The organism is Methylocystis echinoides, assembly GCF_040687965.1.
GTDB classification, from domain to species: domain Bacteria; phylum Pseudomonadota; class Alphaproteobacteria; order Rhizobiales; family Beijerinckiaceae; genus Methylocystis; species Methylocystis echinoides_A.
Genome location: NZ_CP156084.1, coordinates 1,838,783 through 1,894,652, shown reverse-complemented (window position 1 = coordinate 1,894,652; position 55,870 = coordinate 1,838,783). Strand labels below are relative to the sequence as shown.

Below are 55,870 nucleotides of genomic sequence, written 5' to 3'. Positions count from 1 at the left end.
CGCCAGCCGGACCAGGCGTAATAGGGCGAGAACACGCTTCCAATGAACGCGATGACAGTGAAGCCGAATGCGCCGTCGTCGCTTACGGCGTCGACATACCACCAGCGATAGCCGCCCGGCGTGACGGCCGCGTCGAAATCAAATCCGCCGTCAAGGAGTGGGCCGCGAGCCGTCCCGAAATCGCGGCCATCGGCACGCCCGGTCCCGGATGAACGCTGCCCCCCGCAAGATAAAGACCTGGCAGACGCGTCCGCGCGCCCGGGCGGGTGAAGGACGCCATCCATCCGTGCGAGGCCTGACCGTAGATCGCCCCGCCCGTTCCCGGAAAAAGCCGCGCGAAGTCCGCCGGGGCCGTACGCGACGTCGCCGCCGCGCTGATCCGCAGGCCGCAATCCGCGAGCGTTTGCATCATTGAGTCCTCGCATCGGCCGAACTCCTCCTGCGAAATGTCGCCGGCGCCGTCTCCAGCGGGCGCGTTGACCAGAGCGAACAGCCGCTCGTCGTCGCGCGCCGCGTCGTCATCGTCGCGGTCCTGCGCGCAGACATAGACGGTCGGCGCGGCGGGCAGGCGGCGGCGCGCGAAAATGTCGTCGAATTCGGCGCGGTAATCGCGTGAGAAAAACACATTGTGGCGGACGAGCGGAAAGCCCGTCGCCCGCCCGCGCATCGCCAGCGTCATGGCCGACAGCGACGGCTGCGCGCCCGGCGCGTCGCGGGCGGCGCTCTGGGCGTCGGCGCCCAGCAGGCCGGCGCGCAGCGCCGCGACGTCGCCATTCATGACGACGGCGTCGGCTTCGATGGTTTCGCCGTTATCCAGCGCAACGCCGACGACGCGCCCGGACCGCACCAGGATGCGCGCGACGTTGCGCGCGTAGAGAAAGTCGGCCCCGCGCGCCTGCGCGAGATCGGCGAGCGCGCAGGCGAGCCTGTGCATGCCGCCGTCGATGCGCCATACGCCGTCCATTTCGACATGCGCGACGAGCATCAGCGTCGCCGGCGCGGCGAAGGGAGACGATCCGCAATAAGTCGCATAGCGGCCGAAGAGCTGGCGCAAGCGCGGATCGCGGAAATATTTGCCGAGCTCATCCCACATCGTCGTGAAGGGCGAGATGCGCAGGAGGTTCGGCAGACCGCCGAAACCCGCGCGGCGCACGAGACGCACGGGGCTCGGCCGCTGCGCGAGAATGAAGGAATCGCGCAAGGTTTCGTAGATCGACCGCGCCCGCGCGCAGAAGCGGCGAAAGCCCTCGGCCTCGTCAGGCCCCGCCAAAGCGGCGATCGCGTCGGCGCTGCGCGCCAAATCGGCGAACAGATCGAGGCGCGCGCCATCCTGCCACGCGTGTCGCGCGAGAATCTCGGCGGGCCGCAGGCGCAGGAGACTGGCGAAGTCCGCGCCCGCCTCGTCGAAAATCTCGTCGAACGCCCAGCGCATGGTGAAGACCGTCGGGCCGGCGTCGAGTCTGAGCCCGCCCGCCTCGACCTCGCGCATCTTGCCGCCCGGGCTCTCGGCGCGCTCGATCACCGTCACCTCGAAGCCGCGCGCCGACAGCAGCAGCGCGGCGACGAGCCCGCCGACGCCGGCCCCTATCACAATCACGCGCTGCGTTCGCATGTCTTCGCCTTCCGGCCTGCGCGGTTCGCTCCAATGAGGTGCAAGACAATTGACTCAGTCGGCAAATCTGTCAATATTTAATGACAGTCAGAGCGTCTAGACAAAATGACGGAGGCAAGCCATGCAGACTGCCGCGCGGATCGAAGAGGCGCTGGAGCAGGCCGTTGCGCTGGCGCGGGGGCCCGGCGCGCCTCCCCTCCTCGCTTCCGCCTTGCATTATGCGGTGTTTCCGGCGGGCCACCGCATCCGGCCGCAGCTCTGTCTGGCGGTCGCCAACGCCTGCGGCGATCCCGACCGCATCGCCTCCGACGCGACGGCCGTGGCGATTGAACTTTTGCATTGCGCCTCGCTCGTCCACGATGACCTCCCCTGCTTCGACGACGCCGGCCTTCGCCGCGGCAAGGCCTCGGTTCATGTCGAATATGGCGAGGCGCTCGCGGTGCTGGCGGGCGACGCGCTGATCGTGCACGCCTTCGCGACGCTTGGCGGCGCGGCGCGGCGGAACCCGGCGCAAATGGCGGCGTTGATCGGCATTGTCGCGCAATCGGTCGGCTCGCCGCATGGCATTGTCGCCGGACAGGCCTGGGAATGCGAGGTCGCGGTCCCGCTCTCCGATTACCAGCGCGCCAAGACGGGCGCGCTGTTCGTCGCCGCGACGATGGGCGGCGCGGCCGCCGCGGGGCATGATCCCGAGCCGTGGCGGGCGTTGGGCGAAAAGCTCGGAGAGGCCTATCAGGTCGCCGACGATCTTCGCGACGTTCTCTGCGACGCGGAGGAACTCGGCAAGCCCATCGGACAGGACGCGATTCGGCTGCGGCCCAACGCCGCCGCGGAGCTCGGCGTCGACGGGGCGAAAGCGCGCCTGGAAGGCTTGGTGAAGGCGGCGGTGGCCTCCGTCCCGGATTGCCCGGGCGCACTGGAGTTGCGCCAGCTCATCGAGGCGCAGACAAGGCTGTTCTTTCCCAAACAGCTCGCGCGCGCGGCCGCCTGAGCCCGCCGGTGTCGGCTGTTTCGCCCTCGGCGTCGGGCGCGCGCTCCTGGCGCGAGCGCTTCCTCAACTGGCGCAATCAGCGCGTCGCGGACCCGCGTTTTCAACGCTGGGCGGCGAGCTTTCCGCTCACGCGCGTCATTGCGCGCCGCCGCGCCAAGGCGCTGTTCGATCTTTGCGCCGGCTTCGTCTATTCGCAGATTCTTCTCGCCTGCGTGCGGCTGCGGCTGTTCGAGATTTTAGCGGCCGGTCCGCTGCATGAAACGCAGCTTGCGGCGCGCCTCGATCTCTCGGCCGACGCGACGCGGCGTCTGCTGCGCGCCGCCGCGTCGCTGAAGCTCCTGCGCGCGCTGCCGGGAGATCGGTATGCGCTCGACGATCTCGGCGCGTCGATGCTCGCCAATCCGTCTGTCGGCGCCTTCGTCGAGCATCATGCCCTGCTCTACGACGACATGCGCGATCCGGTCGCCTTGCTGCGTGGCGAGACCACGACCCGGCTTTCTCGGTTCTGGCCTTATGCGGCAGGCCACGACGGCGATTCGCAGGCCTGCGGCGCCTATAGCGCCTTGATGGCGCGCTCGCAGCAGCTCATCGCCGAAGACGTGCTCGACTCCTATTCGTTCGCGCGCCACCAAACCCTTCTCGACGTCGGCGGCGGCGAGGGCGCCTTCGTTGCGGCCGTCGCGGGGCGTCATCCGGCGCTGCGCCTGAAGCTCTTCGATCTGCCGCCGGTCGCGGAGCGCGCGCGCGACAGGCTCGCGGCGCGGGGGCTCGCGCGCGTCGAGACGCATGGCGGCAGTTTTCTCGAAAAGCCTTTGCCCGCCGGCGCAGACATTGTGACGCTCATCCGCGTGCTGCACGACCATGACGACGCAACGGCGCGCGCGGCGCTGGGCGCAGCCCATGCGGCGCTGCCGCCGGGCGGGACGCTGCTCGTGGCCGAGCCCCTGGCCGAAACGCCGGGCGCCGAAACGATCGGCGACGCCTACTTTGGCTTTTACCTGCTGGCCATGGGCAGCGGCCGGCCGCGCCGCGAAGCCGAAATGACGCAGTTGTTGCAAGAGGCTGGATTTACAGCCATTCGCCGCCTTCCGACGCCGCGGCCGCTCTTGGCGAGCGTCATTATCGGCCGGCGTGTGTAATTTTTAGTTGACGCTTCCAAATGTCTTTATAGACTGACTGTCGGCTATGCTTGTCAGGCGCGGGATGCGCGGAAGGCCGATGATGTTCAATGCGCTCGCCATCGTCCTCGAGGAGCCCGGCAGGTTGGCGCTCAGCCGCTTGCCAATCGACGCGCCAAGCGACGCCGACGTCGTCGTCGCGACGCTGTGGAGCGGCGTCAGCACCGGAACCGAAAGACTTCTTTACACCGGACGCATGCCGGATTTCCCCGGCATGGGCTATCCGCTCGTGCCAGGCTACGAGACCGTCGGCGAAGTGATCGAAGCCGGCCCCGAGAGCGGCTTCACGGTCGGTCAGCGCGTCTTTGCGCCGGGCGCAACGTGCTTTGGAGCGGTTCGCGGACTCTTCGGCGGCGCCGCGTCGCATCTCGTCGTCAAGGGCTCGCGCGCCATCGCCATACCGAAGACGCTCGGCGACAAGGGCGTTCTGTTCGCCCTCGCGGCGACGGCGCATCACGCGCGCGGCGGCGTCGCGCCCAAGGGGCGCGAACTCATCGTCGGCCATGGCGTGCTCGGCCGTCTGCTCGCGCGCCTCAGCGTTGCGGCCGGCGGCCAACCAGCCGTCTGGGAGCGCGATCCGGAGCGTCGTGACGGAGCCGACGGCTACGCCGTCGTCGATCCGGATGCGGATACCCGCCGTGATTACCACGTGATCTACGACGTGAGCGGCGATCCGGCCATTCTCGACAGGCTGATTGCGCATCTCGCGCCCGGCGGCGAAATCGTGCTCGCGGGGTTTTACGAGCGGCCGCTCGCCTTCGATTTCCCGCCCGCCTTCATGCGCGAGGCGCGGTTGCGCGTCGCGGCGCAATGGCGGCCCGACGATCTTTCCGGCGTGGTTCGCCTCGTCGAAGACGGGCGGCTCTCGTTCGATGACCTCATCACGCATCGGCGCTTCGCGCTGCAGGCGCCGGTCGCCTATCCGATCGCATTCGACGATCCGCGCTGTCTGAAAATGGTGCTCGACTGGAGGGCGGTAGCATGAATGACGCAGAAGGCTTTCTGACCGCCGCCGAACGCGCGTCGCCGCCCGCGCATCTGCTCAGAGAGGAGGCCGCGACGCCGATCGATCCCGCGCCGACCGTCGCGACGAAGGAAACGCAGATCGTCGCCATCTACGGTAAAGGCGGAATCGGCAAAAGCTTCACGCTCGCCAACCTCTCCTACATGATGGCGCAGCAGGGCAAGAAAGTGCTGCTCATCGGCTGCGACCCGAAGAGCGACACCACATCGCTGCTCTTTGGGGGACGCGCCTGCCCCACCATCATCGAAACATCGACAAAGAAGAAGCTGGCTGGCGACCAAGTGGCCATCGGCGACGTCTGTTTCAAACGCGACGGCGTCTTCGCGATGGAGCTCGGCGGTCCGGAAGTCGGGCGCGGCTGCGGCGGACGCGGCATCATCCACGGCTTCGAGCTGCTCGAAAAATTGGGCTTCCACGAATGGGGCTTCGATTACGTGCTGCTCGATTTTCTCGGCGACGTGGTCTGCGGCGGCTTCGGCCTGCCGATCGCCCGCGACATGTGCCAGAAGGTCATCGTCGTCGGCTCCAATGATCTGCAATCGCTCTACGTCGCCAACAATGTCTGCTCGGCTGTGGAATATTTCCACAAGCTCGGCGGCAATGTCGGCGTCGGCGGCCTCGTCGTCAACAAGGACGACGGAACCGGCGAGGCGCAGGCCTTCGCCGAGGCCGCCGGAATCCCCATTCTCGCGTCGATCCCCGCCGACGACGATATCCGCCGCAAGAGCGCGAGCTACGAGATCATCGGGCGTCCCGATGGCCGCTGGGGCGGGCTTTTCGCCGCGCTCGCGACAAATGTCGCGACGTCGCAGCCCAACCGACCGAAGCCCCTGACGCAGGATGAGCTGCTCGGCCTTTTCTCCAGCGACGCCGTCGGGCGCGACGTGACGCTCGAACCCGCGACGCCCGAAGACATGTGCGGCGGAACGCTGACGCAAAAGCCGTCTCTCGAAGTCGTTTATGAGAGCATCTGAGGGAGACGGCGATGAACGATCTTGCTCCCTATCAAATCTCCACAGCGGAGAGGGACGACAATTCTCCGGCGCCGCAGGAAGACGGCCTCGGATGTCACGCCGGCAAGGAGAAGATGCGCGCCGCGGCGCAAGCCGCCGGCATGAGCGAAACGCTCGGGCGCTACGCGCAGGATTATCCGCAGGGCCCGCACGATCAGCCGCAAAGCATGTGCCCGGCCTTCGGATCGCTGCGCGTCGGCCTGCGCATGCGGCGCACCGCCATGGTGCTCTCGGGCTCCGCCTGCTGCGTCTACGGCCTGACTTTCACCTCGCATTTCTACGGCGCGCGGCGCACGGTCGGCTATGTGCCGTTCAGCTCCGAGACGCTCGTCACCGGCAAATTGTTCGAGGACATCCGCGCGGCGGCGCATCAACTTGCCGATCCGGAAAAATACGACGCCGTCGTCATCATCAATCTCTGCGTGCCGACCGCGTCCGGCGTGCCGCTGCGTCTGCTGCCGCGCGAGATCAACGGCGTACGGATCATCGGCGTCGACGTGCCGGGCTTCGGCGTGCCGACGCATGCGGAGGCGAAGGACGTGCTCGCCGGCGCCATGCTGCGCGTCGCGCGCCTCGAGGCGGAACAGGGCCCGGTCCAGGCCCCGCGCGGCGCGCGCGCGGGAATGCCGACCATCGCCCTCATCGGTGAGATGTTCCCCGCTGATCCGATGCAGATCGGCGCAATGCTCGAACCGCTCGGCCTCGCCGCCGGCCCCGTCGTTCCGACGCGCGAATGGCGCGAACTTTATGGCGCGCTGGATTGCGCCGCGGCGGCGGCGATCCACCCGTTCTACGCCGCCTGCGTGCGCGAGTTCGAAGCGGCCGGCCGCAATGTCGTCGGCTCCGCGCCGGTCGGCTATCAGGGGACGGCGGCCTGGCTCGAAAATATCGGCGCCGCCTGCAACGTCGGGCGCGACAAGATCGACGCCGCGAAAGCGCGCGTGCTGCCAGCGATAAAAGGCGCGCTTGCGGCGACGCCCATCAAGGGCCGCATCACGCTTTCAGGCTATGAAGGGTCGGAGCTTCTCGTCGGCCGCCTGCTGGTCGAGTCGGGCGCGGATCTTCGCTATGTCGGCACGGCCTGCCCGCGCACGCGCTTCAGCGAGGCCGACCGCGACTGGCTCGAGGCGAAAGGCGTGCATGTCCAGTTCCGCGCCTCGCTCGAGCAGGATCTCGCCGCTTTCGATGAATTCAAGCCCGATCTCGCCATCGGGACCACGCCCGTCGTGCAGAAGGCGAAGCAGAATGCGACGCCAGCGCTTTACTTCACCAATCTCATCTCCGCGCGTCCGCTGATGGGCGTCGCCGGCGCGGGCTCGCTCGCCAAGGTCGTCAACGCCGCGATCGGCAATCGCGCGCGCTTCGACGAGATGAACGACTTCTTCGCGGGCGTGGGCGTCGGATTCGCCGCCGGCGTCTGGCAGGACACGCCGCAGGATCGCGTCGATTTCCGCAAGAAGCAGCGCGCCAGAATGGCGCGCAAGCCGGCCGAGGAGATGGGCTCATGCTAGTCCTCGACCACGACCGGGCCGGCGGCTACTGGGGCGCCGTCTATGTCTTCACGGCGATCAAGGGCCTGCAGGTCGTCATCGACGGCCCGGTCGGCTGCGAGAATCTGCCCGTCACGTCGGTGTTGCATTATACGGACGCCTTGCCGCCGCACGAACTGCCGATCGTCGTCACCGGATTGTCGGAAGAAGAGCTCGGCCGCCACGGCACCGAGGGCGCGATGAAGCGCGCGCATGCGACGCTCGATCCCGATCTGCCGAGCATCGTCGTGACGGGATCCATCGCGGAAATGATCGGCGGCGGCGTGACGCCGGAAGGCACCGGCATTCAACGCTTCCTGCCGCGCACGATCGACGAAGACCAGTGGCAATGCGCCAATCGCGCCATGAGCTGGCTGTGGAGCGAATATGGCGTGAAGAAGGGCCGCGCGCCGCCGCGAAAGGCGCGCGCGCCAGGCGAGAAGCCGCGCGTCAACATCATCGGCCCCTGCTACGGCGTCTTCAACATGCCGTCCGATCTCGCCGAGATCCGCCGCCTCGTCGAAGGCGTCGGCGCCGAGGTCAATATGGTGTTTCCGCTCGGCAGCCATATCGCCGACACGCCGCGCCTCGCGGACGCCGACGTCAACATCTGCATGTACCGCGAATTCGGCCGCCAGCTCTGCGAGGCGCTGGATCGTCCCTATCTTCAGGCGCCGATCGGCCTGCACAGCACGACGAAGTTTCTCCGAAGGCTCGGCGAGGAGCTCGGGCTCGATCCGGAGCCTTTCATCGAGCGCGAGAAACACACGACGATCAAGCCGCTTTGGGATCTCTGGCGCTCTGTTACGCAGGACTTCTTTGGCACGGCCTCCTTCGGCGTCGTCGCGACGGAGACTTACGCGCGCGGCCTGCGGCATTTCCTCGAAGACGAAATGGGCCTGCCGTGCGCCTTCGCGATCGGACGCAAGGCCGGCGAAAAGACCGACAATGCCGCGGTGCGCAAGGCCATTCACGAGACGCCGCCGTTGGTTCTCTTCGGCAGCTACAACGAACGCATGTACGCCGCCGAAGCCGGCGGGCGCGCCATCTATGTGCCGGCGTCTTTCCCCGGCGCCATCATCCGGCGCCACACCGGCACGCCCTTCATGGGCTACGCCGGCGCGGTCTATCTCGTGCAGGAAGTCTGCAACGCGCTCTTCGACGCTTTGTTCAACATCCTGCCGCTCGGAACGGAGCTCGACAAGGTGGCCCCGACGCCGTCGCGGCTTCACCGCGAAATCCCCTGGGAGGACGCGGCGAGACGCTTGCTCGACGACCTTGTCGAGGCGACGCCCGTTCTCATGCGCATTTCCGCGGCCAAACGGCTCCGCGACGCCGCGGAAAACGCGGCGCGCCATGCTGGCGACGCAGCGGTCACGACGCCGAGCGTCGAACATGCCCGCAGGCTGGTGATGGAGACGAGCGCATGATCGGCGCCGTCAGACGTTTCGCAAGGAAGGAGAAGCCATGAGTTCGACGACCTATTCGCCTCCATCGACTCGCGGCGGGGGATTCAAAGCGTCGCTGCTGTTTGGCGCGCTCTTTCCCGTGTTTCTCGCCGCCGCCCTTATCTGGCGCGCGCTGCCGTTTTCCGCCGAAGACGGGTCGCCGCCAAAATCCGTGATCGGCGAGACGCGCGAGAACCTGTCCATTGCAATTTCATATGCGCTGATGGCGCGGGCCATGCTGCAGAGCTTCGCCCGGGATTAAGCCCGGTGCGGAACGCCTGTCGCGACCTTTTTTGAGGGCCGCGATGCTTCGGCCGCGTAAGGCGTGCGCGGCATTGCTAACGGAGTCAATCATGGCCATCGATAAAGAGCGGAGTTCTCTGTCGGGACTGACAGAGGCAGAGGCTGTGGAGTTCCATAGTCTCTTCATCAAAAGCTTCCTGATCTTCACTGTCATCGCGATCATCGCGCATGTGCTGGTGTGGAACTGGCGACCCTGGCTGCCCGGCCCCAAAGGATACGCGCTGCTCGACGGCGTGACCAACGCTGCGCACGCCGCGCTGACCCTCATCGGCTAATAGGAGTTGGCCATGTACAAGATATGGCTGCTTTTCGATCCCCGCCGCGTGCTCGTCGCGCTGGGCGCCTTCCTGTTCACGCTGGCCCTGCTGATCCACTTCATCCTGCTCAGCACCGACCGGTTCAATTGGCTGGAAGGGCCGCGCGTGCAGAAGACCGGACAGATCGAAACGCTTGCGCCGACATCGTTCGGCTAATCGCTTTGCTGTCTCGCCGCGGACGGATGCGCCGTCCCGTTTCCGCCCGCGGCCCAAAAAACGTTGATTTCCCATCGGAGGCGCGGCCATGGCCATGCTGAGTTTCGAGAGAAAATATCGCGTGCGCGGAGGCACGCTCATCGGCGGCGACCTCTTCGATTTCTGGGTCGGTCCCTTCTATGTCGGCTTCTTCGGCGTCACGACCGTCATCTTCGCGGGTCTGGGCACGGCGCTCATCATCTGGGGCGCGGCGCTGGGGCCGACCTGGAATCTGTGGCAGATCAACATCGCGCCGCCCGATCTCAAATACGGCCTTGCGCTCGCGCCTCTAAAGGAAGGCGGTCTGTGGCAGATCATCACGATCTGCGCGACCGGCGCCTTCGTGTCCTGGGCGCTGCGAGAAGTCGAAATCTGTCGCAAGCTCGGCATCGGCTATCACGTGCCGGTCGCTTTCGGCTTTGCGATTTTCGCCTATGTGTCGCTGGTCATCATCAGGCCATTGCTCCTCGGCGCCTGGGGATACGGCTTCCCCTACGGCATCATCAGCCACCTCGACTGGGTCTCGAACACCGGCTACCAGTATCTGCATTTCCACTATAATCCCGCCCATATGATCGCCGTGTCGTTCTTCTTTGCGACATGTTTCGCCTTGTCCCTGCATGGCGCCCTCGTGCTGTCGGCGACCAATCCGCCGAAGGGCGAGGCGGTCAAGACCCCCGAATACGAAGACACTTTTTTCCGCGACGTCATGGGCTATTCGATCGGCACGCTGGGCATCCATCGGCTCGGTCTGTTTCTCGCGCTTGCGGCCGTCTTCTTCAGCGCCGTGTGCATGATCATCAGCGGCCCGTTCTGGACTCGCGGCTGGCCCGAGTGGTGGAACTGGTGGCTCAATCTTCCCGTCTGGCGCTGAGGCAAGGGAGAGAATCCGTGGCCTATTATCAAAACATCTTCACGCAGGTGCAGGTTCGCGGCGCCGCGGCGGAGGCGGGCGTCCCGATCCTCAACGAGGATCGCAGCTCTGCGACCTTCTCCTATCTGCTCGGCCGTCTCGGCAATGCGCAGATCGGCCCGATCTATCTCGGTTACACCGGCCTCGTGTCGCTTCTCTTCGGCTTCATCGCCTTCGAGATCATCGGCCTCAACATGTGGGCCTCGGTGAACTGGGACCCCATCCAGTTCGTGCGCCAATTGCCTTGGCTCGCGCTCGAACCGCCGAAACCGCAATATGGCGTCCAGATCCTGCCGCCGCTCAGCGAAGGCGGGTGGTGGCTCATCGCCGGCTTTTTCCTCACCGCGTCGGTGCTGCTGTGGTGGTGGCGCGTCTATCGGCGCGCCCGGGCGCTGGGGCTCGGCACGCATACGGCCTGGGCCTTTCTCTCGGCGATCTGGCTTTATCTCGTGCTCGGTTTCATCCGGCCGCTGCTGATGGGGAGCTGGAGCGAGGCTGTGCCATTCGGGATCTTTCCGCATCTCGACTGGACCGCGGCGTTTTCGATCCGCTACGGCAATCTCTTCTACAATCCCTTCCATATGCTCTCCATCGCGTTCCTCTATGGCTCGGCGCTGCTCTTCGCCATGCATGGCGCGACCATTCTCGCGGTGGGACGTTTCGGGGGCGAACGCGAGATCGAACAGATTCTCGATCGCGGCACGGCCTCCGAGCGTGCGGCGTTGTTCTGGCGCTGGACGATGGGCTTCAACGCGACGATGGAGTCGATCCATCGCTGGGCCTGGTGGTTTGCGGTGCTGACGCCGCTGACGGGCGGCATCGGCATCCTTCTCACGGGCACGGTCGTCGACAATTGGTATCTATGGGGCGTCGTGCACGGGATTGCGCCACAATATCCGCATGTCTTCCCGCCCGTCGTCGATCCGGCTCTCGCCACGGGAGGCGCGCAATGAGAATCGCTCTCTCTCTGCTCGGGGCCGTCATCGCGACGCTTCTGACCATCGCCATGCTGGTGACCGCGGGCTGGGTGCTTCCGCCGATCTACGGCGTGCAGACCGGCTTTCGCGGCGTCGGCCAGCAACAGCTGATCAGCGCGCAAGACAAGCGCATTCTCGAAGCGGCCAACGCGTTGCCGGCGGCAATCGACAAGGCAGACCCTTCCGGCGAGCGCGCGACGCAGGCCTATAAGAATGTGAAGGTGCTCACCGACCTCAGCACCGAGCAGTTCAACCGTGTGATGGTCGCGATCACGCAATGGGTGTCGCCCGAGCAGGGCTGCGCCTATTGCCATAACACGGAGAATCTGGCCGACGACGGGCTTTATACGAAGATCGTCGCGCGGCGCATGCTGGAGATGAACCGCCAGATCAACACGGCTTACACGTCGCATGTCGCCGACACGGGCGTGACCTGTTACACGTGTCACCGCGGCCAGCCCGTGCCGAGCAACATCTGGTTCGAGAATCAGGGCGGTCCGCATGCGGGCGGCATGTCGGCGCATAATTACGGCTTTGGCCATCCGACGAAGTCGAACGGCCTGACGACCATGCCGGTTGATCCGTTCAATCCGCATCTCCTCGGCGACGACAAGATCCGCGTGCAAGCCACCACGGCCTTGCCTGAGGGAACGTCGAACGCCTCGCTCCAGCAGACCCAGCAAACCTATGCGCTGATGATCCACATGTCGGAGGCGTTGGGCGTCAATTGCGGCTTCTGTCACAATTCGCGCTTTTGGGCCGGTTGGGACCAAAGCAACCCGCAACGCGCCGTCGCCTACAACGCTCTCGACATGATGCGCGAACTAAACGCCGTCTATCTCGAACCGCTGCATGCGACCTATCCGGCGAATCGGCTCGGTCCGCTCGGCGACAGTCCGAAAGCCAATTGCGCCACGTGTCATCAGGGGGCGAGCAAGCCGCTTCTGGGCCAAAGCATGGCGAAGGACTTTCCCGAGCTCGGCGGCAAGGCGAGGCCCTGATCTAAGCGACGCCTGGTCGGCGCCCTCCGGCCAGGCTGCCTCACGCGGCGCATAAGAGGCTTTCCGTTTCTCGGAGGAAAATGAAAGGACTTGACCGTGTGCACAGTCGACAAGGCCTTGCAGGACGACTGCATCAGCATTGTGCAGAGGCGTGACGAGGAAGGCGCGTTTCTGATCCGCGTGGGCGCGCTGCAGACGGTCGTCACCATCCGCTTACGTCGCACATGGGGATCGCGCATCGTCTATCGTCAGAGCCACGCGATCAAGACGCCGCGTCAACCCTGCCCCAACTGGAGCTGCGCCTCGGAGGCCGATTCGCCCGGCGATGCGCTGCGCAAGGCGATCAACGGGTTGACGCTGCATTACCGGATGGCGGTCGGCGAAGGCTATCCGCCGGCGGAAGACTGGCTCGTCCCGGCGAATTAGCCGGGCGCGCTACCAGCGAACCTCGAAAACGCAGGCCGGCCCGCCGGTCGCCTCGCATGCTGTTTCCACGACGCGGACTCCTGGTCCCAGCATTGCGCCGAACACGCGCTCGAATGTCGCGGCGAAATAAGCGCAAGCAGGTTCGCGCGTGTGGAGCTCCTTGCAGATTGGCGAGCCCTTCAGCCGCAGCGTGAGCGTCGTCGAAAACGCATAGCCGAAATCTCCGCCGCCGGCGAAAGTCCAGGCATGGCGCGCGATCGCCGCGACGAGAATGCGGGCCGCCAGCGCGCGCGGCATTCTCTTCAAGACGCGTTGCGCCATTGGCGGAATGCGATGCGTCAGGAGATAGTCGCCCGTCCGCCGTCCCGCGTCTCGCGAAACATCCGCCGCTCGGGATTCGCCCAGCCTGTCAATTGCGACGCGATGCAGCTTGGCGACGTCCGTTTCCAAAACCATCTGCGTCGGCGGCTCCGCAAGATATTTGGTCAGCCCTGCGGACGCGAAAATCTCCTCGCAGAGCGAATCGTCGCCCGCAGCCGACAAGGCTTCCGCCATGCGGGTGATGGCGTTGGGGCCGATGACGGCCGGTTTGTTCGCCGCCTCAATGAACGCGATGTTCATGCGCTTTGGCGCTTTCCTGCGCGATCACGGCGTCGAGCGGCGCCTCGCTCAGCGCCTCCTCGAACTGCTGTTTGCTCCCGCCGCAGGCCATCGCCTGGGCCGCCTCGTGCATTGTGCTGGCGGGCCGGTTGTGCGTGACCTGCCACTCGACATCCTCGTCCGCCGCGCGCTGTCGCGTCGTGTCGAAGTCGAATTTTACCTTCTTGCGCGACTGCGGCCCCCAATAGTCGACCTTGCCGAGGTCGTAGAATTTGCGCTCGAAGCCGGCCTTGAGGAAAGCCTTCAGACAGCCGAGAAGATAGCGTCGGCGCTGGCCGCTGCCCGCCCAGGGATAGGAAAACAGCGCCTTTTTCATATAGAAGCGGCGGTAATTGTTCATCACGCGGTCGAGCAGTTCGCCGCGGTCCATCGCCTGCGGCTTGATGATGGGCGTAACGAAATTGTATTTCTCGTAGTCGAAGATCTCGACCTTGTCGCCGAGCTCCTTGAAGAGATCGGAGAAAGGCCAAGGCGTATACATCGACCAATTGGCGAGGTCGGGTTTCCAGTCCTGCGCCATGCGATAGGTCTCTTCCAGCGTTTCGGCCGTCTCATTCTCGAGACCGACGATGAATTGCGCCTCGACGACAATGCCCGCATTGCGCAACAATTCGACCGCGCGCTTGTTCTGCGCGACCGTCGTCTCCTTGTTGAAGAGATCGAGTTTGAGCTGCGCCGCCGCTTCGGTGCCGAGCGAGACATGGATCAACCCGGCCTTGCGGTAGAAGGGCAGAAGCGCTTCGTCGCGCAAGATGTCGGTGACGCGCGTATTGATTCCCCAGAGGATGTCGAGCTTGCGGTCGATCAGCTCCTGGCAGAAGGCGACGAATTTCTTCTTGTTGATCGTCGGCTCCTCGTCGGCGAGGATGAAAAAGCCGACTCCATGATCGCGCATCAGCGTTTCGATCTCGTCGACGACTTTCTTCGGATCGCGAATGCGGTAGTCGCGCCAGAATTTCCACTGGCTGCAGAAGCTACAAGTAAAGGGGCAGCCTCGCGCCATATTGGGGATGGCGACCTTCACGCCGAGCGGGATGTAATTATATTTTTCCCAGTTCAGAATGCCCCAGTCGGCGACGATGTCGTCGATATTCTTCACGGTCGGCGCGGCGGCCGTCGCGACGACCTTGCCGTCCTGCGCATAGGCGAGGCCCTTGATCGTCTCGCGTTCGGCAGGCCAGCGTTTTTCGTCGATGGCGCGGATGAGATTGACGATGATTTCCTCGCCTTCGCCGCGCACGATGGCGTCGATCCAGGGCGCTTCCGCCAGCACCTGGCGATACATGAAAGTGGCGTGCACGCCGCCGAGCACCGTGATCGCGCGTGGGGCCGCCTCCTTGGCGAGCTTCAGCGCCTGCTGCGCCTTGTAGATCGACGGCGTGATCGACGTGGCGCCGACGACGTCAGGATCGTAATCGACAATCGCCTCGCGCAGGGCGTCGTCGCCCACGTCGAAGGTCATGGCGTCGATGAATTTTATGTCGGAGTAACCGGCCTTCTTCAACGCCCCGGAGAGATAGGCGACCCAGGCTGGCGGCCAATTGCCCGCGATCTCCGCGCCGCCGGAGTGATAATTGGGATGGATGAAGAGGATGCGCATGGCTGTCCCTTTCGCGGGCGTCAATCGGACCGAGCGTAAAACAAAATTGACACTTTGCAAATTTATTCGCGCACGCGGGCAGCGGCGTATGGTCTCAGGTTTCGCTTTCGGCGATGTCAAAGACGAGCTGCGCAAAGCGGGACGGCGCTTCTTCATGCGCCAGATGACCGAGCCCCTGAACTGAATGGAGATGCGCGTTTGTAAGCCGAGCGGCGATTTTGCGCGCGCCTTCGGGGGGAACCGTCTTGTCGTTCTCGGCGACGATGAGATGAAAGGGCACGCGCAAGCGCGGCAAGTCGCGGTTGAGCGCGCGCAGATCCCAATGCGCCATCATGCTGAGCGCGGCGTTGACATGCGCCGGGTTCTGCATAAGCCGCGCGTAGAGGGCGACGCCGCGCGCGTCGATTTTCGATCCTGTGCCGTCGAGAAGGCGCGTCACCGCGGCGCGATTGGCGCTCCAGGCGAAATAGCGGGGCGCGAGCGGATTGAGAAACAGCGCCTTGGCCAGCGTCGGCAGCAGATAGCCGGCGACGCCCTCGAACGGCGCGAGCGCGCCATTCAACGCGATGAGCCGTTCGGGCGCGATCGCGCCGTCGAGCGCAAGCCGCGCCAGCACGGCCGCGCCCGCCGAATGGCCGACGGCGATCGTGGGCGACAGGCCGATCGCGTCGAGCAGGGCGGCGACGGCGCGCGCCATGCCGGGAAGCGACTGCGTGCGCGCGCCGCGCGAGGACGAGAAGCCATGGCCCGGAAGATCGGGCGCGACGACACGATAGCGTTTTGCAAGAAGCGGCGCGAGATCGCGCCATGAATGCGTCGACGCGCCGGTTCCGTGCGCCAGCAGCAGGGTCGGGCCGTCGCCCATGATCTGCACATGCCAGACGAGGCCGCCCGCCTCGATCATCCGGCTCGAGGCCCGGTTCGGCCAATCGGCGCCGACCTCAGCGAGCGTGAGCGGGTGGAGCGGCTCGAACAAGGCGAGCGCGCTCACGCGCTGATCGCCGCGGCGCGCACCGCCTGCGAGAGACGCGCTGCGTCCACGAAGGGCAAACGCAGATAGCGGGCCTGCATGGCGTCCGCGATCTTGCGGGTCGGCGCGTCGGCGCCGCTCGCCACGGGGGACGAGTCCACGGCGAGCGCCGCATAGCCTGCGTCGCGCAGTCCGCGCGCGGCCGAAAGCGCGTCCTCCAGCGCGCGGGCGCGGCCCGGGGCGCCGGCGCGATCGATGTTCGCCTTGCCGTCGGTCAGCAAAACGACGAGCGGCGTCTGCCCCTTGCGCCTGACGCTGTCGGCGAGCGCCGCGGCCGCGTCGAGCGCGAGCGCAAGCGGCGTGCCGCCGCCGCCGGGCAGCGCCGCCAACAGCCGTTTGGCGCGCGCCAGCGCCCGCGTCGGCGGCAAGGCGATTTCGGCCCGCTTGCCGCGAAAGGCGACGAGCGCGACGCTGTCGCGGCGCACGTAACAGTCGGCGAGCATCAGTTCGATCGCGCCTTTGACTTCGGCCAGCCGCTGCGCGGCGGAGGAGCCGGAAGCGTCGACGACAAAAATGGCCGCCGTGCCGCGCCGCTCGCGAAAGCGCCTGACGCGAAAATCTTCAGGGCGGATGCGAAGGGCGAGCGGCGGCGCGTCGGGGGTTTCGGCGCGGCGCAGCGTCTGCCAGGGCGCGGCGGCCCGAAGCGTGTCGATCAGGCTGAGACGGCCGTCGCGCGGCGCGCCGCGCCTCACATTCATCGGGCGGCCGCGGCGCGCCGACACGCGTTCGGCGCCGGAATGGCCGCCCCGCGGCGACGGCGCGCGCGATCGTTCGCCTTGTTCCAGTCGCGCCAAGAGGTCGGCTGGAAGCGCTACGCGGGCGGCGGCGACGACGACATCCTCCAGCGCCTGCTGAGCTCGCCCTTCGTTGTCGTTTTTCGGCTCCTCGGGGCTCGCGTCGGTCTCGTCGGGCGCCGCGTCGGCGGTCTCGTCGGGCGGCGCCGGCAGGCAGGTGGCGCGCGGCGCCAAGACGTAGCGCGCGGCGACCTCGAGATCGACGTCTTCGACGACGCGTCCGCCGCGCAACGCGCAGGCCGCCCGCGCCACGCGGCGCGCCAGCAAGGGCGCGCGCAAGGAGAGAACGCCGAGACGCGCCGCGGCGACGACCAGCGCGGCGATCGCTTCGTGCGGCGTCACGACATCGGCAAGGCGCGCCCGCGCCGCGACGACGTCCTGGGGCGTCACCTCCCACGCCCGGCCCCCGCAAGGACGCAGCCCTTCGAGATCGAGATGGATGGCGAGGCGATCGAGCAGCGCCGCCGGCGGGCGTTCGTCGGGCTCATGGCCTTCATCGAGCGCGACGAGGCCGACGCGGCAGTCTTGTCGACCCGCAAGCCCGTCGCGCGCCAGTTCGATCCTGCCGTCGTCGAGCGCCGCGACGAAGCGGGCGGCGGTCGCGCTGCTGTGCCGCTCCGCCATGGCGAGCACCAGCACGCCGCCATCCGTCTGCGCGAGGAGGCCGGTTTCCGCGATCGGGCGCCCCGCGCGAAGCGTCGCGGCGAGGTCGAGGCCGCCGAGCAGACGGTCATCGGCGATGGCGAGCGGCGCCCGGCGCATCGGCGCGCCTTCGGGCAAATAGGCGCGCAGCAGAGCGAGCCAGGCGTCGCGCGCGGGTCCGGGCGGGGCGCGCAGCGTGACGCCGGACTGCAGGGGATCGACGGCGAAGAGCGCCGCCGCGACGCGCGCCCGGGTCCAGGCGTCGTCGCGCTGCGCAGACGCCCCGCCGGTCATGCGCCAAAGGTCTCGTCGATCGCCCGCGCGACGCGGATGGCCGAGCCGGCTTCGTCGAGCGGATTGCGTCGCAGGCGATGGCCGAGCGCGAAGGCGGCGACCCGCCGCAATTCGGTTGCGCCGACCGCCGCTTCGCCTTCGAAAGCCGCGAGCGCGCGGGCGGCCCGCAACAGGGTGAGCTCGCCGCGAAGCCCGTCGGCGCCGAGCGCGACGCAGAGCCGGGCCGCTTTTTCGAGCACGGCGTCCGACGTCTCGATGTCGCCGACGCGGCCGCGCGCGGCGCCGATGCGGCGGCGCAGCTTCTGCTCCTCGGCGGCGAAGGCGCGATGGAAGCGCGTTGGATCGCGCTCGAACGCGTCGCGCCGCCGCACGACCTCGACGCGCGTGGCGATGTCGGTCGGGGTTTTCACGTCGACGGCGAGACCGAAGCGATCGAGCAATTGCGGCCGTAACTCGCCCTCCTCTGGATTGCCGCTGCCGATGAGAACGAAACGCGCCGGATGGCGCACGCTCAGCCCCTCGCGCTCCACGACATTCTCGCCAGAGGCGGCGACGTCGAGCAGGAGATCGACAAGATGATCTTCGAGCAGGTTGACTTCGTCGATGTAGAGAAATCCTCGATTGGCCTTGGCCAACAGGCCCGGCTCGAACGCCTTTTCGCCGCGCGTCAGCGCGCGTTCGAGGTCGAGGGCGCCGACGACGCGGTCTTCGGTCGCGCCCAGCGGCAGATCGATGACGGGAACCGGCCGCAGCGCCGTTTTCAAGGAGCCTTTCCGACAGGCGTCGCAAAGCGCCGAGGTCGCAGCCGGATCGCAATTATAGGCGCAGTCGCTGACGGCGCGCATCCGCGGGAGCAGGCGCGCCAGCGCGCGCACGGCCGTGGATTTCCCCGTTCCGCGATCGCCGAAGACCAGCACGCCGCCGACCGACGGGTCGATCGCCGCGAGCAGAAAGGCGAGCTTCATATCGTCCTGGCCGACGATCGCGGAGAAGGGAAATGGCGCGGGAGCGCCGAAAGGCCGCGGCGCGGCGGCTGGCGTCGTCTGAACGGCCTGCGGCGCGTGGGCCGCTTCCTGCGGGAGCTTGACCTGAATCGGCGCCATTCGCCCCCCTCGCGCGCGAGACAAGCGCGCCTTACGCTCCATATGTAACTCTTACTTTACACCTGTGCAGGGCGAACGCAAGTCCAACCAACGACCGGCAACATTATTTCGACGCTGCGGCACGGAAACGTAGCAATTTTTTCGGCCAAACCCCATTATGTAGGGGGTGACTGAAGGGGGCTCGGTTCGCACTATGACTTCCATCGCCGACGGCACGCAGGCAATGGATCGCCGCGCGGGCGCGCGCGCCGCGCCGCATTGAGCGTGACGATGACCGACAAAGCCTATACCCGCCCTGATTTGACGCTGACGCTCGACGAGGACGGCGTCATCCAGAAGGTCGTGACCGCTGAGTCGCTGGCGCGAGAACCGCTCGACCAATGGCGCGGCCGGCGCTGGGGCGAGACGATCGATCCCGCCATCGACAGCCTCACGTTGAAAAAAATCGAGGATGTGCGTCTGCGCGGCGATCCTTCCTGCTTCCAGGTGCGTCAGCGCTTTCCCAGCGGCCTCGAGTTGCCGATGGAATATACGACCTTCAGCCTCGGCGAGGCCGGATTCATCGCCATTGGCCGCAATCTGGAGGCGATCAGCGAATTGCAGGCGCGTCTGCAACTGGCGCAGGAGGCGCGCGAACGCGATTATTGGAAGATGCGCGAAATCGAGACGCGCTATCGCACGCTGTTCGACGCGACGACGGAAGCCGTTGCGCTGGTCAACGTCCCCGATCTGCGCGTTGTCGAAGCGAATTTTCGCGCGGCGAAGGATCTCTATCTCTCGCCGGGCGCACCATTCCTGCCGCAACTTTCCCAGCGCGATCGGCGCGCGCTCGATCAACTTCTCGAAAAGACGCGCGAGCAAGGGCGCGCGCCGGGAATCGTCATTCAACCAACGCCGTCAGCCGGATTGTGGAGCCTGCGCGCGTCGCTCATGAACGCGGAAGCCAGCGCGGTTTTCATCTGCCAGCTCACGCCGATGCGCGAGGCCGACAACGCCTCCCACGCCAGCGGCGTGTCGATTGCGTCGTTTATAGATCGCTTGCCCGAAGGCTTTGTCGTCATCGATTGCGACGGGATCGTGCGGGCCGCCAATGGGGCCTTTCTCGATCTCGTTCAGCTCGGCGCGGAAGTCGCGGCGATCGGCTCTAAACTGACGCGCTGGCTGTCGAGCCCGGGCGCCGACGCCAATGTCGTGATGGCGCTCATTCGCAAGCACGGCGATCTGCGTCGTTTCCAGACGCGCATCGACGGCGAACTCGGTCAGTCGACTCCCGTCGAGATTACGGCCGTCGGCGACGACGCGGACGCGCCCAATTATTTCGGGCTTCTCGTTCGCGACATTCGTCACGCGTCCGGCCAGCCTTCGCGCGAAGTCGCCGATCGGGGGCTGTCGATCGAGGCTTTGGACAACCGCACGCTCGAAGCGATTGTGCGCATGTCGACGGAAGCGATCGAACGCAAGGCGATTTTGGCCGCGCTCGAACAGTGCAATAGTAATCGCACGGCCGCCGCGCGCCAACTCGGCCTCAGCCGTCAGGGCCTTCACGCCAAGTTGAAAAAATACGGCCTCGAAAGAAAATAGGCGCCAAACGCCTGACCAAAGGGTAGCTTACGCCGTGACGCTCGACCCTTCCGCTTCGCCTGCCTTCGGGACGGCCACCCTCTCGAATTGCGAACGCGAGCAGATCCACCTCGCGGGCTCCATCCAGCCCCATGGCGCATTGCTCACCTTGTGCGCGGCGGACGGCCGCATCATGCAAGAGAGCGCCAACGCGGCGTCCTTTCTCAAAATGTCGGCTCCGCTGAAGGGCCTGCGCCTACGCGATCTCGGCGGCGATCTGTGGACGCAAATCGAGGGTCTCGTCACGCAGCCGGCCTCGTCCATCCCCTTCGCGCTGCGCTGCTTCGCGGGCGCCGGCGGCGCGCCGCTCAATGCGCTCTTGCACAAGGCGCCGAGCGGCGAGTGGGTTGTCGAATTGGAACGCGCCGGCCCGATTGTCGATTACACCAAGGCGATCGATCGCGGCGTCGACACGATCCTGACGTCGGCGAGTCTGCGCGGCCTTTGCGACGTCAGCGCCGCGATGTTTCGAGACCTTACCGGCTATGACCGCGTCATGGTCTATCGTTTCGACGAAGAAGGGCATGGCGAGGTTTTCGCCGAAACCAGACGGCCGGAACTCGAGGCGTTCCTCGGCAACCGTTACCCGGCCTCCGACATTCCGCAGATCGCGCGCCGCCTTTATGAACGCAATCGGGTGCGTCTCCTCGCCGACGTCGACTACACGCCCGCCCCGCTCGAACCCCGTCTCTCGCCGGCGACCGGCGAGGAGCTCGACATGTCGCTGTGCTTCCTGCGCAGCGCTTCGCCGATCCACATCCAATATCTCAAAAATATGGGCGTCGCCGCCACTCTGGTCGTCTCGCTGATGGTCGCCGGCAAACTCTGGGGGCTGATCTCCTGTCATCATTACGCGCCCCGATTGCTCCCTTTCGAGATGCGGGCCGTGTGCGAATTGCTCGCCGAAGTGATCGGCACGCGGATCGCGGCGCTCGAAAGCTTCGCGCAGGGACAGGCCGAACTCGCGGTGCGCCGGCTCGAACAGCGCATGATTCAAAGCGTGTGCCGGGACGGCGATTGGCGCGGCGCGTTGTTCGACAGCGCCCATGCGCTGCTGCTGCCGCTCAATGCGACAGGCGCGGCGCTGCTTTTCGAAGGCAAAATGCGCATGATCGGCGAGGCGCCGGGAACCGAACAGATCAGCGAGCTCGGCCGCTGGCTGGCGCCGCGATTGGCGGACGGCGTCTTTGCGACCTCGGCGCTCGCGGCGGAGGCGCCGCAGTTCGCGCCGCTGGCCGGCGTGGCGAGCGGCGTCGCCGCGACGCGTATCTCCAGCGAGCCGGACGAGATGCTGATCTGGTTTCGAAAGGAGCGTATCCGCACCGTCACCTGGGGCGGCAATCCCTTCAAGCCGCCTTCGGACAGCGACGATCCGAGCGAATTGTCGCCGCGCCGCTCCTTTGCGCAATGGCATCAGGTCGTGGAAGGCACGTCGGACGCCTGGTCCCCGGCCGATCGCGCCGCCGCGCGGCTGATCGGCGAAAGCGTCACCGACGTCGTCATGCAGTTTCGCGCGCTGCGCATCCTGATTGCGAAGGATCAGCTCGACCATGTGCTGCGACAGGTCCATTCGGCCGATCAGCAGATCATCGTCGCCGGCACGGACGGCCATGTTCTCGAAGCCAATCGCGCGCTCAACGATCTGCTCGGCGCGTCGGGGCCGATCAAGAGTCTCGACGACTTGCCCGGTTTTTTCGTCGACTCGGCGGCGGTCGCGCGAAGCCTCGCCGCTCTGCGCGAGACGGGCGCGCCCTGGCGCGGAGAAGCTTTGCTCATGACGGCGTCAGGAGAGACGCTGCCCGTCGCAGTGCGCGGCGATCCGGTGCTCGCGTCGCGCGACCGCGTGCTCGGCTATGTCGTTCTGTTTACGGATTTGACCGAGCGGAAAGCAGCCAATATGGCGCGCGAGCGCTTCCGCCACAGCGTCATGCTGAGCCAGCGCCGCTTGATGGGCCGAATCGATTCGCGTTCGGCGCTCGCTGTGGAAGGCCTGATGTCGCGCATCATCGACAATGCGCAATTGGCGGCTTTGGAAATCGCTGACGGGCTCGACACCGCCGGCATCCCCGACACATTGGAGAGCGTACGCGCCTCGGTGGCGCGCGCCGCGGAAGTGCTCGAGCAGATCTCCCGCGCCGCAAAGCAAAGGGAGCGCGCACGCGGCGCGCCAAAAGCGCCATGAGGGTCGGGCGCCTGCGGGAGCGGCTGCGCGCTGCGACTTCCGAATCGCATGAGCGGCTGCATCGCCATCCGGGCCTCGCGGCGGCCGCGAGCGGCGCGATCGACCTTAGCGGCTACCGGGCGTTGCTGATGCGGCTTTATGGCTTTCATCGCCCCGTCGACGCCGGCATGGGCGCCCATGCGCTGTTGACGGATGAAACGCCGCGGTCGCGTCTGCTCGAGAGCGATCTCCAAGCGCTCGGCGTCGCGCGCGATCAACAGGACGTCTTGCCGCGCTGCGCCACGCTGCCGCTCTTGACAGATGACGCGCAAGCGCTCGGCGCGCTTTACGTTGTCGAAGGCTCGGCCCTGGGGGGCGCCGCCATCGCCCGCGCGGTCGCGCCTGTGCTGGCGCCGCTCGAGGGCGACGGCTGCCGGTTTTTTTCAAATGACAGCGGCAAGCGGCGCGGCTGGCCGCAGCTTCTCGTCCGACTCGAGTCGCTGTCCGGCGAGTCGCAGGAGCAGGCGACGATCGACGCGGCCGTTGCAACATTTCTTGCGTTTGAAGCCTGGATGAAAGACTGGGCGCCAAAAACGGATGCGCGTCCTTTTTGCGTCTGACTATGCAGGCGGCTGACCGTCGTCACGCGGCCTGGCGGCGGCGTTGTGCGCCGCGGGGCGACTGTGATGACGCGCATGCTTCGTCGGCTGGCGCAGCAATAGTCTCCGCGCCAGCAAGCTTGCGCTCGCCGCGTCGCTCGCCATCGCGTCTGCCCCCACCTGCGCGACGAGATTGGGCTGGGCGCGAAACAGCGGCCCGCCGACGAGTACGGCGATCGCCGGATTGACCGACGCGGCCCGCCCCGACTGAATGGCGCGGCACAAGGTCTCGAGGCCGGCTTCGGCGCTCAATGAAAAGCCCAGAACCGCGAACCACTCGCCCGCCACGGCGTCCGCGACGTCATGGGCCTCGACGCCCTTTTGCAGGTCCACGTCCCAGCAGGCCTGACGCATGAAACACGCGACCATGTCGAGGCCAAAGATATGACTTTCTCCCGCGAGGGCGCATAACAACACGCGATGGCCCTCGGCAAACGTCGATTCACAAACGCCGCTGAAAGCGCACAACATCTTCTGAAGGCGCGCAACGCCAATGGTGACGTCGACGAAGCTGCACAGATCTTCCTCCCACAGAGCGCCGAGATGACGCGCGGTCTCGGCCATCAGCCCAAGGTACAACGCTTCCTCGGAGCGTCCGCATGCGCGCATTTTATCGAGGAACCGATCCGCCGCAGTCATGTCGTCTTTGATCAGGATCGCGCCGAATTCTGAGATTTCAGCGCAGGAGAAAGCGCGTTCCGCGTCCTTTGCCGAAAGCTCGTGGTGGAGCATGTGCAGGCGCGGGACGATGTCGTCGAAAATGACTGAAGCAAGGCGCTCCGGGTTCGGGCCCGGGCGGCTCGCAAAAAGCTTCGCCAGCTCCCCGCAGGTCGATGCGTCTAAATGCTCGCCCACTTCCAATTCGCCACGGCTGCTCATCGATGGCCTCCCGGCTGCGCATAACGGCGTAATGCGCCGTTGGCGCGACGCCAATGGTTCGCCGGCCTCTCTATCTATGGCCATAGGGCGACTCTCGCCCCTCTCGTCGAGGCGTCGCTTCAGGCGCCGGCGTTTCCTGTATTGTTTTTTTGGGTGTTTCAGACTTGTCTAATTGCTTGGGATTTAGCGGTTTCGCTCCCACGCTGAGATTGAACCTCACAAAAAGCCAATAGTAAAGCTGAATTGACGGAGGCTGCGCGGCCAAGGCAAGCTGTGTCATGCAGCGCAGACAGTCGCGGCTCCAAGTACGCTTTAAGAATCCGCTCACTAAGGAGCCGCGCCGTGGCAGGCCTGCGCAATTTTTTTTTGGTTCTCTCATCCATCGCCGTCGCTGTCGCGCTGATTGAGCTGGGCGGCCAACAAAGTGGCCTCGTCGCGACCGTTGCGGATGTTCAGGGCGTTCCCGTCACGGTTTTGCAGAAGTCAAATCATGCGCCCGCCCCGGCCGTTGTGATCGCGCATGGTTTTTCAGGCTCGCAGCAATTGATGGCGCCGCTCGCGACAACCCTGGCGCAAAACGGCTATGTGGCCGTGACCTTCGACTTTTCCGGCCATGGCCGCAATGCGCGCCCGCTCTCCGGGGGGATCGGCGACGCCGCGAAATCGACCGAGGTTCTCGTCGCCGACGTCGACAGGGTCGTCGCCTATGCGCGCGCCCTTGCCGGGGCGGACGGTCGCGTTGCGCTTGCGGGCCACTCGATGGCGACAGACGTCATCGTGCGCGCCGCCCGGCGCGATCCGCTGATCGCGGCGGTCGTGGCGCTATCGTTCTTTGCGCGCGACGTTACGCCCGAGAGTCCCAAGAACCTATTGATCGTCGACGGCGCTTGGGAATCGCAACGGCTGATCGACGTCGGCGCGGACGTCGTCTCCGCTACGGCGGGAGGTCCCGCGCAGCCGGGCGTCACCTACGGGGATGTCGCCAGAGGCGCGGGGCGACGGCTGGCGCTGGCGCGCGGCGCCGAACATATCGGCGTGCTCTATAGTTACGACGCCCATGCCGAGACGCTCGCCTGGCTCAATGCGGTCTTCGGCCGCAGCGAAGCGGGCTATATCGATCGGCGCGGACTCTGGCTTGCGCTGCTCTTCGGCGGCCTGATCGCGCTGGCGCGCCCGCTTGCCGCCCTGCTGCCCGCCTTGGCGCCGGCACCGCTCGGCGCGGCCCTTCCCTGGCGCCGGCTCGCGCCGCGGGCGATTGCGCCGGCGCTGCTGACGCCCCTGCTGCTGTGGAAAGCGCCAACTGATTTCATGCCCATTCTGCTTGGCGATTATCTCACCGCTCATCTTGGACTTTACGGATTGCTGACCGCCGCCGGCATATGGGCGACGCGCGTCTCGTTGCCGGTCGCGCCGGCGCGGCTATGGCCCGCAGTCGCTTGCAGCATTGCAGTGGCCGCCTATTACACGCTGGCCTTGGGCGTCCCGCTCGACGCCTATGTCGTGTCCTTTGCGCCGACGATGCGCCGGCTGACGCTGCTTCCCGTCATCTTCGCCGGCTGCGCCGCGTATTTTCTCGCCGACGAGTGGCTTACGCGGGGCCAAGGCGCGGCGCGCGGCGGCTATGCGTTCAGCAAATTCTGTTTCGTCGCATCGCTCGCGCTCGCCGTCGCGCTCAACCCGCGCCGGCTGTTTTTCCTCGTCATCATCTCCGTTGTCGTCGTCATTCTGCTGGCCGTCTATGGTCTCGTCGGCCACTGGGTTTACGCCCGCACGCGCGACCCCCTCCCCGGCGCGCTCGGCGCGGCTTTTGGCCTCGCCTGGGCGATCGCCGTCTGCTTCCCGATCGTCGATTGAGCAGCAGTCTCCGAAGAGGATCGCCAGCGCAGCCATAAATCGGCCAGATGCGACGCCAGCGCGAGAACGAGGCTCGCGGCGATGGCGAAGGTCGACGCGCCGGCGAGCGCGTTGCGCAAAGCGAGCAGCAAGAACGCGCCAGCGGAGAGCGTGCAGAGGAAGCCGAGCGGCTCGGGGCCGCTGACTCGCGACCAGCGAAGGCCGAGGACGCCGACGGCCTCCAACGCCACAAGCGCGAGAATGGCGTCGATGAAGCGGGGATCGACGACGAAACTCACGCGGCGCCTCCCGTCCCGCGACCGGCGCGCGGCCAGTGTGTGGCGAATGGCTTGTTGAGCTGCACCATTTTCCAGTTGAGAAAGCCTGCGAAGCTGACCCAGGCGAGATAGGGCGCGAGCAGCGCGCCGGCGACGGTCGAGATCGCGCCGACCGCGACGATGAGCGCCGCGATCGACAGCCACAGAAAGACGAGTTCGACGAGCGCCCAATCGGGCCGCCGCAGTTTGAAAAACAGCGGGCTCCAGGCGACATTGAGCACGGCGTTGACGAGGAAGAGCGCGAGCAGCAGCGCCCGCGCGCGATCATCGGGCGCCTGTTCGAAGGCGAGCACGCCGCTCGTCGCGGTCAGAAGGAAAATCAAAGTCCAGGCCGGCGCGAAAATCCAGTTGGGCGGCCGCCAGGAGGGAAAGCGCAGGCTCTCGTACCACGCGCCGACTTCGGTCGCGAGACCGCCGAGCACGGCGACCAGTCCGACGATGGCTGTCGCGACCGCCACGAGCGTCCACCGATCCGCGGCCCAAGTCGTCATGGCGACGCCAGCCTGAGCAGATGGGCGAGATCCTTGAAGAAGATGCGCACATGCGCCATCGGATCGCGGCGCACCAGCTCCTTGTTCATATAGGCCTCCCAGGTGAGCCGCTGGACGTCCGGGTCCTTGCACATGCTGACGAAGGCTTCGCGCAGCCGGTCGTTGCGATACCAGAAATACTGCATGATCCCGAGAATGAAGAAGACGCGGCCATGCGCCTTCATGAAGCGTTTTCGCGCCGTCGCCAGCGCTCTTGCGTCGCCGGTGCGCAAACAGTCGTCCGCGGCGTCGGCCGCGAGACGTCCGCCGAGCATGGCGTAATAAATGCCCTCGCCGGAGGCGGGCGCGACGACGCCGGCGGCGTCCCCCGCAAGAACCACGTCGCGGCCATTGTCCCAGCGCTTGAGCGGCTTCAGCGGAATGGGCGCGCCTTCGCGCCGCATGGTCGCGGTCGCAGCGAGCCCCGTGACGTCCCGCAGCTCGCGCACGGACGTTTTGAGCGAGAATCCTTTATTGGCGCTTCCGGAGCCGACGCTCATCGTGTCGCCATGCGGGAAAATCCACGCGTAGAAATCGGGCGACAAGGCCCCGCGATAATGGATTTCGCAGCGGTCGGGATCGCCGGCCGGCGGTGTGGCGACGACCTCGTGATAGGCGAAGACGAAGCGCGTCTTGTCGGCGCCCGGCACTTCCTGCCGGCCAACTTGCGACAGCGCGCCATCGGCGCCGATGACGAGGCGCGCGCGCAGCGTCCGCGGCTCGGCTTCGCCCTTCACGCGGTAGCGCAGCTGCGCGACGCCTGCCTCGTCGCGGGCAATGCTTTCGTAATCGCCCGTGACGCGCACCGCGCCCGAAGCGGCGGCGCGTTCGCGCAGCCATTCGTCGAATTCGCAGCGGTCGACCATGCCGACGAAGCCGCCCTTGATGGGCATGTCGACGGCGACGCCTTTGGGCGAGATCATGCGCGCCGACGTGACGCGCGCCTTCAACAATCGATCGGGCACGTTGAAGTCGCGGATCAGACGCGGCGGAATGGCGCCGCCGCAAGGCTTGATTCGTCCGGCCTTGTCGATCAGCGCGACGCTTCGGCCGCGCCGCGCGAGATCATGCGCGGCCGTTGCGCCCGCCGGGCCGCCGCCGACAACCGCCACATCGAAGACTGGCTCCTGCGTCATCGCGCGCTCCCCTCAAGATTTCGCCGTCGCGGCTTGTGCCGGCAGGCCGACGGCGCCGCGCGCCGCCTGCGGGCGGGCGACGCCGCCCGCGAGAACCGCCGAAACGACAAACAACGCAGCTTCCGCGACAAAAACGATGGCGTAGGCCGTCAGCGGCGCGCCGACCGCGAGCTTGGCGAGGTCGACGAGGATCGTCGCAAAGACGCCGCCGCAACCGAAGGCGATGGCCTGCGCGGCGCCCCACAGGCCCATGCGGGTGCCTTCCCGCGCCTGGGCGCCGGAGCCGGCGAGCCCCATCATCGAGCCGATCGCCGCGACGGCGAAGGCGCCGTTGGCGACGCCAAGGGCGAAGACGGACGCGCGCAGCGCGAGCGCAAGGCCCGCATAGCCGCTCGCGGCGACGGCGACGAGCGCGGCGCCCGACGCGAGGCAGCCGCCGACCGTCCACATCCGCAGCGAGCCCAGGCGCGGCCCGCCGATCGCCGTCGCCGCAAGGGCGACGCCGACCATGCCGAGCAGCACGCCGCCATGCTGAAGGCCGGCGAGCTTGGTGGTCGCGCCCGGCGTCATGCCGAAAACCACGCCAGCGAAAGGTTCGACCAGCAATTCCTGCATGCTGTAAGCGAGCATCGAGACGAAAATGAAGATCGTGAACTGGCGCGCCGCCGGCTCGCGCCACACTTGCGCGAAGGCCTCGCGGAACGGCGGCTTTCTATGCGCCGCGGCGGGCGCCGGCGCCTCGGTTTCGAGTCCGATTACGGCGAGCGTCGCAACGAGAAAAGCGATCGCGCAGACGACCGACGTCACGATGATCAGTCGTTGCTGTGAGAAGGGATCGAGGAAATGCCCGGCGAGCGGCGCGCTGACGGCGAAGCCGAGGATCATCATCACCCAGACGGTCGTCGCTGCGGCGGCGCGGCGCGCCGGCGCGACGCGCGTCGCCAGCATGGCGAGCGTCGAGGTTCCCGCCGCGCCGGCGCCGACGCCGACAAGGAGAAACGCAATGGCCGAGAGCGCAAGGCCCGCGACGAGATGGGTCGCCGTGAGCGCCGCGCCGAGCGCCGCGCCGACGCCGCCGAACGCCAGCGTGGCGACGCCGCCGATGATCCAGGGCGTGCGTCGGCCGCCGACGTCCGCGCCGTAACCCCAGGCCGGCCGCAGGATCTGGATGGCGTAATGCGAGGCGACGAGCAGGCCCGGAACGAAGGCGGGCAAGGCCAGCTCCACGACCATGACGCGATTGATGGTCGAGGTCATCAGCACGACGATCGCCCCGAGCGCGGTCTGGACGAGCCCCAGCCGGACGATGCCGGCCCAGCCGAGCGGCGCTGCGTTCATCCTTTGCCTCCCTCTTCCAGTGCGTCCGTTCACATGCGCAGGGCGAATGCGGACAGCAGCATGCCGAGCACGTAAAGCGTCGTGCCGGTTGCGTTGTAGAAGGGCGCCTGCGCCCGCGGATCGCTGAGAAGGCGGCGCATCAGCACAAACTGGCCGAGAAGAAGCGCAGCGACGCCGGCGGCGTGCAGCGGCCGCCCCCATGAAACGAGCAGGGCGATCACCACAAGCTGAGGCGCCGCCATTACGACGCAGGCGAAACGCGCCGCTTCATTGACGCCGAGTTGAACAGGGAGCGACGCGACGCCCATGCGCGCATCCCCGTCGACCGACTTGAAGTCGTTGAGCGTCATGATGCCATGCGCCCCGATGCTGTAGAGCAGAGCGAGCGCGATCACGCGCCAGTCGGGAAGCGACGCCGCCATGACCGCTGCGCCCGTGAACCAGGGCAACCCCTCGTAGCAAAGCGCAACGGCGGAATTTCCCCACCAGCCGTTCTGTTTCAGGCGCAGCGGCGGGGCGCTGTAGACCCAGGCCAGAAACAGCCCCACCACAGCGGCCGCGAACACCCACTGTCCGAGCGTCGCCGCGACGACAAGCGAGAGCAGCGTCCAGACGCAGGCGATATAGAAGCCCCAGCGGCCGGGAACGCGGCCGGAGGGGATCGGCCGGTTCGGTTCATTGATGGCGTCGACGTCGCGATCGTACCAATCGTTCACCGCCTGGCTCGTCGCGCAGACGAGCGGTCCGGCGAGCATGACGCCCGCCACGATGAACGACCATCGGGAGAACGGAGAGACGCCCGAGGAAACGATGCCGCAGGCGAACGCCCACATCGGCGCAAACCAGGTAATCGGCTTCAAAAGCTCGAGAACGGCTGCTGGCTTCGGGGTCTCCATGCGTGGAGAGTATGCTTGACACTCTTTTCTGTCAATCTACCTTTACACAACGATCGCGCCACCGGCTGCTTGGGGTGCGACGTCAATCCACGCCGCCGGTCGCGTCGTCGAGGTCGCCCAGCCCGTAGCGCCGCAACTTGACGTAAAAGGCCTGGCGGCTCAGGCCAAGCATTTCTGCCGCCGAGGCGCGGTTGTCTTTGGTCAGGTCCAACGCCGCCTCTATACAGAGCCGCTCGATCAGATCCGTGGTCTCGCGCACCAGATTCTTGAGCGACACGCGCCCGACGAGATCGACGAATTGCTCGGCGGTGCGCGGCAGTTCGCGCCCGCCGAGCCGCTCTCGCCCGGGTCGCCAAGCGGCGGTGCGGATGCAAAAGCCGAGACAGCGCCGCGCGCCGTCAGAGACGTCGACGGCCGAAACTTCCACGTCTTCGGTCGTTCCATGCTCGCCGCGCGCCACTGTGGAGAAATTGCGCAAAACGCCATGGGTCTGCAGATTGGCGAAGAGGACGTCGACCTCGAGGCCCGGGCGGCCGATCCATTTCTCGATCGGCTCGCCGCGCACTCTCTCCTCGGACGCGACCTGCGCGAGGTCGACGAAAGCGGCGTTCGCCATCAAAATACGTCGGTCCTTGTCTGTCAGCGCAAAAGCGTCGGGCATGCGCTCGAGCACGAGCAGCGCGCCCGCCTTTTCGATCGAGAGCGCCGCGCCGCCGTGGATCCGCGACAGCGCGACGAGAATGGCGTTGGCGCCCTCCTGGCGGAACAAGGCGCCCGACAGCAGCAGCGCCTCATGGCTCTCCGCGAGGGCGGCGTGCACATTGTCGACGCGCGGGGCGACGAGAAGCGCCGCCACGAAAGACTGGGCGACGCGGCGGCTCGCGTCATCGAACAAATCGGTAAATGAGCCGCCGACGAGTTTCTTGACAGGCTTGCCGAGCAGCGCCAGGGCGGCGGGATTGGCCTCGACGATGCGATGCGTCGAGGCGTCGAGGATGAGAATGGCCTCGGCGGCGAGTTGGAACAGCAGCCGGTAGCGCTTTTCGGCGCTTCGAATGCGGGCGTATTCGCGCTCCATTTCCTGCTGCGATTCGGCGACCCGCTGCTGCAGCGTCGCGAGCGCGCGCAAATCGCGGCCGAAGGCGACGAGCGGGCCGCCCGGATGGCTCCGCGTCGCCGCGTAATTCATCGGCAGATCGGCGGCGGTGTCGGGCGACGGGTGATTGACCTGTCGCCAGCGCGGCGCGGCGCCCTTCAACGCGTCGCGCAGCAGGGCCTCGACTTTCGGGCGGCTTTCCACCGTCACCGTCTCGATCCACGGCTTGCCGATCCAGTCCTTCGCCAGGGGAGAACCATTCGCGCCGATCGCGGCGTCGACAATGACGCCCTTTGAGTCCAGAACGAGCGTCACGTCGCTGGCGGCGGCGAGGAGCGCGCCGACGTTTTCCGCGGCCAGCCCGCTCAGACGCGCATCGGCGGCGGAAAAGCCGATCGGCACGGCGGGAGTCGCAGCGTCGCTCACAACCCTGATCTCTTTTTCTGAACGCTTCTGTCGACAGGACGGCGTGTCATCGCATGTTTGCAGGAGCAGCCAGACCTCACGTCATCCCCTTTTCGGATGGAGCCAAAGCAACATCTTGGCCAGAGGAAAGCCCGCAGGGTCGGAAACGGCGTCTTTCGCGCCGGTGACCGCAAGATACAACCTATCGCCGCGCCCATCATATCCGACTCTCGCTTGGCCGATCAAAGATTTGCGGTGCGCCTTAGGCGGCTTTGCCCAGCCTTTTTTCAAGAGGATGGCCGGGGCGGAGCAACGTTCCGCTGCGACAGGATAGCGCATCCCAGGGAAAATGTCATAAATACTGAACGTCAATTTTAGTTGACACATTCCGCCGAGGCGCTTTAGGCTTTGTCCCTGGGTCGACCTGGTTGCGCCGCGCGCGCCAGGAACGCTCCTCGAAGAACGAGGCGGGGCGAGGAAACGGCATGAGCACTAACCGGCCGCCACAGTCCAAACCGCTTTACACGGCCGACGAGCGCCGCCGTCGCGACGAGACGGTCTGGACCCTCGTGCAGGCCGTCCTCGCCCCCGCGCAATTCGTCATTTTCCTCGTCAGCCTCGTCCTCGTGATCCGCTTCCTCTTGACCGGCGCGGGCGAAAGCGCGGCGACCCTGTCCGTGGTCGTCAAGACGATCGCGCTCTACGCCATCATGATCACCGGCTCGATCTGGGAGAAGGCCGTCTTCGGCCGCTATCTGTTCGCGCCGGCCTTCTTCTGGGAAGACGTGTTCAGCATGCTGGTGCTGGCGCTGCACACGGCCTATCTCGCGGCGCTCGCCTTCGGCTGGCTCGAGCCGCGCGGTCTGATGCTGCTCGCGCTCGCCGCCTATGCGACCTATGTCGTCAACGCCACGCAATTCCTCTTGAAGCTGCGCGCCGCGCGGCTCGACATGGCGGCGCGCGTCGAGACGCGGCTGGAGTGCGCGCCATGAACGCGCTCTCACCGCTTCCCGCGATGGGCGCCGCCGGCTGCGAGGCGCGGCCGATCGTTCAGGAGCGCGGTCAGCGCGAGGTGTTCTGCGGCCTGACCGGCATCGTCTGGCTGCACCGCAAGATTCAGGGCGCGTTCTTTCTCGTCGTCGGCTCGCGCACCTGCGCGCACCTCATCCAGTCGGCCGCCGGCGTCATGATCTTCGCCGAGCCGCGCTTCGCCACGGCGATTCTCGAAGACCGCGACCTCGCCGGCGTCGCCGATATCGACGACGAACTCGACGCCGCCGTCGACCGGCTTCTCGTGCGCCGTCCCGACATCGAGCTTTTGTTTCTCGTCGGCTCCTGTCCCTCCGAGGTCATCAAGATCGATCTCTCGCGCGCCGCCGCGCGTCAGTCGAAGAAACATGCGCCGCGCGTGCGCGTCCTGAGTTACTCCGGCAGCGGCATAGAGACGACCTTCACGCAGGGCGAAGACGCCTGCCTCGCCGCGCTCGTTCCGACGCTGCCTCAGGAGGCGCCGCATGCGCCGCCGTCGCTTCTCGTCGTCGGCGCGCTCGCAGACGTTGTCGAAGACCAATTTGCCCGCCTTTTCGACGCGTTGGGCGTCGCGCCCGTGCGCTTCCTCCCCATGCGGCGCGCCGCCGATCTGCCCCCGGTCGGCCCCAACACGTCGATTCTTCTCGCCCAGCCCTATCTCGCCGACACGGCGCATGCGCTCGAAGAGCGCGGCGCCCGCCGGATCGACGCGCCGTTCCCGCTCGGCGTCGAAGGCGCGACGCTGTGGCTGCGCGCAGCGGCCGTGGCTTTCGGCGTGACGGAAGAGCGCTTCGACGCCGTCGTCGCGCCCGCGCGCGCCCGCGCCGAGCGCGCCATGCGCCACTATCGCGATACGCTCGCCGGCAAGCGCATCTTCCTCTTCCCCGACTCGCAGCTCGAACCGGCGCTGGCGCGTTTTCTGTCGCGCGAAATGGGCATGGAGATCGTCGAGATCGGCACGCCCTATCTGCATCGCCGCCATATGGCGAGCGAACTCGAGCTGCTGCCGCCGGGCGCGCCGATCGTCGAGGGGCAGCATGTCGAACAGCAGCTCGACCGCTGCCGCGCCGCGCGCCCCGATCTCGTCCTTTGCGGGCTTGGCCTCGCCAATCCGCTGGAGGCGGAAGGCTTCACGACGAAATGGTCGATCGAACTCCTGTTCTCGCCGATCCAGGGTTTCGATCAGGCCGGCGATCTGGCCGAGCTTTTCGCGCGGCCGCTGAACCGCCGCGCGCGGCTGGAGGTCTAGGCCATGCAGCTCACGCTCTGGACCTATGAAGGCCCGCCCCATATCGGCGCGATGCGCGTCGCGACCGCCATGCGCGGATTGCATTATGTGCTGCATGCGCCGCAGGGCGACACTTACGCCGATCTGCTCTTCACCATGATCGAGCGGCGCGGCTCCCGGCCGCCGGTGACCTATACGACGTTTCAGGCGCGCGACCTCGGGTCGGACACCGCCGAGTTGTTCAAGAGCGCCGCGCGCGAAGCCTATGAGCGTTTCTCCCCGGAGGCGATGATCGTCGGGGCCTCCTGCACGGCCGAGCTGCTGCAGGACGACCCCGGCGGTCTCGCCAAGGCGCTCGCGCTCCCCTGCCCCGTGATTCCACTCGACTTGCCGGCCTATCAAAAGAAAGAAAACTGGGGCGCGGCGGAAACCTTCTATCGGCTGGTGCGCGCGCTGGCCGGTCCGCGCCGCGAGCGGTCGCGTCGCGCGCGCCGAAGCTGCAACATTCTCGGCCCGACGGCGCTCGGCTTCCGCTGCCGCGACGACGTGCGCGAAATGGAAACGCTGCTCGCCACGCTCGGGGTCGAGGTCAATGTCGTCGCGCCGCTCGGCGCGAGCCCGAAAGATCTGACGCGATTGGGCGACGCCGATTTCAACGTCCTGCTCTATCCGGAGATTGCGCTCACGGCGGCGCAATGGCTGGAGCGGACGCATGGCCAGCCCTTTACCCGCGTCGTTCCGATCGGCGTCGGCGCGACGCGCGACTTCATCGCGGAGGTCGCGCGTCTCGCGGAAATCGATCCCGAGGCGGCGTCGCAGGTCGAGCCCTCGCGCCTGCCCTGGTATGCGCGTTCGGTCGATTCGACCTATCTGACCGGCAAGCGCGTCTTCATCTTCGGCGACGCGACCCACGCCATCGCCGCCGCGCGCATCGCGCGCGACGAACTCGGCTTCACCGTCGTCGGGCTCGGCTCCTATTCCCGGGAATTCGCCCGCGACGTGCGCGAGGCGGCGGCGCGCTATGGCGTCGAGGCGCTCGTCACCGACGATTATCTGGAAGTCGAAGCGAAGGTTATGGAGCTGCAGCCGGAACTCGTTCTCGGCACGCAGATGGAGCGCCATATCGCCAAGCGCCTCGGCGTTCCTTGCGCCGTGATGTCGGCGCCGGCGCATGTGCAGGACTTCCCGGCGCGCTACTCGCCGCAGATGGGCTTCGAGGGCGCGAATGTGATCTTCGACTCATGGGTCCATCCGCTGATGATGGGCCTCGAAGAGCACCTTCTCGCCATGTTCCGCGACGACGCGGAATTTCACGACGGCGCCGCGCCGTCGCATCTCGGCGGAAAGCAGACGCCGCCGCCCGCCGCGCCGGTCGCAAGCGACATCGTCGTCGTCTGGGCGGAGGACGCCGAAAAGGAACTCAGGAAAGTGCCGTTCTTCGTGCGTGGCAAGGCGCGCCGCAATACGGAGAAATTCGCCGCCGAGCGCGGCCTCGAAACCATCACCGTCGAGACGCTCTATGACGCCAAAGCGTATTTCGCACGCTGAGTCGGCGGCCGTGAAGGTCGTTATCGTGACCATGGACACGCATGTGGCCACGGCGGTGGAGCGCGCCCGTCGCAAACTCGCGCAAGACATCCCTGGCCTTTCGCTCAGCGTTCACGCGGCGTCGGAATTCACCGCCAGTCCCAAGGCGCTCGAGGCGTGCCGCGCGGCGATCGCCGAAGGCGACGTCATCGTCAACGCCATGCTCTTCCTCGAAGAGCATTTCAAGCCCTTGCTCGCGGCGCTCACGGCGCGGCGCGAGCAGTGCGACGCGATGGTGACCATCATGTCGGCGGGCGAGGTCGCCAAGCTCACCCGCATGGGTCGTTTCGACATGAGCGCGCCCGCGTCGGGCCTGATGTCATTGCTCAAGCGCCTGCGCGGCAAGAAGGGCAAGGCCGAGGCGGCCGGCGCCAAGCAGATGAAGATGCTGCGGCGGCTGCCGAAGATCCTGCGGTTCATTCCAGGAACCGCGCAGGACGTGCGCGCCTATTTTCTCACGCTGCAATACTGGCTCGCAGGCTCCGACGAGAACATGGCCAATCTGGTGCGCTTTCTCGTCGACCGTTACGCCGACGGTCCGCGGCGCGGGTTGCGCGGCAAGCTCGATCCGGCGGCGCCCGTCGAATACCCTGAAACCGGCCTTTATCATCCCGGCGCGCCCGGCCATGTCTGCGACAGCGTCGACCAATTGCCGACGCCGCCGGGCGGCGGCAAGGCGACGGTCGGCCTTCTCGTGCTGCGGTCCTATGTGCTCGCCGACAACGCCCGCCATTACGACGGCGTGATCGCCGCCATGGAGGCGCGCGGCCTCAGGGTGATTCCGGCTTACGCCACCGGCCTCGACGCGCGGCCGGCGATCGAAAAATATTTCATGCGCGACGGGCGCCCGGTCATCGACGCGCTCGTCTCGCTGATCGGCTTCTCTCTCGTGGGCGGCCCCGCCTACAATGACGCGAAAGCGGCCGAGGAGATGCTGGCGCGGCTCGACGCGCCCTATATCGCCGCGCATCCGGTCGAGTTTCAGACGATGACGGACTGGCGCGCGTCCGACCGCGGCCTGTTGCCGGTCGAAGCGACGGTGATGGTGTCGATCCCGGAACTCGACGGCGCGACCGGCCCGATGGTGTTCGGCGGCCGTCCGCAGGGCGCGGGCTCCTGCGCCGCCTGCGCGCGCAACTGCGTCTTTCCCGAAAGCGACAACGCCCGCGACATGCAGGCCTGCCTCGAACGCGCCGATATGCTGGCCGCGCGCGTCGAAAAGCTCGCCCTGCTGCGGCGCACGGCGCGCGCCGCGCGCAAGGTCGCGATCGTTCTCTTCAATTTCCCGCCGAATTCGGGGGCGACCGGCACGGCCGCCTATCTCTCCGTCTTCGAGTCGCTGCACCGCGTGCTGCACGAAATGCAGCGCAGCGGCTACGCCGTCGAGCCGCCGGCCACGGTCGAGGCCCTGCGCAAGGCGATCGTCGAGGGGAACGCCCAACGCTTCGGCGCGCAGGCCAATGTCCACGCCCGCGTAACGACCGACGAGCATGTCCGCCGCGAAAGCTGGCTTGCGGAAATCGAGGCGCAATGGGGCCCGGCGCCCGGCCGGCAGCAAAGCGACGGCGCGTCGATCCATGTCTATGGCGAGCGCTTCGGCAATGTCTTCGTCGGCGTTCAGCCCGCCTTCGGCTACGAGGGCGATCCGATGCGCCTGCTGTTCGAGAAGGGATTCGCGCCGACGCACGCCTTCTCGGCCTTCTATCGCTGGCTGAAGGAAGATTTCGGCGCCGACGCCGTGCTGCATTTCGGCACACATGGCGCGCTGGAGTTCATGCCGGGCAAGCAGACGGGACTGTCCGGCGCCTGCTGGCCCGATCGGCTCATCGGCGCGCTGCCGAATTTCTATCTCTACGCCTCGAACAATCCATCGGAGGGCGCGCTCGCCAAGCGCCGGTCGGCGGCGACCCTGATCAGCTATTTGACGCCGCCGGTCGCCAGCGCCGGACTCTATCGCGGCCTCGTCGAGCTGAAATCCTCCATCGACCGCTGGCGCGGGCTCGATCCGGCCGAGGCGACGGAGCGGCGCGAGCTGGCCGAACTCATTCAGGCGCAGGCCGCCGCCGTCGATCTCGCGGCCGCCGAACCGCTCTGGGGCGGCTCGGCCGCCGAACAGATCGCCAAGCTGGGCGAAGCGGTGCTCGAAATCGAATATGCGCTCATTCCGCATGGGCTGCATGTCGTCGGCGAGCCGCTCGCGCCGGACGCGCGGCGCGACATGCTGCGCGCCATGGCGGAGGCCGCGACGGGACCCGGCGTCGACGCCGACATGATCGACGCGCTGATTCAGGGCGCGGCGCCCGAAAGCCTGTCGTCCGACCCCGCGACCCGCGAGACGCTGGCCGCGCTCGCGAGAGCCGACGCGCTGCTCGGCGAAGATCACGAGCTCGACGGCCTCATGCGCGCTCTCGACGCGCGCTTCGTGCGTCCGGCGCCCGGCGGCGACGTGCTGCGCACGCCCGACGTGTTGCCCACGGGCCGCAATCTGCACGGCTTCGATCCCTTCCATATTCCGAGCGCCTTCGCGGTTCGCGACGGCGCGCGCCAGGCCGCGCGTCTCCTCGAGCGCCACATGAACGACGGCGGGGCGCTGCCGGAAACAATCGCATTGGTGCTGTGGGGCACGGACAATCTCAAATCCGAAGGCGGGCCGATCGCCCAGGCGCTTGCGCTCATCGGCGCCGAGCCGCGCTTCGACGGCTATGGCCGTCTCGCCGGCGCCGCGCTCGTGCCATTGGAAAAGCTCGGCCGCCCGCGCATCGACGTCATGATCTCGCTTTCCGGCATATTCCGGGATCTGTTGCCGCTGCAGATCAGGCTGCTCGCGGAAGCCTGCCTGCTCGCGGCGTCGGCGGACGAGCCTGTTGACTGCAATTTCGTGCGCAAACATGCGCTCGCCTTCATCGCCGCGCATGGCGGCGACATGGAGACCGCGGCGCTGCGCGTGTTCGGCAACGCCGACGGCGCCTACGGCGCCAATGTCAACGCCATGATCGACGGCGGCGCCTGGGAGGACGAGGATCAGCTCGCCGAGGCCTATATGCGCCGCAAGGGATTCGCCTTCGGGGTCGCCGGCCGGCCGATGCGTCAGAACGACGTGCTCGAGAGCGTGCTCGCCGGCGTCGATCTTGCCTATCAGAACCTCGACTCCGTCGAACTCGGCGTCACGACCATCGATCATTATTTCGACACGCTCGGCGGCGTCAGCCGCGCGGTCAAGCGCGCAAGGGGCGAGACGACGCCGGTTTACATCGGCGATCAAACGACGAGCGACGGCGTGGTGCGCACGCTCAACGAACAGGTGGCGCTCGAAACCCGCACGCGCGCGCTCAATCCGAAATGGTACGAAAGCATGCTCAAGCACGGCTATGAAGGTGTGCGCCATATCGAAACGCATGTGACGAACACGATGGGCTGGTCGGCGACGACCGGCCAGGTCGAGCCCTGGGTCTATCAGCGCTTGACCGAAACCTATGTGCTCGACGCGGACATGCGTCAGCGCCTCGCCGACCTCAACCCGACGTCGTCGGCGCGCATCGCCAATCGCCTGATCGAGGCGCATGAGCGCCACTACTGGACGCCCGATAAGGAGACGCTCGCGGCGCTTCAGCAGGCGAGCGACGAGCTCGAAGACCGTCTCGAAGGCGTGGAGATTGCGGCATGAACATTCAAATCCGCAAGCCCGTCGAAACCGATTCCTTCCAGGTCGAGCTCGATCCCGATGTCTCGATCGGAACGGCGAAGGTGTTCGCGATCTACGGCAAGGGCGGCATCGGCAAGAGCACGACCTCGTCGAACCTCTCGGTCGCCTTCTCCAAGCTCGGCAAGCGCGTGCTGCAGATCGGCTGCGACCCGAAGCACGACTCGACGTTCACCCTCACCAAGCGCCTGGCGCCGACCGTCATCGACGCGCTGGAAAGCGTCAAGTTCCACTCTGAGGAATTGCGCGTCGAGGACTTCGTCGTCGAGGGCTATAATGGCGTCATGTGCGTCGAGGCCGGTGGGCCGCCGGCCGGAACGGGCTGCGGCGGCTATGTCGTCGGCCAGACGGTGAAGCTCCTCAAGGAACATCATCTGCTCGACGACTCCGACGTCGTGATTTTCGACGTCTTGGGCGACGTCGTTTGCGGCGGCTTCGCCTCCCCGCTCCAGCACGCCGGGCGCGCGCTGATCGTCACCGCCAATGATTTCGATTCGATTTTCGCGATGAACCGCATTGTCGCGGCGATCCGCGCCAAGTCGAAGAACTACGAGGTGCGGCTCGGCGGCGTGATCGCCAATCGCAGCGCCGGGACCAATGAGATCGATCGCTACAATGACGCGGTCGGCCTGAAGCGCGTCGCGCATTTTCCCGATCTCGACGTCATTCGCCGCAGCCGGCTCAAGAAGTCGACGCTTTTCGAAATGGAGCCCTCGCCCGAGCTCGAAGCCGTTCAGGCCGAGTATTTGCGTCTCGCGCAGGAGCTTTGGGACGGCTACGAGCCGCTCGACGCGACGCCGATGAAGGATCGCGATCTCTTCGAATTTCTGGGGTTCGACTGATGACGACGCCGAGCTATGTCGCAAGACGCGGTGAACTCGAAGCCTATTTCGACCGCACGGCCGTCGAGGCGTGGAAACGCCTGACTTCTGACGCCCCGGTCAATCGCATTCGCGCGACGGTGCGCGCCGGGCGCGACGCGATGCGCAACAGGTTATTGTCGTGGCTGCCGCAGGATCTTGCCGGCCTGCGTCTGCTCGACGCCGGCTGCGGCACGGGCGCGCTCGCCATTGAAGCGGCGCGTCGCGGCGCCGACGTCGTCGCCGTCGACCTTTCGCCGACGCTGATCGCGTTGGCGCGAGAGAGGGCGGGCGATCTCGGCCCCGGCCGCGTCGACTTCCAAGTCGGCGATTTCGCCGATTCCGCGCTCGGCCGCTTCGATCACGTCGTGGCGATGGACAGTCTCATTCATTACGATGGCGTCGACATCGCCCGCACGCTGGCGTCGCTCGCGCCGCGCGTCGACGGCTCGCTCGTCTTCACCATTGCGCCGCGCACGCCGGCGCTCTCCGTGATGCACGCGCTCGGCCAGTTGTTCCCGCGCGGCAACCGCTCCCCGGCGATCGCGCCGATCGCGCTTCCCGCGCTCGAGGCGCGGATGAAGGGTCATTCGACGCTCGACGCCTGGCGGATCGCCCAGTCGGAAAAGATCGTGAGCGGCTTTTATATTTCGCAGGCGGTGGAGGCGCGACCGGCATGAATCGCGCCAGCGCCGCCCTCGTCAAAGGCCTGATGCGCGTCGGGCCGGGCATCCTGCCCTTCGCCGACGCCGGCTCCGCCGAGCTGCCGATGCCGCGGCTGCTGCGACTGTCGCTGTTCCAGGTGACGGTGGGCATGGCGGCGGTGCTGCTGATCGGCACGCTCAACCGCGTGATGATCGTCGAACTCGGCGTGCCCTCCTGGCTCGTCGCGCTGATGCTGTCGCTGCCGCTGCTCTTTGCGCCCTTCCGCGCGCTGATCGGCTTCCGCTCCGACACGCATCGCTCGGCGCTCGGCTGGCGGCGCGTCCCCTACATCTGGTTCGGCACGCTGCTGCAGTTCGGCGGCCTCGCCATCATGCCGTTTTCGCTGCTGATTCTTTCCGGCGACACGACGGGGCCGATCATCATCGGACAGGCGGCGGCGGCGCTCGCTTTCCTTCTCGTCGGCGCGGGGCTTCACACCGTGCAGACCGTCGGCCTGGCGCTCGCGACCGACCTCGCGCCGGCGCATCTGCGCCCGCGCGTCGTCGCGCTCCTTTGCGCGATGCTGCTGGTCGGCATGGGCTCGAGCGCCCTCGCCTTCGGCGCGCTGCTCGCAAATTTCAGCGCGATCCGTCTCATTCAGGTCGTTCAGGGCGCTGCGGTCGTCACCGTGGCGCTGAACTGCGTGGCGCTGTGGAAGCAGGAAGCGCGGGGCGAATTGCCGCCCGCCGAAGAAGTCGATTTCGGCGACGCTTGGCGACGCTTTGCACGGAGCGGCCGCGCGCGCCGCCGGCTGTTCGCAACGGCGCTCGGCACCGCCGGCTTCAGCATGCAGGATATTCTGCTCGAGCCCTATGGCGGGCGCGTGCTGCATCTGCCTGTCGGCGCGACGACGGCGCTGACGGCGATGCTGGCGCTCGGCAGCGGCGTCGGGCTCACCGTGGCGGCGCGCTGGCTCACGCGCGGCGCCGACGCCCATCGCGTCGCCGGCGTCGGCGCCATTGTCGGCGTCATCGCCTTCTGCGCCGTCATCTTTGCCGCGCCGGCCGAGTCCTCGACGCTCTTCGGCGTCGGCGTCACTTTAATCGGCCTTGGCGGCGGCCTCTTCGCCCATGGCACGCTCACGGCGTCGATGGAAGCGGCCGAGACGCAGGATCGCGGACTGGCGCTCGGCGCCTGGGGGGCGGCGCAGGCGACCGCGGCCGGCCTGGCGATCGCCGCGAGCGGTCTGATCAATGACGCGGGCTCGGCGCTCGCGTCGCGCGGCGCCCTCGGTGAGGCGCTCGTCAGCCCCGCGACCGGCTACGCGATTGTCTATGTCGTCGAAATCTTCCTGCTCTTCGCGACGGTCGTCGCGATCGGCCCCCTGGTCCGCTTTGCGAAGCCGCAGGGGCGGAAGGACTACGACTTGGTTACTTCGCCCAGTTTCAACTCGGGAGTCACGCGATGATACGCGGAGCCATCACCAGCCATATCGACGTCGCGCAGGTCGTTCTCTACGCCTTCTGGATCTTCTTTGCGGGCCTGATCTTCTATCTGCGGCGGGAAGACCGTCGCGAGGGCTATCCGCTGGAGTCCGAAGTTCATGGCGCCGGGGATCGCGGCTTCCTGCTCATCCCCGATCCGAAGACCTTCGTGCGCGCCGACGGTTCGGTCGTGCTCGCGCCGAATTTCGCCCTGCATGACAGCCGCGCCGTGAACGCGGCCAAGGTCGCGCCCTTTCCTGGCGCGCCGCTGACGCCGGAGGGTGATCCGATGCGCGCGGAAGTCGGACCGGGCGCTTATGCGATGCGCGCTGACGCCACGGAGAAAACCTTCGAGGGCCACGATCTCCTCGCGCCGCTGCGTATCGCCACCAATTTCGCGATCGCCGGCGAAGGCCCGGATCCTGTCGGCATGGAGGTGGTGGCGGCGGACCGCGACGTCGTGGGCGTCATCAAAGACGTCTGGATCGATCGGTCCGAGTGCATGCTGCGCTACTATGAAGTCGCGCTTTCCGGCGGGCGCAACGTGCTCCTGCCCTACGCCTTCGCCAAGGTCGACGCCTCGAAGCGGCGCGTCAATGTGCAGGCGATCATCGGCGAACAATTCGCAAACGTTCCCACGACGCGCGATCCCAACAAGGTGACGAAGCTCGAAGAAGAAAAAATCGCCGCCTATTACGCGGCCGGCACGCTTTACGCCACACCCGCACGCACGGAGCCGCTGCTGTGAAAGCCGTCAACCTCGAAAAACTGCTGCCCGAGGACATTCCGCAGGGCGAGCGCATTCTCTGGCATGGGCGTCCAAATTGGTTCGCGCTCTTCCGCAGCGCCTATCGCGCCGATCTGGTCGCCGGCTATTTCCTTCTGCTCGCGGCATGGAACGCGGTCGACGCCGCCGCTGCGGGGGCGATCGCGTCGGCGATCGCCGTTGCGCGCGCGCTGGCGATCGCGTCGGCGGCTCTTGCGCTGCTGGCCCTGCTCGCCTGGGCAGCCGCCCGCACGGCGCTATTCGTCATCACCTCCCGCCGCGTCGTGATGAAAATCGGCGTCGCCCTGCAGGTGTTTTACAATCTGCCATTTACGCAGATCGAGAGCGCCGCACTGCGCGTCGACTCTGACGGCTCCGGGGACGTTGCGCTGCGGCTCGCGCCGGGCCAGCGCATCGGCTATCTGCATCTTTGGCCCTTCGCGCGGCCCTTCCGCTTTGCGGCGCCGGAGCCCTCGTTGCGGGGCCTCGCCCATGCGCAGCAGGTCGGCGACATCCTCGGACGCGCGCTCGTCGCCGCCGCCAATGCGCGCGGCGACGCTTTCACCACCGCCTCGGAGTCAAACGACGCGCCGGCTGCAAAGGCGCACGTCGCCGCTGGCGACGCCGTCGCGGCTTAAACCGTAGAGAAAGGCGCATGTCATGAGTCAGGCGTCCATTGGCGACAGAAACGGCGGACATGACGGCGTGCCGCGCGGCGTCTTGCGCGGGGCCGCAGTCCTGATCGGCTTTGCGCTCATTGCCGCCGGCGTGGCCCGGCGCACCGATGTCGGCACGCTGCATATGCCCGCGGCGGATGCGGTCGAGACGCTCGCGCTCAGCTTCGAGGATCGGGCGGACGGCGCGGTCGCCGTTCGCGAGGCGCGCGACGGCGTCATCTATGTCGTGCAGCCCGGCGCCTATGGCTTCATTCGCTCGACGTTGCGCGGCCTTGCGCGCGAGCGCCGCCGCGCCGATCTCGACGCCACGGCTCCCTTCATGCTGACGCGCTGGAGCGACGGCACCGTCTCTCTCGAAGACCCGAGCACCCATCGCCGCGTCAATCTCGACGCCTTCGGCCCGGACAACGCCCGCGCCTTCGCGCAACTCTTCGAGGAAAGGCGCGGCAAGCCATGAAACCAAACTGGATCGTCGCGCTCACCCGTCAGACGTTCGAAGCGCCCTGCACTGTCGAGATCGGCCACACCGCCGAAAGTCTCTTCGCCCATGTCGAGATCGAAGGCGATTTCGAGATCCGGCCAGGGGATCGCGTGCTGGTGCTAAACGCCCCGACGGAGACGCCCTTCGGCTATCGCATCAAAGTGGCGCGTCGCGCGACGATCATTCGCGCCGGCCTGATCGAGCGCCTCTGGACGCGGCTTTGCGGCAATTTCGAACTCACCGAACTCTATGACGTCAGCTTCACGAACAGGAGAGCGCTATGAACGCCCCGTTGCGTCAGAATGTGTCGCTCGAAGCGACCCGCGTCGCCCAGGAAGATACGCTGCTCAGCCCGCGTTTCTACACGACGGATTTCGACGAACTCGACAAGACCGACGTTTCCGCCGTGCGCAAGGAGTGGGACGAGCTGATGGCGGAGCTGCGCTCCGACCCCAACAACAAGCACTTTCAGCGCACCGAGGAATTCGACGCGGACTTCGTTTATCCAGCGGAGCTCGACAAGGAGTTCCGCGACTTTCTCATCAGCTCGATCACCGCGGAGTTTTCCGGCTGCGTGCTCTACGCCGAAATGAAGAAGCGAGCGAAAAATGAGGACATGAAGAATCTCTTCGCGATGATGAGCCGCGACGAGGCGCGTCACGCCGGCTTCATCAACGATACGCTCAAAGATTTCGGCGTGGGCGTCGATCTGAGCTTTTTGACGAAGACGAAGAAATACACCTATTTCAAACCGAAGTTCATCTTCTACGCCACCTATCTTTCCGAGAAGATCGGCTATGCGCGTTACATCACGATCTATCGTCAGCTCGAACGTCATCCGGAGCGGCGCTTTCATCCGATCTTCAAATGGTTCGAGAAATGGTGCAACGACGAATTTCGGCACGGCGAAGCCTTCGCGCTGTTGATGCGCGCCAATCCGAAGCTGATCTCCGGCCATAACGTCTACTGGATCAAATTCTTTCTGCTCGCGGTCTTCGCCACCATGTATGTGCGCGACCATTGCCGGCCCGCCTTCCATGCGGCGCTCGGCGTCGATCCTGACGACTACGACTTCAAGGTCCTTCGCTTGACCTCCGAAATTTCCAGGCAGGTCTTCCCGATCACGCTCGATCTCGACGCTCCCGCTTTCAAGGCGGGGCTCGACCGGCTCGTCGAGATCGAGCGCGGCATCGCTGAAGCGAAGCGGCGCGGCGGCGTTTTCGGAAAGATCAGACAGGCCGCTCTTTCGGCGGCGGCGGCGGCGACGTTCGCCCGCCTCTATTTTTTACCGTCGAAATCCAACGCGCTGCCGGCGGACATCCGCCTGGCGCCAGTGTGGTGACCGCATGTCCGCTTACGCGCCGCCTATCGTCGCCACGCTCCTGCTCTGGTGGGCGAGCACAGGCCTGATCCTTTATCTCGACGGGCTTTCCCGGCGCAGCTTTCCCTGGAGCATGACAGGCGCCACGTCGGGCTTCCTGCTCGCCTTATGGGGCATGGTCGCAACAGGCGGAACGACGAGCGCCGCCTCGGCCTATTGCGCCTTTTGCTGCGGGCTCATGGCCTGGGGCTGGCAGCTCATCAGCTATTACATGGGCTTCATCACTGGCCCGAGCCGGGCGCCCTGCCCGCCTGATCTGCGCGGCTGGCCTCGTTTCGTCGCCGCGGTGCGCACGAGCCTTTATCACGAGCTGGCGATTGTCATTTGCGCGGTCGGCCTCGTGGCGCTCACCTGGGACCAGCCCAACCAGATCGGCGTTTGGACCTTTCTCATCCTGTGGTGGATGCACACCAGCGCCAAACTCAATCTCTTTTTCGGCGCGCCGAACTTGAGCGAAGAGCTTCTGCCGGAGCATCTGCGCTATCTCGTGACCTATATGCGGCGCCGGCCGATGAACCTTTTCTTCCCGGTTTCGGTGACGGCCTCGACCATCGTCGCGGTCTTGATCGGGCAACGGGCTCTGGCGACGACAATTCCATTCGAACTTGTCGGCTACACGATCCTCGCAACGCTGATGGCGCTCGCCGTCGCCGAACACTGGTTCCTTGTCGCGCCGTTGCACGCCAATGCGCTGTGGTCCTGGGGCGTCAAGAATGTGGACGCTTCGGGCGCCGCCAGCGGTCGCGAAAACATCGACCCCTTGCGCGCGGTCATGGACGTCACCCGCGTCGCGGGCAGAATTTAGCGTCACGAAGAATGGCGCCGAAAAAGTGATGAATGAAACGCCGATGGAGAGTCTTATGAACCCGATGGCTTTGTCCTACGACCAGCACTTCCAGTCGGCGATCGCGCGATTAAAAATGGAAAACCGCTATCGGATCTTCGCCAACCTCGAACGCGACGCGGCGCGCTTCCCGACCGCGCTGTGGCGGCCGGAGGGAGAGGAGCATGCGCCACGCGAAGTGACGATCTGGTGCTCGAATGATTATCTCGCCATGGGCGGGCACCCTGCGTCTCTAGACGCCGCCCGCGACGCGCTGGAGCGGCATGGCGCCGGCGCCGGCGGCACGCGCAATATTTCCGGAACGCATCATCCGATTGTCGAGCTCGAAGCCGAGCTTTCCGATCTGCACGGCAAACCGGCGGCGCTGGTCTTTACGTCGGGCTGGGTCTCCAATCTCGCCAGCATCTCGACGATTGCGACGCTCTTGCCCAACTGTCTGATTCTTTCCGACGCCCTCAATCACAATTCGATGATCGAAGGCGTGAGGCGTTCGGGCTGCGAAAAGCAGGTCTGGCGTCACAACGACGTCGATCATCTCGAAGAGCTTTTGCAGGCCGCCGGCCGCGACCGCGCGAAGCTCATCGTATTCGAAAGCCTTTACTCCATGGACGGCGACATCGCGCCGGTCGAGAAAATTGTCGCGCTCGCGGAAAAATACAATGCGCTGACCTATGTCGACGAGGTGCATGCGGTCGGCATGTATGGGGCGCGCGGCGGCGGCATCTGCCAGCGCGAAGGCGTGGAAAGCCGCGTCGACGTCATCGAGGGCACGCTCGCCAAGGGGTTCGGCGCGCTTGGCGGCTATATTGCGGCGAGCCCGGCGATCGTCGACGCTGTGCGCAGTTACGCGCCGCAATTCATCTTCACAACCACCCTGCCGCCCATGGTCGCGGCCTGCGCGCGGGCCGCGGTGCGCCATCTCAAGCATTCGGGCGAGGAGCGCGCCCGGCACCAGCATATGGCGCTGCTGACGAAGCATGCGCTGCGCGCCGCGGGTCTGCCGGTGATGGACAATGTCTCGCACATCGTGCCCGTGATGGTCGGGGACGCAGCGCGGTGCAAGGCGGCGAGCGATCTGCTGCTGCGCCGTCATTCGATCTACATTCAGCCGATCAATTATCCGACGGTGGCGATCGGGACGGAGCGTTTGCGCATCACGCCGACCCCGCGGCACGACGAGGCGCATGTGGCCGAGCTCGTGGAGGCGATGGTCGACGTCTGGTCGACGCTTGGCCTGCCTTTCACTGAATCCCACGTGATTCCGCTGCAAGCGCGCGCGTCGGCCTCAAGAGGCCCATGCGCCTATCTCGAACTGAAGAACGCCGCCGAGTAGAAAAGGCGGTGACGCTCACGGCGGAGCCAACCCGCCGCACGTCGCGCAGTCGACGCTGCGTTATACGGCGATCCGACGCTCATTTTTTCAGGGAGCGTCTATCGCGCGCCGCGACGGTGTCTCCGCCATTTTTGTACCGCCGCGACCCTGGCTGCGAGCCTTAAACATTCGACGTTGTCGTGACGTTGATCAACCGTACGGCACGCCGAGTCGACCTTTCCGATGCGCTTGCCAGTGAGGCCAATTCGAGCCACTCTGCTCTCCGCGGAACAGCGCAACCAAAGCGGGGACGCCGGAAATGTCTTTCAACGACAGAACCAAGCGTGGAATCATTCTGGCCGCCGCCGTTCTGGCGGGACTCATATCCTTCTGGCTGGCCTTGCTTGTGCTGTTACTGGCGGCGCTCCTGATTGCGTGGGGTCAGGAGCCACAAAAGACCGAGGAGCTCTTGGGAGGCTTGCCTTACGGCCCCTCTCTCCTGAAGGCGCTCGCCCAAATCGACCTTCTGCTGTCGTCGCAACGGGTGGAAAAGTGATTTTCTGTCGCTCTAACTGAGCAATCGTCCGTCCAAAAGTCGAGGTCGAAGCCGCTGCAAACGGATGCGTTGAGAGGTTAGCGAAAAGCCCATGCTTCTCAGCGCTGACCGACGCAGACGGGGCGATGACTTCTTGATGCGAGTGGTGCCGCAAGAGGGATTCGAACCCCCGACCCCATCATTACGAATGATGTGCTCTACCAGCTGAGCTATTGCGGCAAGCGCGGCCAAGCGCGCGGCTTTCTCTTATCGACGCCCGCGCCGTTTTTCAAGCGGCGGAGGCGAGGATTTTCGTTTTGCCTGCGGATTGAGGCCCGGCTCCGGTCAGCGCTTGCCGGCCTTGGCGCTTCCCTCCGCGGGCAACTGGGCGAGGGCCTGCTGTCGGAGTTTCTCGATTTCGAGCCGCGTCTTCTTTGCTTCGGCGCGGGCCACCTTGGCGGCGCGGCGGACCGGCAAATGCCCCAGCCAGGAGGAAACGCCGCCCGCCAGCACGCCAATCGCCATGGCGGCGAGCACGACGATGAACATCGGCGCCTCGATCGACGCTCCCGTATCGGGCGGCGAGAACGGATCGAGCCCAATCTTCACGGGAGCGCGATTCGCCATGGAAAAAAACAGGATGAGCAGCGCCAGCGGAACGAAAATAATGATGCGCAGTATGGCTTTCATGAGCTTTTCCCCGTTGCTCGGCGACGCGCCGGAGTTTAGACGACAGCGCGCTGGCCGCGGGAGCCCGGCGTCATATGTTTGTGCCGCTGGCCACGCGGCCAGCCTCGGCTCAGCCCTGGTAATTCTCGTTCAGCCGCTCGCGCATCTCCTTGCCGGTCTTGAAGAAAGGCACGCATTTTTCCTGCACGGAGACCTGCGCCCCGGTGCGCGGGTTGCGACCTGTGCGGGCGTCCCGCTTCTTGACGGAAAAAGCGCCGAAGCCGCGCAACTCGACCCGATCGCCGCGCGCGAGCGCCGCTGTGATCTCGTCGAGGATGGTGCTGACAATCGTTTCCACGTCACGCTGATAGAGATGGCTGTTGCGACGCGCGATGCGCTGAATAAGTTCGGATTTGATCATCCCCGGCCCATCTATCTAGTTGCAGCAAAACGCCTTGCGCCGATTCAGCGCGCGTCGGAACCCTGCCAAATCGCCAAAAGACCGTCAAGACTGCTGCGTCTTTCGACAGTCACGGCCTGATCGAGCGCCACCGCCAGCGTTTCCAGACCCAGGAGCCGGGCGGCGCCCGCCGCGCCCTCGACGAGGCCGAGGCGCTCGAAGCTCGCCTTCTTCTTCCAGTCGCGCACCGGCAGATCCTTGGCAATCTTCTTATTGGCTTCGAGCCAGGCAATCGCTTCGCGCTCGCCGCCGAGAATGTCGACGAGCTTCAAGGGCACGCCCTGCCGCGCCGTGAACACGCGCCCGTCGGCGACCTTCGCCAGGGCGGCGTCGTCGAGATGCCGCCGCTCCTTCACTAAGTCCTTGAACCAGGCGTAGGAGTCGGCCACCAGACTGGCGATCGCCGCCCGCGCCGCTTCACTCGTCGGCTCGAACCCGTTCGGCGAGGCTTTGAGCGGCGAGGATTTCACTTCCTCGACTTTCACGCCGAGCGAATCCAGCAGCTTGTAGAAATTGGGGTACTGGAACAAGACGCCGATCGACCCGACCAGCGCATTGCCCTCCGCGACAATCGTGTCCGTCGCGATCGCCGCGATATAGGCGCCCGAAGCGGCCAGGGAGCCGACCACCGCGACAACCGGCTTCTTTTCATTGAGACGCCGCAGCTCGTCATAGAGCTTTTCGGCGCCCGTCGTCGTGCCGCCGGGGCTGTCGATGGCGAGCAGCACCGCCTTGGCCTGGCTCGAGTCGCCGATCTTTTTGATCAGATCGATCGTGTCTTTATCCCCCAGGATCATGCCCTGGAGGGAGAGCCGGGCGATATGCGGGGTCAGCTTATCGGTCGAATCGGCCCCGGTGACGCGGGAGACAAGCGCCACCAGGGCGAACCCTGCCGCAGCGATGGCGGCCATGCGCCACCAGCTGAGCTTGCGCCGGAGGCGGCGGCGGTCAATCAGATAATCGGTGGGCGCGGTCATGTCTCTCTCTTGCGAGCCTTCTACTTTGCCGCCGTAGGTAAGCTCAGTTTGCGGCTTTGAAAAGCCGTCGGGCGCAAGCGCGCCGCTTTTCAGGCGCGCCGGGTCGACTCCATGACCCACGCCGCATAGGCGGGATCGGCCTCCGCGACATCGACGCGCAGGATTTCAGGCGTCTCATAACAGTGCAGGCGGCGGACCAAAGCAGCGAGCGCCGCATAGTCGTCGGCGCGATGCTTCATCTGCAGCAGCAGTTCCTGCGTCTCGCAGACCTCGTCCTTCCAGACGTAATGGCTGGACGCCGACGTGATCTGCACGCAGGCCGCGAGCCGCGCGTCGAGAACCGCGCGGGCGAGCGCCCGAGCGTTTTCGGCCGAATCGACCGTGGTGACGAGAATCGCGACGGCGCTCATTCTAGCCGCCAACCACCGTCGTGAAGACCTGTCCGCCGCGCCCGATGGTGATCTTCCAGTAATAGGCGCGCGACGCCGCGGCTTTCTCCAGGTCGCGCGTCGTCTCCACCTTCTGGTCGTTGACGGCGAGAACGACGTCGCCGCGCTGCAACGCGAGCTGCTGGGCGAGGGAGCCGTCCTCGATGTCCGAAACGACGACCCCATTGGCGGCGCCCTGAACGGACATCTCCTCCACGACGGCCGGCGAAATATTGACCACCGTCGCGCCCGAGAAGGGCGACTGGCCTTTGAGTTTCACCGTATCGCGCGAGGGGACCTCGGGCGCCGGGGTGAGCCGTATCTGCACGGTGGTCTTCTTCCCGCCGCGCAGCACGCCGAGCGTCGCCTGGCCGCCGAGCGGCTTGGTGCCGAGACGATAGCCGACCGCCTCTGGATCGTCCGCCGACTGTCCGTCGACGGCAATGATCACATCGCCGCGCTTGAGGCCCGCTTCGGCGGCCGGGCCTTTCGGCTCGACGTCGGCAAGGAGCGCGCCGGCCGGCCGCTCGAGGCTGAGGCCCTCGGCGATCTCCTGCGACATGGTCTGAAGCGTCGCGCCGAGCCAGGGGCGGCGCACGAGCTTGCCGCCGCCCTTGGCCGCCGCGAGCACGTTCTTGACCATGTTGACGGGGATCGCGAAGCCGATGCCGACCGAGCCGCCGGATTTGGAGAAAATCGCCGAATTAATGCCGACGACGCGCGCATTCATATCGACGAGCGGCCCGCCGGAATTGCCGGGATTGATGGCGGCGTCGGTCTGGATGAAGAAGCCATAGTCGGAAATGCCGACATGGGTGCGCGCCAGCGCCGAGACGATGCCCTGCGTCACGGTCTGGCCGACGCCAAAGGGATTGCCGATCGCGAGCGTCAGATCGCCGACTTCGAGCGCGTCGGAATCGCCGAGCTCCATCGTCGGAAAGGCGCCCCCGTCGGCGAGTTTGAGCACCGCAAGGTCCGTGCGCGGATCGCGCAGCAGGATTTTCGCCGGGAATTCGCGCTTGTCGGCGAGGGCGACCTTCACATCGGTCATATTCTCGATGACGTGGTTGTTTGTCACGACGAGTCCCGAGGGGTCGACGATGACGCCCGAGCCCAGCGACTGCGCCATGGGCGAGCGGCCGGGCATGCCGCCGCCTTCGCCGAAAAAGCGCCGGAAAATCGGATCGTCGAGAAGCGGATTGGCCGGCATGCGCTCGACGCGCGAGGCGAAGACGTTGACGACCGCCGGCTGCGCCTTCTTCACGACCGGCGCGAAGGAATAGGCGATCTCGGCGCGGTTCCTCGGTATCGCCGGGCCTTCGGCGGCCGCCGGGACGGCCGGCGCGCTTTGCGCCCGCGCGCGCGCCGGTTCGAAGTTCGATACGGGCAAGGCGGCGGATAAGCCGGCGGCGCAGCCGAGGGCCGCGAAAAGGACATGTCGCAAAGCAAGGCGCATCTGCCGCTCCGGTCTAAGAATCATCGCGCGGGAATATATGCGCGAAATCCAGCCGCGGCGAGAACAAGGGACGCAAAGAAAAAGGCGGCCGCGCCGGCCGCCTTCTATAGATCTGCCAAAAAGGAGGACGTTTACGCCTCTCCTTCCTCGGCGCCGAGGACGGGGCCCGAATCCTGCCCGCGGGCGTCGACGTCGCGGTCGACGAATTCGATGACGGCGAGCGGGGCGTTGTCGCCATAGCGGAAGCCCGCCTTCATCACGCGGGTGTAGCCGCCGTTGCGGTCCTTGTAGCGCGGCCCGAGCACCTCGAAGAGCTTGCCGACGAGCTTCACGTCCTTGATCTGGGCGATGGCCTGACGGCGGGCGTGGAGATCGCCGCGCTTGCCGAGCGTCACGAGCTTCTCGACGACCGGGCGCAGATCCTTGGCCTTGGGCAGCGTCGTGACGATCTGCTCGTGCTTGATCAGCGCCTGCGCCATATTGGCGAACATCGCCTTGCGGTGCTCGTGGGTGCGGCCGAAACGGCGCTTCTTGTGACCGTGATACATCTGGGCTCTCCGTTGCTTATGCGGCCGCCGTGCCAAGGAACGGCCGTCTCTTATCCCCTCTCGCCTTGCCGAATGAGAGGGTTGGGGTGAGGCGCTTAGTAATGCTCCTCGAAGCGCTTGGCGAGGTCGTCGATGTTCTCCGGCGGCCAGCCGGGGACTTCCATGCCGAGGTGCAGGCCCATCTGAGCCAGCACTTCCTTGATCTCGTTCAAGGACTTGCGGCCGAAGTTCGGAGTGCGCAGCATTTCCGCTTCGGACTTCTGGATGAGGTCGCCGATATAGACGATGTTGTCGTTCTTCAGGCAGTTCGCCGAGCGCACCGACAGCTCCAGCTCGTCCACCTTCTTGAGCAGCGCCGGATTGAAGGCGAGCTGCGGGATCGACGGAGCGGCCTCTTCGCGGCGCGGCTCCTCGAAATTGACGAAGACGTTGAGCTGATCTTGAAGGATGCGCGCCGAAAAGGCGAGCGCGTCCTCCGGCGTGATGGCGCCGTTGGTCTCGATGGTCATGGTCAGCTTGTCGTAGTCGAGCACCTGTCCTTCGCGGGTGTTCTCGACGCGGTAGCTGACCTTCTTGACGGGCGAGTAGAGGCTGTCGACCGGGATGAGGCCGATCGGCGCGTCCTCGGCGCGGTTGCGATCGGCCGGAACATAGCCCTTGCCGGTCGAGACCGTGAATTCGATGCGAATTTCGGCGCCCTCGTCGAGCGTGCAGATGACGAGGTCGGGATTGAGGATCTGGACGTCGCCCGTCGCCTGGATGTCGCCGGCCGTGACCGCGCCGGGGCCGGTCTTCTTGAGGGTCAGGCGCTTAACGCCCTCGCCCTGATATTTGATGGCGATGTCCTTGATGTTGAGGACGATGTCGGTCACGTCCTCGCGCACGCCCGGGATCGAGGAGAACTCGTGCAGGACGCCGTCGATGTGGATGGAGGTGATCGCCGCGCCCTGCAGCGACGAAAGAAGAATGCGGCGCAGGGCGTTGCCGAGCGTCACGCCGAAGCCGCGCTCCAGCGGTTCGGCGACGGCGGTGGCCACGCGGCGCGGATCGTCGCCGGCGGTCACGTCGAGCTTGTTCGGCTTGATGAGTTCCTGCCAGTTCTTCTGGATGCTCACTGGGACGCCTTTCCTTGAAGCTCCTGAACGCGGCCCGGCGGGGAGGAGGCCGGGACCGCGCGCGAAATATGCTCGATGAAAGTGGGCTTCTCGCGCCCTGGCGTCAGACGCGCCGGCGCTTGCGCGGGCGGCAGCCGTTGTGCGGGATCGGCGTCACGTCGCGGATCGAGGTGACGGTGAAGCCCGCCGCCTGCAGCGCGCGCAGCGCGGACTCGCGGCCCGAGCCGGGGCCCGAAACCTCGACCTCGAGCGTGCGAACGCCATGCTCGCCCGCTTTGCGGGCGGCGTCCTCGGCGGCCATCTGCGCGGCGTAGGGCGTCGACTTGCGCGAGCCCTTGAAGCCCATCGAGCCGGCCGACGACCAGGACACAGTGTTGCCCTGCGCGTCGGTGATGGTGATCATGGTGTTGTTGAACGTCGAATTCACGTGCGCGACGCCGGAAACGATGTTCTTGCGCTCGCGGCGACGAACGCGGGTGGTGTCCTTGGCCATTTCTGTTCCTGTCCTTCAGACGCGCCCGTAACGCCAGGCGCTGGGGAGTTGAGGTCGTCGTCGTCTCGTCATGGCCGGGTGCGCCCCGGCCATCCCGGACGATCCCCGGAACCGGTCCGGGGACGATCGGCGGGTCAGCCGATCACTTCTTCTTGCCGGCGATGGGCTTCGCCTTGCCCTTGCGGGTGCGCGCGTTGGTGTGCGTGCGCTGGCCGCGAACCGGGAGCTGGCGGCGATGACGCAGGCCGCGGTAGCAGCCAAGGTCCATCAGGCGCTTGATGTTGATCGCGACTTCGCGGCGCAGATCGCCTTCCACGAGATAGTCGCGGTCGATGGTCTCGCGGATTTGCAGGACTTCGGCGTCGGTGAGCTGGGCCACGCGACGTTCGGCGGGGATATTGACCTTCTCACAGATCTCAGCCGCCTTCTTGGCGCCGATGCCATGAATATACTGAAGCGCAATGACGACGCGCTTGTTGGTCGGGATGTTGACGCCTGCAATACGAGCCACGATTTTCTCCATCTCGGGCGGAGCTTGAAAGCGCCGCCGATGACCCCGCGTCCGGTGGAGGCCGGCCCTTGCGGGTATTCGGGTTTAGGGTTGCCCAGAACGCAAAAACGGAAGCCCTCCGAAGAGAACTTCCTCGAATTTTCGTCGGTATCGAGCCGATAACCAGCGTTTGCGGGGGAGTCAAGCAAAATAAGCAAAAAACGACCAAAAGAATCCCGGCCGCGCCTCACGCCGCCCGAGCAGTCCCATCAAAACCGAATTTTCGCGCCGCGTCCAGCCCCAGGCCCAGGCCCACCGCGCCGAACATGTCGCCCTCGACGATCGTCGCTTCGGGCGTCAAGCCGGTGACCGCGGCCCGGACCGCCGGTATGGCCGTCGAGCCGCCGGTGAGGAAAACGGCGTCGATGCGCTCGCCGGCAAGCCCCGCGGCGGCGAGCGTCTCCTTCAGCGTGCGTTCGAGCGCGCCGAGCTGGTCGTTGATGACCTCCTCCAGCACGCCCGAGTCAGCCTCGATCGCAAGGCCCCGCTGCACCTCGCCGAGATCAATGCTGGCGCGCGGCGTCGTCGACAGGCCGATCTTTGCCGCCTCGACCGCCAGCGCCACCGAATGGCCGCGGCGGCTCTCGATGATATCGGCGAGGCGCACGATTTTTTCGGGCGAGAGCGCATAGCGCGCCAGCTCCTCGAGATCGCGCGAGACCTTGGGGGTATAGAGAAGATTGATCCGGTGCCAGGTGGCGAGG

General features: G+C 66.3%; 56 protein-coding genes and 1 tRNA gene (2 of these 57 cut by a window edge). 32 read left to right on the top strand and 25 right to left on the bottom strand.

Annotation, left to right across the window (positions count from 1 at the left end; translation table 11 throughout):
- Together RVU70_RS09240 and crtD are read right to left on the bottom strand one after the other, a co-directional pair.
- On the bottom strand, nucleotides 1-35 hold the 5' portion of the coding sequence (locus tag RVU70_RS09240) for a hydratase (RefSeq protein ID WP_363345528.1). 769 nt of this gene lie to the left of the window's left edge; the window shows 35 of its 804 coding nt (coding positions 1-35); the start codon lies at nucleotides 33-35; its stop codon lies off the left edge, out of view.
- 47 nt (nucleotides 36-82) lie between these two features.
- Nucleotides 83-1,612: a 1-hydroxycarotenoid 3,4-desaturase CrtD gene (gene crtD, locus RVU70_RS09235; RefSeq protein ID WP_363345526.1), complete on the bottom strand. Its 1,530-nt coding sequence runs from the start codon at nucleotides 1,610-1,612 to the stop codon at nucleotides 83-85.
- A gap of 121 nt (nucleotides 1,613-1,733) precedes the next feature.
- Between crtD and RVU70_RS09230 the strand changes: the two genes are divergently transcribed.
- The 13 genes from RVU70_RS09230 (at nucleotide 1,734) to RVU70_RS09170 (ending at nucleotide 12,927) form a co-directional block, all read left to right on the top strand.
- Nucleotides 1,734-2,603 carry a polyprenyl synthetase family protein gene (locus RVU70_RS09230; protein WP_363345524.1) on the top strand — a complete coding sequence of 290 codons (870 nt, stop codon included), beginning with the start codon at nucleotides 1,734-1,736 and terminating at the stop codon, nucleotides 2,601-2,603.
- An 8-nt stretch (nucleotides 2,604-2,611) separates the two neighbouring features.
- Entirely contained in the window at nucleotides 2,612-3,742 is a 1,131-nt protein-coding gene (locus tag RVU70_RS09225) for a methyltransferase (RefSeq protein ID WP_363345522.1), read from the top strand.
- A 79-nt stretch (nucleotides 3,743-3,821) separates the two neighbouring features.
- Nucleotides 3,822-4,766 carry a chlorophyll synthesis pathway protein BchC gene (gene bchC, locus RVU70_RS09220; RefSeq protein ID WP_363345520.1) on the top strand — a complete coding sequence of 315 codons (945 nt, stop codon included), beginning with the start codon at nucleotides 3,822-3,824 and terminating at the stop codon, nucleotides 4,764-4,766.
- Complete coding sequence (locus RVU70_RS09215; protein ID WP_363345518.1) at nucleotides 4,763-5,779, top strand: chlorophyllide a reductase iron protein subunit X; 1,017 nt, start codon at nucleotides 4,763-4,765, stop codon at nucleotides 5,777-5,779. Before bchC ends, RVU70_RS09215 begins: the two co-directional genes overlap by 4 nt.
- Before the next feature lie 11 nt (nucleotides 5,780-5,790).
- Nucleotides 5,791-7,329, top strand: coding sequence for a chlorophyllide a reductase subunit Y (bchY, locus tag RVU70_RS09210; protein WP_363345516.1), 1,539 nt, complete (start codon nucleotides 5,791-5,793; stop codon nucleotides 7,327-7,329).
- Nucleotides 7,323-8,777 carry a chlorophyllide a reductase subunit Z gene (bchZ, locus tag RVU70_RS09205; protein ID WP_363345514.1) on the top strand — a complete coding sequence of 485 codons (1,455 nt, stop codon included), beginning with the start codon at nucleotides 7,323-7,325 and terminating at the stop codon, nucleotides 8,775-8,777. The genes bchY and bchZ overlap by 7 nt, the downstream gene beginning before the upstream one ends.
- A 37-nt stretch (nucleotides 8,778-8,814) precedes the next feature.
- A complete protein-coding gene (locus tag RVU70_RS09200) occupies nucleotides 8,815-9,057 on the top strand; it encodes a hypothetical protein (protein ID WP_363345512.1) in 243 nt (80 codons plus the stop codon).
- 91 nt (nucleotides 9,058-9,148) lie between these two features.
- The gene (pufB, locus tag RVU70_RS09195) at nucleotides 9,149-9,373 is read left to right on the top strand and encodes a light-harvesting antenna LH1, beta subunit (RefSeq protein ID WP_363345510.1); all 225 of its coding nucleotides are present in this window, start codon (nucleotides 9,149-9,151) and stop codon (nucleotides 9,371-9,373) included.
- A 12-nt stretch (nucleotides 9,374-9,385) separates the two neighbouring features.
- Nucleotides 9,386-9,571 carry a light-harvesting antenna LH1, alpha subunit gene (gene pufA, locus RVU70_RS09190; RefSeq protein WP_363345508.1) on the top strand — a complete coding sequence of 62 codons (186 nt, stop codon included), beginning with the start codon at nucleotides 9,386-9,388 and terminating at the stop codon, nucleotides 9,569-9,571.
- Between the two features lie 88 nt (nucleotides 9,572-9,659).
- Entirely contained in the window at nucleotides 9,660-10,484 is an 825-nt protein-coding gene (pufL, locus tag RVU70_RS09185; protein WP_363345506.1) for a photosynthetic reaction center subunit L, read from the top strand.
- Between the two features lie 17 nt (nucleotides 10,485-10,501).
- Nucleotides 10,502-11,476, top strand: a complete 975-nt coding sequence (pufM, locus tag RVU70_RS09180; protein ID WP_363345504.1) for a photosynthetic reaction center subunit M — start codon at nucleotides 10,502-10,504, stop codon at nucleotides 11,474-11,476.
- Nucleotides 11,473-12,501 (top strand): photosynthetic reaction center cytochrome PufC, encoded by a 1,029-nt coding sequence (gene pufC, locus RVU70_RS09175; RefSeq protein WP_363345502.1) that lies wholly within the window; start codon nucleotides 11,473-11,475, stop codon nucleotides 12,499-12,501. The genes pufM and pufC overlap by 4 nt, the downstream gene beginning before the upstream one ends.
- A 96-nt stretch (nucleotides 12,502-12,597) precedes the next feature.
- Complete coding sequence (locus tag RVU70_RS09170) at nucleotides 12,598-12,927, top strand: hypothetical protein (RefSeq protein ID WP_363351284.1); 330 nt, start codon at nucleotides 12,598-12,600, stop codon at nucleotides 12,925-12,927.
- 9 nt (nucleotides 12,928-12,936) lie between these two features.
- Here RVU70_RS09170 and bchJ read toward each other — a convergent pair whose 3' ends face one another.
- From bchJ to bchI, 5 genes are all read right to left on the bottom strand, one after another.
- Nucleotides 12,937-13,548 (bottom strand): bacteriochlorophyll 4-vinyl reductase, encoded by a 612-nt coding sequence (gene bchJ / locus RVU70_RS09165; RefSeq protein ID WP_363345500.1) that lies wholly within the window; start codon nucleotides 13,546-13,548, stop codon nucleotides 12,937-12,939.
- Nucleotides 13,529-15,187 (bottom strand): magnesium-protoporphyrin IX monomethyl ester anaerobic oxidative cyclase, encoded by a 1,659-nt coding sequence (gene bchE / locus RVU70_RS09160; RefSeq protein ID WP_363345498.1) that lies wholly within the window; start codon nucleotides 15,185-15,187, stop codon nucleotides 13,529-13,531. The genes bchJ and bchE overlap by 20 nt, the downstream gene beginning before the upstream one ends.
- A gap of 94 nt (nucleotides 15,188-15,281) precedes the next feature.
- Nucleotides 15,282-16,178: an alpha/beta fold hydrolase BchO gene (gene bchO, locus RVU70_RS09155; RefSeq protein WP_363345496.1), complete on the bottom strand. Its 897-nt coding sequence runs from the start codon at nucleotides 16,176-16,178 to the stop codon at nucleotides 15,282-15,284.
- Nucleotides 16,175-17,947: a magnesium chelatase subunit D gene (locus RVU70_RS09150; protein WP_363345494.1), complete on the bottom strand. Its 1,773-nt coding sequence runs from the start codon at nucleotides 17,945-17,947 to the stop codon at nucleotides 16,175-16,177. The genes bchO and RVU70_RS09150 overlap by 4 nt, the downstream gene beginning before the upstream one ends.
- Nucleotides 17,944-19,050: a magnesium chelatase ATPase subunit I gene (bchI, locus tag RVU70_RS09145; protein ID WP_363345492.1), complete on the bottom strand. Its 1,107-nt coding sequence runs from the start codon at nucleotides 19,048-19,050 to the stop codon at nucleotides 17,944-17,946. Before bchI ends, RVU70_RS09150 begins: the two co-directional genes overlap by 4 nt.
- Nucleotides 19,051-19,320: 270 nt before the next feature.
- Here bchI and ppsR (RVU70_RS09140) point away from each other — a divergent pair, with 270 nt between their 5' ends.
- From ppsR (RVU70_RS09140) to RVU70_RS09130, 3 genes are read left to right on the top strand one after another with little or no spacing between them, the layout of a single operon-like run.
- Complete coding sequence (gene ppsR, locus RVU70_RS09140; RefSeq protein ID WP_363351152.1) at nucleotides 19,321-20,631, top strand: transcriptional regulator PpsR; 1,311 nt, start codon at nucleotides 19,321-19,323, stop codon at nucleotides 20,629-20,631.
- Between the two features lie 34 nt (nucleotides 20,632-20,665).
- Nucleotides 20,666-22,852, top strand: a complete 2,187-nt coding sequence (locus RVU70_RS09135) for a GAF domain-containing protein (protein ID WP_363351150.1) — start codon at nucleotides 20,666-20,668, stop codon at nucleotides 22,850-22,852.
- A complete protein-coding gene (locus tag RVU70_RS09130; protein WP_363351148.1) occupies nucleotides 22,849-23,451 on the top strand; it encodes a biliverdin-producing heme oxygenase in 603 nt (200 codons plus the stop codon). The genes RVU70_RS09135 and RVU70_RS09130 overlap by 4 nt, the downstream gene beginning before the upstream one ends.
- On the opposite strand, the gene RVU70_RS09125 is transcribed toward RVU70_RS09130, so the two are convergent.
- Nucleotides 23,452-24,369, bottom strand: coding sequence for a cobalamin B12-binding domain-containing protein (locus RVU70_RS09125; protein WP_363351146.1), 918 nt, complete (start codon nucleotides 24,367-24,369; stop codon nucleotides 23,452-23,454).
- Nucleotides 24,370-24,711: 342 nt separating this feature from the next.
- Between RVU70_RS09125 and RVU70_RS09120 the strand changes: the two genes are divergently transcribed.
- Complete coding sequence (locus RVU70_RS09120) at nucleotides 24,712-26,223, top strand: alpha/beta fold hydrolase (RefSeq protein ID WP_363351144.1); 1,512 nt, start codon at nucleotides 24,712-24,714, stop codon at nucleotides 26,221-26,223.
- Here the strand turns inward: RVU70_RS09120 and RVU70_RS09115 are convergent.
- The 6 genes from RVU70_RS09115 to ppsR (RVU70_RS09090) form a co-directional block, all read right to left on the bottom strand.
- Entirely contained in the window at nucleotides 26,130-26,501 is a 372-nt protein-coding gene (locus tag RVU70_RS09115) for a hypothetical protein (RefSeq protein ID WP_363351142.1), read from the bottom strand. The two genes, RVU70_RS09120 and RVU70_RS09115, sit on opposite strands and share 94 nt — an antisense overlap.
- Nucleotides 26,498-27,031, bottom strand: a complete 534-nt coding sequence (locus tag RVU70_RS09110) for a TspO/MBR family protein (protein ID WP_363351140.1) — start codon at nucleotides 27,029-27,031, stop codon at nucleotides 26,498-26,500. The genes RVU70_RS09115 and RVU70_RS09110 overlap by 4 nt, the downstream gene beginning before the upstream one ends.
- The gene (locus RVU70_RS09105) at nucleotides 27,028-28,206 is read right to left on the bottom strand and encodes a geranylgeranyl diphosphate reductase (protein WP_363351138.1); all 1,179 of its coding nucleotides are present in this window, start codon (nucleotides 28,204-28,206) and stop codon (nucleotides 27,028-27,030) included. Before RVU70_RS09105 ends, RVU70_RS09110 begins: the two co-directional genes overlap by 4 nt.
- 12 nt (nucleotides 28,207-28,218) lie before the next feature.
- Entirely contained in the window at nucleotides 28,219-29,544 is a 1,326-nt protein-coding gene (locus tag RVU70_RS09100; RefSeq protein ID WP_363351136.1) for a BCD family MFS transporter, read from the bottom strand.
- A 29-nt stretch (nucleotides 29,545-29,573) separates the two neighbouring features.
- The gene (gene chlG, locus RVU70_RS09095; protein ID WP_363351134.1) at nucleotides 29,574-30,440 is read right to left on the bottom strand and encodes a chlorophyll synthase ChlG; all 867 of its coding nucleotides are present in this window, start codon (nucleotides 30,438-30,440) and stop codon (nucleotides 29,574-29,576) included.
- A gap of 82 nt (nucleotides 30,441-30,522) precedes the next feature.
- The gene (ppsR, locus tag RVU70_RS09090) at nucleotides 30,523-31,962 is read right to left on the bottom strand and encodes a transcriptional regulator PpsR (protein ID WP_363351132.1); all 1,440 of its coding nucleotides are present in this window, start codon (nucleotides 31,960-31,962) and stop codon (nucleotides 30,523-30,525) included.
- Between the two features lie 464 nt (nucleotides 31,963-32,426).
- Here ppsR (RVU70_RS09090) and bchF point away from each other — a divergent pair, with 464 nt between their 5' ends.
- The 15 genes from bchF to RVU70_RS09015 all read left to right on the top strand — a co-directional run bounded on the left by bchF (nucleotide 32,427) and on the right by RVU70_RS09015 (nucleotide 48,491).
- Nucleotides 32,427-32,933 carry a 2-vinyl bacteriochlorophyllide hydratase gene (gene bchF, locus RVU70_RS09085; protein WP_363351130.1) on the top strand — a complete coding sequence of 169 codons (507 nt, stop codon included), beginning with the start codon at nucleotides 32,427-32,429 and terminating at the stop codon, nucleotides 32,931-32,933.
- The gene (locus tag RVU70_RS09080; RefSeq protein WP_363351128.1) at nucleotides 32,930-34,219 is read left to right on the top strand and encodes a ferredoxin:protochlorophyllide reductase (ATP-dependent) subunit N; all 1,290 of its coding nucleotides are present in this window, start codon (nucleotides 32,930-32,932) and stop codon (nucleotides 34,217-34,219) included. Before bchF ends, RVU70_RS09080 begins: the two co-directional genes overlap by 4 nt.
- A gap of 3 nt (nucleotides 34,220-34,222) precedes the next feature.
- Nucleotides 34,223-35,746 (top strand): ferredoxin:protochlorophyllide reductase (ATP-dependent) subunit B, encoded by a 1,524-nt coding sequence (gene bchB / locus RVU70_RS09075; protein WP_363351126.1) that lies wholly within the window; start codon nucleotides 34,223-34,225, stop codon nucleotides 35,744-35,746.
- On the top strand, nucleotides 35,718-39,449 hold the full coding sequence (locus RVU70_RS09070; protein ID WP_363351124.1) for a magnesium chelatase subunit H: 3,732 nt from the start codon (nucleotides 35,718-35,720) through the stop codon (nucleotides 39,447-39,449). The genes bchB and RVU70_RS09070 overlap by 29 nt, the downstream gene beginning before the upstream one ends.
- Complete coding sequence (gene bchL, locus RVU70_RS09065) at nucleotides 39,446-40,327, top strand: ferredoxin:protochlorophyllide reductase (ATP-dependent) iron-sulfur ATP-binding protein (protein WP_363351122.1); 882 nt, start codon at nucleotides 39,446-39,448, stop codon at nucleotides 40,325-40,327. The genes RVU70_RS09070 and bchL overlap by 4 nt, the downstream gene beginning before the upstream one ends.
- Nucleotides 40,327-41,025 carry a magnesium protoporphyrin IX methyltransferase gene (bchM, locus tag RVU70_RS09060; RefSeq protein ID WP_363351120.1) on the top strand — a complete coding sequence of 233 codons (699 nt, stop codon included), beginning with the start codon at nucleotides 40,327-40,329 and terminating at the stop codon, nucleotides 41,023-41,025. Before bchL ends, bchM begins: the two co-directional genes overlap by 1 nt.
- Entirely contained in the window at nucleotides 41,022-42,458 is a 1,437-nt protein-coding gene (locus tag RVU70_RS09055) for an MFS transporter (RefSeq protein ID WP_363351118.1), read from the top strand. Before bchM ends, RVU70_RS09055 begins: the two co-directional genes overlap by 4 nt.
- A complete protein-coding gene (gene puhA, locus RVU70_RS09050) occupies nucleotides 42,455-43,222 on the top strand; it encodes a photosynthetic reaction center subunit H (RefSeq protein ID WP_363351116.1) in 768 nt (255 codons plus the stop codon). The genes RVU70_RS09055 and puhA overlap by 4 nt, the downstream gene beginning before the upstream one ends.
- Complete coding sequence (gene puhB, locus RVU70_RS09045; protein ID WP_363351114.1) at nucleotides 43,219-43,878, top strand: photosynthetic complex putative assembly protein PuhB; 660 nt, start codon at nucleotides 43,219-43,221, stop codon at nucleotides 43,876-43,878. The genes puhA and puhB overlap by 4 nt, the downstream gene beginning before the upstream one ends.
- Nucleotides 43,879-43,900: 22 nt before the next feature.
- Nucleotides 43,901-44,374, top strand: coding sequence for a photosynthetic complex assembly protein PuhC (gene puhC, locus RVU70_RS09040; RefSeq protein WP_363351112.1), 474 nt, complete (start codon nucleotides 43,901-43,903; stop codon nucleotides 44,372-44,374).
- On the top strand, nucleotides 44,371-44,682 hold the full coding sequence (locus RVU70_RS09035; protein ID WP_363351110.1) for a hypothetical protein: 312 nt from the start codon (nucleotides 44,371-44,373) through the stop codon (nucleotides 44,680-44,682). Before puhC ends, RVU70_RS09035 begins: the two co-directional genes overlap by 4 nt.
- Nucleotides 44,679-45,740 (top strand): magnesium-protoporphyrin IX monomethyl ester (oxidative) cyclase, encoded by a 1,062-nt coding sequence (acsF, locus tag RVU70_RS09030; protein ID WP_363351108.1) that lies wholly within the window; start codon nucleotides 44,679-44,681, stop codon nucleotides 45,738-45,740. Before RVU70_RS09035 ends, acsF begins: the two co-directional genes overlap by 4 nt.
- Nucleotides 45,741-45,744: 4 nt before the next feature.
- Nucleotides 45,745-46,584 (top strand): putative photosynthetic complex assembly protein PuhE, encoded by an 840-nt coding sequence (gene puhE / locus RVU70_RS09025; RefSeq protein ID WP_363351106.1) that lies wholly within the window; start codon nucleotides 45,745-45,747, stop codon nucleotides 46,582-46,584.
- Between the two features lie 70 nt (nucleotides 46,585-46,654).
- On the top strand, nucleotides 46,655-47,956 hold the full coding sequence (gene hemA / locus RVU70_RS09020) for a 5-aminolevulinate synthase (RefSeq protein WP_405044881.1): 1,302 nt from the start codon (nucleotides 46,655-46,657) through the stop codon (nucleotides 47,954-47,956).
- A 298-nt stretch (nucleotides 47,957-48,254) separates the two neighbouring features.
- The gene (locus RVU70_RS09015) at nucleotides 48,255-48,491 is read left to right on the top strand and encodes a hypothetical protein (RefSeq protein ID WP_363351101.1); all 237 of its coding nucleotides are present in this window, start codon (nucleotides 48,255-48,257) and stop codon (nucleotides 48,489-48,491) included.
- A gap of 143 nt (nucleotides 48,492-48,634) precedes the next feature.
- Here the strand turns inward: RVU70_RS09015 and RVU70_RS09010 are convergent.
- From RVU70_RS09010 to RVU70_RS08960, 11 genes are all read right to left on the bottom strand, one after another.
- A tRNA-Thr gene (locus RVU70_RS09010) sits at nucleotides 48,635-48,710 on the bottom strand.
- 105 nt (nucleotides 48,711-48,815) lie between these two features.
- On the bottom strand, nucleotides 48,816-49,160 hold the full coding sequence (locus tag RVU70_RS09005) for a LapA family protein (RefSeq protein WP_363351099.1): 345 nt from the start codon (nucleotides 49,158-49,160) through the stop codon (nucleotides 48,816-48,818).
- Nucleotides 49,161-49,269: 109 nt separating this feature from the next.
- Nucleotides 49,270-49,560 carry an integration host factor subunit beta gene (ihfB, locus tag RVU70_RS09000; protein WP_363351097.1) on the bottom strand — a complete coding sequence of 97 codons (291 nt, stop codon included), beginning with the start codon at nucleotides 49,558-49,560 and terminating at the stop codon, nucleotides 49,270-49,272.
- Between the two features lie 44 nt (nucleotides 49,561-49,604).
- A complete protein-coding gene (gene sppA, locus RVU70_RS08995; protein ID WP_363351095.1) occupies nucleotides 49,605-50,576 on the bottom strand; it encodes a signal peptide peptidase SppA in 972 nt (323 codons plus the stop codon).
- Nucleotides 50,577-50,665: 89 nt separating this feature from the next.
- Nucleotides 50,666-50,986 (bottom strand): divalent-cation tolerance protein CutA, encoded by a 321-nt coding sequence (gene cutA / locus RVU70_RS08990; protein ID WP_363351093.1) that lies wholly within the window; start codon nucleotides 50,984-50,986, stop codon nucleotides 50,666-50,668.
- A gap of 1 nt (nucleotide 50,987) precedes the next feature.
- Nucleotides 50,988-52,460: a DegQ family serine endoprotease gene (locus tag RVU70_RS08985; protein ID WP_363351091.1), complete on the bottom strand. Its 1,473-nt coding sequence runs from the start codon at nucleotides 52,458-52,460 to the stop codon at nucleotides 50,988-50,990.
- 131 nt (nucleotides 52,461-52,591) lie between these two features.
- Entirely contained in the window at nucleotides 52,592-53,008 is a 417-nt protein-coding gene (gene rplQ, locus RVU70_RS08980) for a 50S ribosomal protein L17 (protein ID WP_363351089.1), read from the bottom strand.
- Between the two features lie 95 nt (nucleotides 53,009-53,103).
- On the bottom strand, nucleotides 53,104-54,123 hold the full coding sequence (locus tag RVU70_RS08975) for a DNA-directed RNA polymerase subunit alpha (RefSeq protein ID WP_363351087.1): 1,020 nt from the start codon (nucleotides 54,121-54,123) through the stop codon (nucleotides 53,104-53,106).
- A gap of 103 nt (nucleotides 54,124-54,226) precedes the next feature.
- Entirely contained in the window at nucleotides 54,227-54,616 is a 390-nt protein-coding gene (gene rpsK / locus RVU70_RS08970; RefSeq protein WP_014890740.1) for a 30S ribosomal protein S11, read from the bottom strand.
- Between the two features lie 142 nt (nucleotides 54,617-54,758).
- Entirely contained in the window at nucleotides 54,759-55,127 is a 369-nt protein-coding gene (gene rpsM / locus RVU70_RS08965; protein ID WP_341104731.1) for a 30S ribosomal protein S13, read from the bottom strand.
- Between the two features lie 226 nt (nucleotides 55,128-55,353).
- A protein-coding gene (locus RVU70_RS08960) for an Hsp70 family protein (RefSeq protein WP_363351084.1) crosses the window boundary here: on the bottom strand, nucleotides 55,354-55,870 show its 3' portion. 779 nt of this gene lie beyond the right edge of the window; 517 of the gene's 1,296 nt are visible here — the last part of the coding sequence; its start codon lies off the right edge, out of view; its stop codon occupies nucleotides 55,354-55,356.

Bases quoted from the DNA above. Each gene is read 5' to 3' on its own strand.
- puhC (WP_363351112.1), top strand. From the start codon at position 43,901: ATGAGTCAGGCGTCCATTGGCGACAGAAACGGCGGACATGACGGCGTG.
- acsF (WP_363351108.1), top strand. From the start codon at position 44,679: ATGAACGCCCCGTTGCGTCAGAATGTGTCGCTCGAAGCGACCCGCGTC.
- ppsR (WP_363351152.1), top strand. From the start codon at position 19,321: ATGACCGACAAAGCCTATACCCGCCCTGATTTGACGCTGACGCTCGAC.
- rpsK (WP_014890740.1), bottom strand. From the start codon at position 54,616: ATGGCCAAGGACACCACCCGCGTTCGTCGCCGCGAGCGCAAGAACATC.
- RVU70_RS09105 (WP_363351138.1), bottom strand. From the start codon at position 28,206: ATGACGCAGGAGCCAGTCTTCGATGTGGCGGTTGTCGGCGGCGGCCCG.
- RVU70_RS08985 (WP_363351091.1), bottom strand. From the start codon at position 52,460: ATGCGCCTTGCTTTGCGACATGTCCTTTTCGCGGCCCTCGGCTGCGCC.
- bchC (WP_363345520.1), top strand. From the start codon at position 3,822: ATGATGTTCAATGCGCTCGCCATCGTCCTCGAGGAGCCCGGCAGGTTG.
- RVU70_RS09080 (WP_363351128.1), top strand. From the start codon at position 32,930: ATGAACGCGCTCTCACCGCTTCCCGCGATGGGCGCCGCCGGCTGCGAG.
- bchJ (WP_363345500.1), bottom strand. From the start codon at position 13,548: ATGAACATCGCGTTCATTGAGGCGGCGAACAAACCGGCCGTCATCGGC.
- cutA (WP_363351093.1), bottom strand. From the start codon at position 50,986: ATGAGCGCCGTCGCGATTCTCGTCACCACGGTCGATTCGGCCGAAAAC.
- ihfB (WP_363351097.1), bottom strand. From the start codon at position 49,560: ATGATCAAATCCGAACTTATTCAGCGCATCGCGCGTCGCAACAGCCAT.
- RVU70_RS09200 (WP_363345512.1), top strand. From the start codon at position 8,815: ATGAGTTCGACGACCTATTCGCCTCCATCGACTCGCGGCGGGGGATTC.
- rplQ (WP_363351089.1), bottom strand. From the start codon at position 53,008: ATGTATCACGGTCACAAGAAGCGCCGTTTCGGCCGCACCCACGAGCAC.
- RVU70_RS09100 (WP_363351136.1), bottom strand. From the start codon at position 29,544: ATGAACGCAGCGCCGCTCGGCTGGGCCGGCATCGTCCGGCTGGGGCTC.
- RVU70_RS09055 (WP_363351118.1), top strand. From the start codon at position 41,022: ATGAATCGCGCCAGCGCCGCCCTCGTCAAAGGCCTGATGCGCGTCGGG.
- pufA (WP_363345508.1), top strand. From the start codon at position 9,386: ATGTACAAGATATGGCTGCTTTTCGATCCCCGCCGCGTGCTCGTCGCG.
- pufL (WP_363345506.1), top strand. From the start codon at position 9,660: ATGGCCATGCTGAGTTTCGAGAGAAAATATCGCGTGCGCGGAGGCACG.
- bchL (WP_363351122.1), top strand. From the start codon at position 39,446: ATGAACATTCAAATCCGCAAGCCCGTCGAAACCGATTCCTTCCAGGTC.
- sppA (WP_363351095.1), bottom strand. From the start codon at position 50,576: ATGACCGCGCCCACCGATTATCTGATTGACCGCCGCCGCCTCCGGCGC.
- RVU70_RS09005 (WP_363351099.1), bottom strand. From the start codon at position 49,160: ATGAAAGCCATACTGCGCATCATTATTTTCGTTCCGCTGGCGCTGCTC.
- bchF (WP_363351130.1), top strand. From the start codon at position 32,427: ATGAGCACTAACCGGCCGCCACAGTCCAAACCGCTTTACACGGCCGAC.
- RVU70_RS09130 (WP_363351148.1), top strand. From the start codon at position 22,849: ATGAGGGTCGGGCGCCTGCGGGAGCGGCTGCGCGCTGCGACTTCCGAA.
- bchE (WP_363345498.1), bottom strand. From the start codon at position 15,187: ATGCGCATCCTCTTCATCCATCCCAATTATCACTCCGGCGGCGCGGAG.
- pufB (WP_363345510.1), top strand. From the start codon at position 9,149: ATGGCCATCGATAAAGAGCGGAGTTCTCTGTCGGGACTGACAGAGGCA.
- chlG (WP_363351134.1), bottom strand. From the start codon at position 30,440: ATGGAGACCCCGAAGCCAGCAGCCGTTCTCGAGCTTTTGAAGCCGATT.
- RVU70_RS09215 (WP_363345518.1), top strand. From the start codon at position 4,763: ATGAATGACGCAGAAGGCTTTCTGACCGCCGCCGAACGCGCGTCGCCG.
- crtD (WP_363345526.1), bottom strand. From the start codon at position 1,612: ATGCGAACGCAGCGCGTGATTGTGATAGGGGCCGGCGTCGGCGGGCTC.
- RVU70_RS09230 (WP_363345524.1), top strand. From the start codon at position 1,734: ATGCAGACTGCCGCGCGGATCGAAGAGGCGCTGGAGCAGGCCGTTGCG.
- RVU70_RS09015 (WP_363351101.1), top strand. From the start codon at position 48,255: ATGTCTTTCAACGACAGAACCAAGCGTGGAATCATTCTGGCCGCCGCC.
- bchM (WP_363351120.1), top strand. From the start codon at position 40,327: ATGACGACGCCGAGCTATGTCGCAAGACGCGGTGAACTCGAAGCCTAT.
- RVU70_RS09035 (WP_363351110.1), top strand. From the start codon at position 44,371: ATGAAACCAAACTGGATCGTCGCGCTCACCCGTCAGACGTTCGAAGCG.
- RVU70_RS09150 (WP_363345494.1), bottom strand. From the start codon at position 17,947: ATGACCGGCGGGGCGTCTGCGCAGCGCGACGACGCCTGGACCCGGGCG.
- bchZ (WP_363345514.1), top strand. From the start codon at position 7,323: ATGCTAGTCCTCGACCACGACCGGGCCGGCGGCTACTGGGGCGCCGTC.
- bchI (WP_363345492.1), bottom strand. From the start codon at position 19,050: ATGGCGCCGATTCAGGTCAAGCTCCCGCAGGAAGCGGCCCACGCGCCG.
- RVU70_RS09110 (WP_363351140.1), bottom strand. From the start codon at position 27,031: ATGACGACTTGGGCCGCGGATCGGTGGACGCTCGTGGCGGTCGCGACA.
- puhE (WP_363351106.1), top strand. From the start codon at position 45,745: ATGTCCGCTTACGCGCCGCCTATCGTCGCCACGCTCCTGCTCTGGTGG.
- puhA (WP_363351116.1), top strand. From the start codon at position 42,455: ATGATACGCGGAGCCATCACCAGCCATATCGACGTCGCGCAGGTCGTT.
- bchY (WP_363345516.1), top strand. From the start codon at position 5,791: ATGAACGATCTTGCTCCCTATCAAATCTCCACAGCGGAGAGGGACGAC.
- RVU70_RS09125 (WP_363351146.1), bottom strand. From the start codon at position 24,369: ATGAGCAGCCGTGGCGAATTGGAAGTGGGCGAGCATTTAGACGCATCG.
- RVU70_RS09070 (WP_363351124.1), top strand. From the start codon at position 35,718: ATGACGCCAAAGCGTATTTCGCACGCTGAGTCGGCGGCCGTGAAGGTC.
- bchB (WP_363351126.1), top strand. From the start codon at position 34,223: ATGCAGCTCACGCTCTGGACCTATGAAGGCCCGCCCCATATCGGCGCG.
- pufC (WP_363345502.1), top strand. From the start codon at position 11,473: ATGAGAATCGCTCTCTCTCTGCTCGGGGCCGTCATCGCGACGCTTCTG.